This window comes from Flavobacterium nackdongense (assembly GCF_004355225.1).
In the GTDB taxonomy this organism is placed as follows: Bacteria; Bacteroidota; Bacteroidia; order Flavobacteriales; family Flavobacteriaceae; genus Flavobacterium; species Flavobacterium nackdongense.
The window spans coordinates 230,686-288,356 of sequence record NZ_CP037933.1 but is presented as its reverse complement, the minus strand read 5'-3'; the positions used below and the strand labels follow the sequence as shown (position 1 = coordinate 288,356).

The following is a 57,671-nucleotide window of genomic DNA, read 5'->3' as shown; positions in this document are numbered from 1 at the left end:
TCATACCTATCAACCCCTATAAATGCATTATCATTATAAGTCACTGCCATTTGAGAAAAATCTCCTGCAGCATTGGTGGCATTTAACCATACTTTATCAGCTGCTATAACTTGTTTAGTTTTGAAGAATTGACCAGCTGTATTGGCTACTCTTTGACTGTTTTTGAAGGTCATAGCACTAGCGCCAGATTTGGCTTCCACAAAAAATCCTTGACCTGTTTGAATTACATCCAGTGGATTTACGGATTGCGTATTATTATTAGTGACAAATGTTCCAGGATCATTTACTGTTGCTCCGGCTTGCCAAGTGCAATAAGCTGTTCCTACACCATTCGTTTTTCTCCAGAAATATAAAGTAGACTCTATATTTGCTGTATTATCAAAAACAAAATTCTGCATTTTTATTGGCGACGGATAAGGGTTTCCTAACAAATTATAACGTAATCCTGTTACAAGACCATCTATTAAAGTTACGGGAACATCTCCATTATTGGGCACACCGCTAAACTGCCCGTTGAAAGTTTCAGTTGCAGGAGCATCTACAGCCGTGTTGGGCATACGGATTAAATAACCTGAACCCGACGTAAAGCTGTTTGTAGTGGGATCAATAACACTAAAGGCCCCGTTTGTACCGAATGAAGTATTGTAGTTGTAAAACCGTGTAGTTGTTGTAGCTGGCGAAAAGGCTAATAAATTCTGGCCCGATACTGGCGAAGACCATAAGGTATAGTCTAACCGTGATAAAAGAGAGCTGTTGCGTTTTACTGTAATTGCACCTGAATTAGCATTTACTGTAGTGGCAGCTCCCTGAATCAGGTTGGCGTTATTATTTAAAACTACTGCAGCTGCTCCTAGTGTTGAACTATTAATCAAGTTATTTTTAACCGTTAGATTACCAGCAGTTTGTGCTAAAGAACCTGAACCTAAAATCGTTAAATCATTGTTTATCGTTTTATCGGCGTTTAATGATAGTGAGGCTGTTCCTGCGATAGTAAGATTATTCAAAACGGAACCATCTGCTGGCATTTCTGCCCCTGGGGTTTGCACGCCAGCGCCATTGTAGGTTAGATTTACAGTGGAGCCGAAGGTAATTCCATTACCAAAAGAACCCGCTGTTCGAACTATCGAAGCACCATTTGCCAAAACAAAAGGAGATCCTGAAATAGCACTACTAGCACTAATTTGATTAGAAGTTAAAGTCCCTGATACATTTATCGTGCCGCTAACGGTCTTAGCATTAGCTCCAGCAGTACCATCTGAAATAGTAAGATTCGCATAATCTGTTCTTGGCGTAATTATTTGTGCTGTACCACTATTTCCTCTTGAAAATTCTACGGTACTTGCAGATCCTAAAATAAAATTTACTCCTGCATTTTCTGCATTAGCAAATTGAAGCCCGGGAGCACCAGTTGCTGTAGATAAAGCGGCACCAAAAGAAACTAAATTTATAGCTCTTGATTGTTTTACAGTTCCTTGAATATCACATATTGCGCTTCCTGTAAAATAAAATGCATTATACACCGTACTGTTGATATTTAAAATAGAACCTGCTGCAATAGTAAGTTTATTATTTACTGTTAGAGCTCCAGAAAATGTTGGTGCAGTTCCACCAATAGTTATTGGCGCTAAACTTCCTCCATCGATAAATACTTTACCAAAAGAAATTGCAGATGAAACGCTTGCGATTGGCTGAATTTGCAAATGCACTTCTGAACTAGCATCTAAAGTTCCAAAAGTTGGATATGTAGCACTCTGTAGCACCAAACTATTGACACCAGATGAAGCGGCAGCCACATCGATAGTTCCTATAATAGGAAAAGTTGGAGCAATGGTTAAAGTAGCTCCAGCTACACTCGCGTTTCCTAAAATAATTTTTGAACCAGCTCCTAAAGTCCAAGCGGAATCAGTGGTAGCATTGCTTTGAATTAAAAAAGTTGCATTTGCTCCAGTTATATTAGGAGTTGGTGACCAATTTCCTGCATCAGTTAATGAACCAGAACCATTATAAGTATAGGAACCTGAAACCGATCCGGAAACACTAAGATTTAAAGTAGTGGCATCCGACACCAAAGGAATTGTTTCGGCATAAACTCCATTAGTCAAACCTGCTTTTAATCTTACATATAATGTTCCGCCTGATGTGGGTAAAATAAAACTACCCAAAGTAGCAACTGTAGTAAAATTATCGGTTGACAACTCAAAATTACTAGGCAAACTTGATAAGGTAATCGTTGAAGATAAATTAGAACCAGTAACGCTAGTATTTTGAACCGTTGATGGACCACTTCCTGAAACATAACTAAAAGTTGAAAATGCTGGAGATGCAGTAATAACAGGACCAGAAGCTACATAAGTGGTAGTCACTTCATTGGTTAAATTGTAATTAAAAGCCTTGTCTACTGTATATATTTTATAATAAGCTCCGGCTGGCGCTCCAGAATCAGTAAATGAAGATGTAGTCCCTATGTAGACAATGGTACCAGCAGTTGTAGTGTTTCCTACTTTATAAATTCCATTATTATTAATATCATCAGAAGTGTCAGGATTTGCAGCATAACGAACCACGACATACCCTCCTCCGTCAACGCCGTTAACCGGAGCTGTCCAAGAAACTAAAGGAGTTGAAGAACTATTGGAAACACTTGCGCCTGTAACAGGATCTGGTGCTGTTATATCTACAATTGATCCTTGATAAACTACAAAATCATCTATATAAACTAAACCAGTAAAAGCACCTGCACTTGCTGCTATTCTAGAACAGGCAAAATTTCCAGGATTATTAGCGGTCGCTGAAGCAGTTGGAGTTACGGGAGTTGTGATTTTTTCAGCATATTTTAACCAAGTATTAGCTGTAAAAGCTGTACTAGTCGCAGCAGTAACACTTCCAGAAGTACCACTCACATATATTGCACCAGTTAGCGCTGAACCACCTGTTGAACCTGCAGCTCCAGTAGGATCAACACTAGACTTATAATAATATTGAACTATATAATCTGTACTGTTTCCTAGAATATTCCCTGCTGGAGAGGCAGGTACTTGCAAACGCAAATTAGTAGCTGTTGCAGTTTGTGCATAACCTGCAGAAAATTGTCCAGTTCTTGCAGTTGAAGCACTTGAATAAATTGCTCTAGTAGCCGCTGCAGATGTTGAACTAATAGTCCACGAGGTATAATTTGGAGCGTTAGTAGATGATCCTGAAGGAATGCTTGTTGTGGCGGCTTGACCTTCCAATCCACCATCCATAAATGGGAATTGGCCAATAACTTGCTGTCCCCACCCCATATTCACACACAGCACTATCAAGCACAGGCTGTACCCCAACTCTGAAAGCCTTTTTCGGCTAAGTAATTGTTTTTTCATAATAATTGTTTTTTGTTTATAATAATAGATTAATACTTATTGTACTGATTAAAATCGATTAAATTTGGTTTGTCAAATTGGTTAATCAATTTGGTTTTCCAAATATACTAGTAAAATTAAATAAATCAAAAAAAATACAACTTATTTTTAATCAGTAAGCTAGAAAGTAATAAATGCCCGTTTTGACGAGTGTAATGCTATTCAATATATTATAAAAAAATAAAATCTACACATAGGTAAGAGGAACGATGACTTCACAACATTAAAAAATTATTGGATAACCAATTTGGTGTTTTTAATTGGTTAACCAATTAAAAATTTATAAATTTGCTTTTAAATAAATTAAAAAACGAACCTTTTTATGAAAAATGTAAATTCATTATTGTTTAATATTGTGCTTTTTTTGTTCACTACTATTGCTCTAGCTCAATTAGTAAGTACTAACTCAGCCTTGAATACTGCCATTTCGAATGCAGTTCCTGGAACTACCATTATTTTAACCAATGGCACTTGGACCAATACCCAAATAAACATTAACAAAACAGGCACAGCTGCTCAACCTATTACTATAAAAGCAGAAACAGCAGGCTCTGTCTTTTTCGAAGGAAACTCTTATGTGAAAATGGGTGGCTCTTATATTGTTTTTCAGGGTGTAACTTTCGGAAATCCATCAGGACTTTCTATTAGCAATAATGTAATTACCTTTAAATCCTCCTCGGAATGTTCCTATTGCCAACTGACCAATGTAAAAATCGACTCTTATAATGGTACTGCTGCCGATGCGACTAATACTTTCAAATGGGTATTGTTGTATGGGAACAATAACGAAATTAGCTATTGCTCCTTCATTGGAAAATACGGAGTGGGCAGTATCATCAATGATAATCGGGATACCAATACTCCCGATTATTCAAAAATCCACCATAATTATTTTGCCAGCCGAACTCCTGTAGGCGCAGTCAATGATTTGAATGACCAGGATGCCATTCGGATAGGTAATAGTGCTACCTCTCTTTACGATTCATTCACCGAAGTATATGATAATTATTTTTATGACTTCGTTGGAGAAATAGAAGTTATTTCGAATAAAAGTTGCCACAATAAATACTACAATAACACTTTTAGAGACTACAGTGGCACCCTAACATTAAGACACGGCAATGATTGCGAAGTATTTGACAATTTTTTTATAGCCAATAACAAATTATTTAGCGGTGGTGTTCGTGTGATGGGCGAAAATCACAAAATCTATAACAATTATATCGAGGGAGTGAATGCCAAAAAAGCTGATGGTTCTACCTCAAACGCAGTGGGGGGAATCAATGTTTCAAATGGAAGGGTTAGTTCAGCTTTGAATGGGTATATGGCCGTGAAAAACGTTACCATTACCAACAACACTTTTGTAAATGGTGATTTCGGATTACGAATTGGAACTAATGTAGCGGGAGATTTAACAATAGCCCCTGACAATCTTGTAGTAGCCAATAATCTAATTGTAAGTAGTTCATCAACAGCAAAAGCTATAGAACAAATAACTTCACCAACGGGAACTTCATCGAAATACGAAGGGAATATTAAGCAAAATGGAAGTTGGAATATTAACACAGGTACCACCAATATTTCTGTTACTTCTGGACTGTTGGCGACGACCAAAACCGATTTTTACAGAATCATTAGTGGCAGTACAGCCATTGATAAAGGTTTTGGAACCTATTCATTTTTGACACAAGACATAACTGGAGGATCACGACCTACAAGTTTTGATGTGGGAGCAGAAGAATTTAACTCAGGCGGAAGCCAAGTGCCTTACACCTCAGCCGATGTGGGAGTGAAAGTAGGTTTTCATGGAAATGCTACCTTAGGAATTGCTGAAAGAAATCTTGATAAACAAAATCTAATTCTTTATCCAGTTCCTGTTACCAATAATGTTTTGTATGTGCATTCAAAAACTAATTTGGGCACATTTACAATAATAGACTTGCAAGGCAAGATTTTAAAGGAAGAGACTGTTAATGATACCAATGCAAAAATTGATTTAAGCAATTTCTCAAATGGAACCTACATCATTAATATTCGAGGGACAAGCAAAACCTTCATAAAATAAGACAGGGCATTTATACTCTAAATCTGTCCAAAGCAGACTGTCCTCAAAGCAGAACTGTTTTTTCCTTAACACATATTTAGCCTTTTATCGGCAATCATCTGTCTACTGTGTGCTGATTTGAGAACCACGAAAAAGTTACTAATACTGCCATAAAAAAGGTGCGATTCCTAAAAACCGCACCTTTAACCAAACTAAAAACAATTTTTCAATATTCGCCTGAGGTATTATTCCACTATGAGCTTTCTTGTACTACTTGAAGCACCTTCTGAAATTTTCATTAAATAAACCCCTTTACTCAAACTAGACACATCCAAAGTTCCATTAGAAACTTCGTTATGTATAAGTTGTTTACCTAATATGTCATAAATAGTTATTTTTTTTGCATCAGAAGAACTTGAACTTATGAAAACTTTTCCGTTCGTAACTGGATTTGGGTATACGTTTAAACCGGCTATTTCATTTTTAGATAAACCCAACGGGGCTGTAGTACCAGTTACAGTATTGTAATTTGTAGCAACTCTAAGTTCGTCGATAATAATTCCTGGAGTTTTAGCATTAGAATCTTGTCTGATATAAATTCTATCGACATTTAGTCTATTGGTTGTACCTAAATTTGAAGTTATAGTAGCAGCAGGTTCCACATTTGGCACATCAGTTCCAGAACTTGTAGCAGGATCTATAACCCATAATTTTGAAGTTGGAATGTTAGTAACCAAATCGAATGTGTGACTTGCGATTATATAATATTCAGTATCCAAATTATATACGGTAGAACCCCAAGTTGTTTCAGTGGTTGAGGATCCTTTATTAATTCCCAAAACAAAGCCCGCACCTGATTTTTTTATGAATATACTGCAGGTATAATTTGTATTTCCAGGAGTCGTCGAACTTTCTTGACCTAAACTAATAAATTGAATACCAGGGTCAGCACCAGTCCAAACAGTTCCGGGAGCAGCACTGTTTTCCTTAAAAATGGCAAGAAATGAATAATATACTGTTCCTGAAGTTTGACTAGTAAATTTAATTTGAGGATCGGTGCTTCCTCCTTGAATAAACAACGCACTACCACCATATCCTGGAATTCCGGTAGTAACCCAACCGGGACTGGCAATAATTTGATCATCTAATGAAGATGCTGTAGCTACGCTTGTCCACTGACTTTTTGCAGGACTGGCATTTGCAAGAGCTTCACCTTCAGTATAGTTAAAGCTTTCGTACAATGGTAAAGTAACCTGTCCGAATGATTGCACGATCGACAGTATTACTGTTGCCAAAAGAAGTAATTTTTTTTTCATAATAAAGAGTTTAATAGTTAACAAAATTGGTTATCCAGTTTGGAATACCAAATTTACAATAATAATTTTAAATAAAAAATATTTACCAATAAAAATTAGATAAATCTAAAGTTAACTCAAATGGTACTAGTATTACTATAAAATTAGATTAATTAGCTATTGTTATGATTTTAGAATTGAAAATTTTGCCAGATTCATCAATAAGCTTCAAAACATAGTTACCTTGTTTCAGAGCACTAACATCTATTGTAAAATGATTGGATTTTAAGTTATCATTTTCAGCATTTAATACTAATTTTCCATCCATACTGAATACATATACTTTTTTATAATTTTTATTTGCCAATTGTAAATTCAATACCGTTGATGCTGGATTAGGATATACAATCAAAGAATTTAGCTGTTCGTTCTTTACTACAGATAAAGGAATTGCATTACCATAAAACTCAATTTCTGAAATAGTTGTAAAAGCCGAGGAATTATTTCCAGCTCCAGTGATTTTGACGTATCTCGCCACATCGGAAAACAGATAAGTTTGGAATGTTGAGGGACCGGCAGCGGCGCTCGTCAGATTGATCATCGGCGAGTAATTAATCCCATCGAGTGAAAATTGAATACCATAAAAATACCATTTCGAAGAACTTCCTGTCGTAGCAATTTTGATAGATTCTAAGCTGTAAACACCGCTTAAATCATAAGTCAAGACTCCATAAGGGTTAGTAGTACTTCCGATACCTAAATCAGACCATTTAGAACTAGTGTTTTTGTCTAAAGTATTGCTGGCATAATTCGAGTTCGGAGCCGTAATCTGCTCTTGAGTTGCTGTTACCGTTACAGGATATCCAGCCGCTCCAGCATTTATTATTGGAGTCGTAGACACCAAGCCAGCTTGAGTTATTGTCAAAATTCTAGTCAACGATCCACCGACTACCGTTATTGTTCCCGTTCTTGTTGCAAAAGTAGAATTTGCCGTCACAACCACAGTTATTGATCCATCATTTGTACCTGAAATCGGATTTATACTCATCCAACTGGGTTTATCAATTGTTGCCGTCCAATTTACATTTGAAGTTACCGTTGTAACCTGCGATCCTCCTGAAGCACCAAAGGATGGGATCGGAGTGAGCACAAGAGATTCTGGAACAGGCTCATTGGCTTCATACGCATTGGGTCCAACGGTAGCTGACGTCATAGGCTGGTAACGAACAGACATCACATCAGCGCTGTAATGATCGGCTCCCGGATTACTTGGAGTTGGCCTTGTTTGCCCATCAATGTCTTCAGTTGTTACAACTGCGTTTGTATTGTTATAAACAGGAGTAGTCGCTGCGGTACGCCATGTTCCCTGTGCACTATCGAATACTAAATTGGGGTTTTCATTTAGAGCCTGAGCTGGCGAAAATGAAGTAGTCATTGTTCCTCCCGATACCATTGCGGCTCCGGCTGTCGGGTACATCAAGTTATTGGACCAAGTCACATTCGAGCCGGGATCTTTACCATCGACAATTTTTACTAAACTGTTTTTAGATCCAGTTATTAAATTATTGGCTATAGTAATATTCAGCATCCCTTTCGTGTAAGCTCCATTATTGGTAAAACCCAATTCGATTCCGTAATCATTATTGACTAAAGTATTATAAGCAATAATTATTCTTTCGGGTCTAAAATGACTTGAAAGACTAGTACTTGTTTGATCGACATCACCTTGAGTCAATGTTATGGGAGCGTCCCATCTAGTTCCATTTAAGCCTTCAAAGTAGTTATTGATAATAACATGATCTGTTCCATAGACTCGGATTCCACCTGTATACAAATTAGTAGTCCCGTCTGGGGCTAAACCTATTGGTCTATTATTTCCAAAAAAATAATTTCCCTCTGCCCTATTTCTGTTACCGTGTCTAAAAGAAAGCGTCCCATAGCTTCCATTGAAAGTATTGTGTCTAACAATATTATCGCAGGATTTAATCGAAACTACTTCGGGATCTCCATCACAGTTTTCGAACAAATTATATTCTATTGTAGTATATCCGCTAGACTTGGACATATCACTCCAGCCCACTCTAATAGACTCTTGCTCATTGACCGCTCTTGGGCTGTTATTTTTAAAATAATTATGATCTATTAAATCGTATTGAGATTGGTCTACCGAATTGTTACCATCCACTGTAATGTAATGCCCTGGCAGCGTTTTATCTTGAAAAATATTATGGTCAATTCTGTTATGATGGCTTGGATCAAGGTAGGGATACACAAGATCATTATAAACGCCCCCGATGTAAAACCACTTTACCGGGACTGTAGTGGTCAATTTAAAAATATTCCGTGTAAATCTAATATTATTACAACCCGATAATTTAACTAGTGAATTGCTGCCACTACAATTAAAATTAAACCCCTGAACCGTGATAAAAGTGCATTTACTTAAAGAAAATTTAGAATCATTAGTTAAAATCACACCTCCAATAGTTTCGGATTTTATCAATATGGGCAAATTCGAACTAGCTTTTATCGAAATGAAAGTAAATGAGGCGTTGCTATACGTACCATCTTTAAGAATAAATGTCCCTCCTGTTGACGCAGCGGTATTTACAGCGGTTTGAAGCGCCGAAACGGTCGTATATACATTTTGACCCTTTGCGCATAGGCCAATAAAACAACTAAAAAAAAGAAAAGCTTTGTAAAAGTAAAAAGAAAAAGGCTTGGTTGCGGTAGAACTAGTCATCGAAAGTTATATAAATTAATGCATTTTTATATGGTTTACCAATTTGGTTTACCAAAAATACAAAAATTATGTTTTCAAACAACCAAATAACCCAAAAATTGCAATAATTATAAAAAACACACTGCATTAAACAAAATAATCTTACTTTTGGTCTTCCAATTTGGTTAACCAAAATAATCAGCAAATGAACAGTAGAACCTATTTCGTAGCCTATAACCCTGCGACAGAGCGCGCCTTGGAAGGAAGTTTTATAAATTCTAGTGCCCAAGATATTCATAAAACCGTACTTAAAGCTGTTGAAGCTTTTGCAAAATATCGAAAAAAAGACAAGGAAAGTATAGCAAGTTTTCTAGAACAAATTGCTGATGAAATTCTACATTTGGGCAACGAACTTATAGAACGGTGCCATCTGGAAACAGGGCTTCCGCTCGCGCGATTAGAGGGAGAAAGAGGACGAACTATCCATCAATTGAAATTATTCGCAGCTCTGGTTCGAGAAGGTTCTTGGGTCGATGCTCAAATAGATACGGCTATTCCTGACCGAATTCCATTGCCAAAACCTGACATTCGAAAGCTGCTAATACCTTTAGGACCTGTTGCTGTTTTTGGCGCTAGCAATTTTCCATTAGCGTTTTCAACCGCAGGAGGAGATACCGCCTCTGCCCTAGCTGCTGGCTGTCCCGTAATTGTAAAAGGTCACGAAGCTCACCCAGGCACATCAGCGCTTATTGCAAAAGCTATTTCGAAAGCCATTCAAATTTGTGGGATGCCAGAAGGAACATTTAGTTTACTTCAAGGCAATTCAAAATCAGTCGGTGAAGCCTTAGTCAAACATCCAGAAATAAAAGCAGTAGGTTTTACTGGTTCCTTTGCAGGTGGAAAAGCCTTGTTCGATTATGCCAACGCTCGTCCGGAGCCGATTCCTGTGTTTGCAGAAATGGGAAGTACCAATCCCGTTTTCATTTTGCCAGGCATTTTGAAAGAAAAAGGTGTAGAAATTGCCGCAGGTCTAGCCAATTCTATTGCCATGGGTGTGGGTCAATTTTGTACTAATCCCGGCATTTGCTTTATTGAAAAATCAGAAGGTGTCGCTACCTTTTACAACCTGCTGAAACAAAAAATTAATGAAATTCCCGCAGGAACAATGCTTACGTCTAATATCAAAAAAGCTTTTGATAACGGAATTCGAAAAACTAAAAATAGCACAGAAGTAGAAATAGTAGCGTCAGGTCAACCAGAAGTGAAGCTAAACAGCAGTAGTCCAATACTATTTAAAACTTCCGTAGACAACTTTTTAAAAAACCATTCGTTATCTGTAGAAAATTTTGGACCCTCCAGTATTATTGTAGAAGCAGATACAAAGGAAGCGGTATTGGATGCTGCAAGCAATTTAGAAGGACATCTCACTGCAACCATTTTTGGAAACGAAAATGACATTGATCAATACAGAGCATTATTTGATATTTTAGAATTGAAAGTAGGCCGAATTATAATCAATGGCTTCCCAACAGGAGTTGAAGTATGCCATTCGATAGTGCACGGCGGTCCGTTTCCAGCCACAACCTGCTCTCAATCAACTTCCGTAGGAACGAACGCTATCAAACGATTTGTGCGACCCATTTGCTTTCAGGATTATCCAGATTCACTATTGCCAGCAGCTTTAAAAAATGAAAATCCTTTGAATATTTGGAGATTAATCAACGGTAGTTTGACCCAATCAAAAATCAAATAAATAAATTCAAACCATGGAAAATAATTCAGCACACACGAGGAGAGATTTTGTAAAACTAACTGCTTTGGGAGTCATTGGAACAATTCCTTTGATAAACTCTGCCAATTCCTTTTTTGAATCGGATTTTTTTGATGCTTCGGAATTGGACATTAGTATTTTTTCCAAACACCTTCAATTTTTAGATTATAAAACTAGTGGAGAAATGGCGGCTGAAATGGGGTTTTCAGGAGTGGATTTAACCGTCAGACCCAAAGGACATGTGCTCCCAGAATTAGTAAAAACAGATTTGCCAAAAGCCATAAAAGCCATAAAAGAAGCGGGGTCTAATTGCAAAATGATTACAACTACCATTGAAAGTATCACAAATCCAATAGATGTAGATATTATTACAACCGCTGCTTCATTAGGGGTGAATTACTACAGAAGCAATTGGTTTAAATTTAAAGAAGGTAAAACAATGATAGAGTCCTTGGATACATACCAAAACGAAATTTACCAACTAAGTGAACTTAATAAAAGTCTAGGTATTGTCGGTTGCTATCAAAATCATGCGGGTCGCCATGTAGGCTCATCATTTTGGGAAATCGACACCATTTTGAAAACCGCAAATCCAAACTATTTTGGCACTCAATACGACATTCGACATGCTATGGTAGAAGGCGGCAATTCTTGGATAAATGGTTTTGAGCTATTGAAGTCAAAAATAAAAACAATCGTTTTAAAAGATTTCAAATGGGCAAAAGTTAACGAAAAATGGGAACCTATCAACGTACCTATAGGTGAAGGAATGGTCGATTTTAGTTCCTATTTTAAATTATTAAAAAAATACCAATTAAAACCCGATGTTTGCCTGCATGTGGAATACGATTTAGGTGGCGCCGAAAAAGGAAATAGCACAATTACTGTTGACAAAAAAGTAGTTTTTGATGCAATGAAAAAAGACCGAATGGCAATTCAGAAATTATGGAAAGAGGCTTAATTGGAATTTTAAATTGAGAATCTAATACAAGCATAAAAACGAGCTTCAAATTCGCAAATTTATTGGCTGAACTATCAAAATATAATTTGTGAATTTGCTGTTAAATCTTTAAAATTTAAAAAGAAGCAATCATTTGACTTGCTCTTTTTTCCAAGTTTCAAAATCGACTAAGGTAGTTTCATTTGTAGGTGGATAAAGACCAATCACTGCTCTGCCATCCAATACTTTTTCCAATACAAATTTTTCAAAAAGAGTCATTTCAAGGCATTCATCGGCTACTTCATCGACAATGGCTGCTGGAATAACCATTACTCCATCATCATCACCTACAAGAACATCTCCCGGAAAAACCGCTACATCTCCACAAGCAATTGGTTGATTGATATCAATTGCTTCGTGCAAAGTTAAATTGGTTGGAGCTGAAGAACGATTATGATAGGCTGGAATGGCTAATTTGGCAATATTGGCTGAATCTCTAAAACCGCCATCGGTTACAATACCTGCTACTCCACGAACCATCAACCGACTGACCAAAATATCGCCTGCCGATGCTGCTCGGGCATCTTTCCTGCTATCAATTACCAATATATGACCTGGAGGACAATTTTCGACAGCTACTCTTTGCGGATGATCGGCATTTCGAAAAACGGTAATTGGATTTCGATCTTCTCGTGCTGGAATATATCGCAACGTATAAGCTTCGCCAACCATTGTTGGCTTTCCTAATTGCACAGACTTTACATTTTGAATAAACTGATTTTTGAATCCTTTTTTATAAAGACAAGTAGCAATAGTTGGGGTACTTACCTTTTTTAGCTTTTCTCTTGTTGACTTGGATAAGGCCATAATTGTAGAATAAGATTAAAATAGAAATTAAAAAACCCAATTTCAATGTATAAAAATACACTAAAATTGGGTTTAAACTAACAAACTAATAGTTTAATATCCAGGATTCTGTGGAATCACTAGGAATGAATTTGTATCAATTTCATATTGCGGAATTGGTAATAAAAACTTATCTGGATTGGCATTAGTTTGCATTTGATCTAATGTCAATTTAGGTTCAGTATATTTTGTATAATATAATGGATACATTACAGCAAAATGATTGTCGATCGTTGCTTCTGATTTTATAGTAGTCAACGTGGTGTCAAAACGCAACAAGTCGAAAAATCTTTGGTTCTCAAAAGCAAACTCCCATCTTCTTTCGTCGGCTAATGCTTTTTCGAAAACTGCAATATTGCCTGTATCAGGAGTCAAAGTAACTGTGGTTGCTCTTTTGTGAATAAGGTTAATTTGTGCCCAACTTGAAGCAGTATTACCCTGAGCTTCTGCCAACATCAATAATACATCTGCATAACGAATTACTGGCCAGTCATTTTCGGAATCATTCACAATGGTTGGTTTAGACATATATTTATTCACATAAATTTGGTCAGGATTACCAACTCCATACACAGCTATATTTACTGATTTTCTGAGGTCATTGGCTGCATAGCTGTTTATCAACTCTTGGCTGGGCGAATTGTAGCTTTTACCCGCTCCAATAATAACTGCCGAACCACTATTTTGAGGAGCAAATTGATTAGGAAGTGTATTCCCTAAGCCTGTTCCACCAGATTTAAATCGAACAGCAAAAAGAATTTCTTTGTTCATTTCGTTTCCAATAGAAAATACATTGGCATAGGTTGTTTCCAGTCCATAACCACTATTAGCTATTACATCGTTTAATAAGGTAATGGCATCCGCTTTTCTATTTAAATTTAAATAAACCTTAGCCAATAAAGCTTTGGCAGCCCAACTATTGGCTGTTCCAACCTCTATGGCAGGAATTGTACCAAATTTAGCCGCACTTCCGTTTTCTGAAGCGTTGGCCAAATCGGCAACGATTAATTTATAAATATCCGCAACCGAAGAGCGATTTAACTGTTTGGCTTGATCTGGCGATATTGGTTCGTGAACTAAAAAAACACCTCCATACAAACGCACTAAATTATAGTAGGAATAAGCACGAATAAAACAAGCTTCTGAAGCAAATTTCTTACGATCAACATCACTTATAGGAAGTGTATTTGCTCCGTAATCGATAGCACCTGTAGCTTCATTGTAGTTTGCTCCCAATGCATTTAAGATATAATTGACACCTCGAATATTATTATAGGTATTGAGCCAATAAGTATATACGGCTTGATGAGAAGACGTTGGAAAAAAGCGATCCAAATAATCCAAATCAAAGTTTACCGTTGAAGAGGTTCCTGGACTACTCATTATGGTATTGTCACTGCGTAATTCAGTAAATTGCCACTCATTTAGCACGGGCTTTTGAAGTCCATTATAAATTCCATTTAATCCAGTACGCAATTCAGCTGCATTAGAGTAATAGGTGGCAGTATTTACCTGAGATTCTGGATACAAATCAATGATGTCATTGCATCCGATAAGGGTTACCAAAAAAAGACCTATTATATATTTGAATGTTTTCATAATCAAACTTGTTTTAAATTAAAAATTAATATCTAATCCAAAAACTACTGTTTTTGGTATCGGAAATGCCCCTCTTTGGTATCCATCAATCAAGGTTGAACTGTAGGCACCACTAGTACTTCTTCCTTCTGTATTGATACCTCTGTAATTGCTAGGAGTATAAAAATACATATTTTGACCTGAGAAATACAAACGCAAGCCGTTCACTAAACATTTTTTGGCAAACTCATCTGGCATGGTGAAACCAATAGTGATATCTCTAATTGCAACATAGGAAGCATCTTCTACCACATAATCGGTCAACATCCAGTTAAAACCACTAGTTTCATAAGGTGTTTTTCCATCTCCAGGAAACATGGCACTTACCCAACGGTTTTTGGTATAGTTCAAATTCGTTCTTTTTGTTTCATTGTAATTAGGGTCCCCATTAATCAATTGTCCTCCTTGCGAACCTTGAAATGAGAAACTCAAATCAAAAGCTTTGTAAGTAAAAACATTAGTCATTCCCCAAATAAAATCTGGATACGGATTTCCTATGATGGTTCTATCATTATTATCAATGATTTTATCGCCATTTAGATCCACTAATTTCAGACCTCCTGGAATAAACAATTGAGCCAATGGAGAAGTGATACCGGCCGCTTTAGCCTCATCAATTTGAGCTTGTGACAACCAAACACCATCTGTTTTGAAACCATAATATTGAACCAATGGATCACCTACCATAGTTTGATACACTTCAGTACGTTCTCCTTGGGAACGCAAGTAGTTTTCTTTACCTAATTCTCTTACTTCATTTTCTGTATGAGATATATTGGCAGTGGTTGTCCATTTAAATGATTTTGTTCTAATATTGGTAGTCGATATCTCAAACTCGATACCTTTATTATTCATACTTCCAATATTATTGATTACCAATGGAACTCCTGTAAAAGCCATCGATGGTTGATTTAACAATAATTTATCCGTTTTAGATTGATACGCATCAACCGAAATGTTTACAGCATTTTTAAACATCGACAAATCAAAACCTACATTTGTCTGATACGTACTTTCCCAAGTAATTTCAGGATTGGATTGAATGTTTGGGTTAGGTGCTAAACCAGGAACGTTTGAACCTGTACCTGCCCCACTAATGTAGTTGGCATTGGTCAAAGAAGAAACAAATAAGAAATCACCAATTCTATTATTACCGGATATACCATAACTTGCTCTCAAAAGTAATTTACTTACCCAGTCTACCTCACTCATAAATTTTTCATTATTAACTTTCCAACCTATGGATGCAGCTGGGAAATTTCCCCATTTGTAACCGGGTCCAAAATAAGAACTACCATCGGTACGAAGACTCATCGACAATAGATATTTATCTTTATAGGCATAATTTAACCTTGCCATATAAGAAAGCAATCCTATTTGATTATTAATATTGGCGTTTGGAGAAGTAGATGGTGGTGGAATAGTTACTAAAGTGGCATTATTCAAAGTTCTAATATTATCACTAGGATAGCCTTGCCCTATTGTAGTTTGATTGGTCGTTTTAGTATTTTGTGCAGAAAACAAGGCTACAGCATCAAAAGAGTGGTCGCCTATAACATTTTTGTAAATCAAAGTATTTTCCCAAAGTAAATCTCTAAAAGTTGTCTTAGTATAGGTTCCTTTATTAGCAATTCCGTCTCCAGTGGCATCAGTATTGGCCCATTCCAAACGATCAGAATACCTCATATAGGTACTTCCCATAGTTTTGAAATCCAAACCTTTTGCCAAATTTACAGTAAGAGTAGCCGCTCCTTGAAAACGAAATTCTTTAGTATCATCAAATTGTTCCGAAATTGCTCCCATTGGATTATTTTGGGCAGAACCGAAGGGGCTTACACCAGCTCTTGGAACCATATAAGTGCCGTCAGGTAATAACCCTGTCATTCCCATGGCTGGATAAGTCAAATTACTAAAATGTCTTGGATGAGCATAATTACCAGCAGTAAGTGGAGCCCATTGTGGATTTTGACTAACAAAATTTTGTGTCAATTCATTATGTTTCACAGGAAGAAAACTTGGATAACGTATAAAGTTAGTAAAATTCTCAGCTGGAGACTCTTTTGTTTGATATTGAGGATTCACGTTGATGGCCAATTTCACATTTTTACTCAATTCCATATCCAATTTTGTCATAAAATTGAATTTTTGAAAATCACTATGAATCATCATTCCTTCATCTCCATTATAACCAAGTGAAACATAATACTTTGAACTCTTTGAACCACCACTTGCACTTAATCCTATGGTTTTGTACATACCAGTTCGTAAAACCTCATCTTGATAATCAGTTCCTTTTCCTCCTAAGAGTTCTTGCTCTATAAGCCACATTGCATTATTGTTTGCTGATACCGTATTTTGTGCCTGAACAACGGTGGGATCTAATTTTTTCATATCACGTTCCTTATATAATAAACGAACATAATCAGATGAAGTCATCATTGGGTAGGTCTCATATGGATTTTTAACCCCTGTTTGGTAATTCAATTTAAAACGAACCTTGTCAGTTTTACCGCTTTTTGTAGTCACAATGATAACTCCACTAGCACCACGCGATCCATAAATAGCGGCTGAAGCCGCATCTTTTAGTACTTCGACAGATTGAATATCAGCCATGTTTAAAGAACCCAAACCATCTTGATTGGGTTGTCCATCCACAATAATCAAAGGATTATTTCCAGCAGTGATCGAACTAATTCCCCTAATTGTAATCTTTGGATTTGAACCCGCCTCAGAAGAAGTATTTTGAATGTTTACCCCTGCAATTTTTCCTTGCAAAGCTTGATCTACTCTAGATACTGCAAGTTCCGTCAGTTTTTCACTTTGGAATTTTGAAACTGATCCTGTAACACTAGATCTTTTTTGGGTTCCATACCCAATAACTACCACCTCATCAAGAGTACTTAAAGACTCCTTTAAAACGACATTAATAGTTTTTTCTTTACCTACAGGTACTAATTGTGTTTCAAATCCAACGAAACTAAATTTCAAAATTGACTTAGAATTTTTGACAGAAATCGAATATTTACCATCAAAATCAGTTGAGACACTATTGAGATCAGATGTAACAGTTACCCCGGGAATACTCAATCCTTTGCTATCCACTACAGTACCGGTAACTTTTGAGCCGGTCTGTGCATTAATAATGGAAGCGAAAATTAAGAGAAAAAGTAAAATTGGTTTTTTCATAATTTATTCATTTTAATTAGGTTTTGGTTTTTAGGTTTGTTTTTTGTGTTTTAACTCTCTCCTTATTTATTTTACATTTCTTCTGTTTTTTTTTGTTTTTAATGAATCAAAAGTAAAAATTTGAATAAATCCAAAAATCCATTATTAGGGGTAAAATAGTCCAACCTATACAAATTTTTGAATATTTATTCTCTCTATATTAACTATTCTTTGTTTATCGTTAAAAAAAAATACAACCATTATTTATACTTCTAAAAACATTTGATTAAGTAATTTTATAACAATAAACAATCCGTATATTGAGAAAAATCCTGGCTGATAATTATCATTCAAATTCACAAACACATATTGGTTATCCAATTTGGTTTTCCAAAAGTATAATTTATTTTTTTAATAAAAAATTATTCTTAAAAAAATATTAAACAATTTTTCAATTAGTAAAAAAATAACACCCTTAAATTATCAAAAATGAAATACTAAAAAACTAGAAACTAGTCTAAAAGATAAAAATTTGAAACCCATATTAAACCTTTTACTCCATAAAAACTAGGATTTAAAAGCTAAATTTAGATACTATGATTTCGGTACGTCCTATTTAGTGAGATTAGAATTCAACCCTTCGGCAATTGAAAAATCGGCAAAACGAACCGTTTCATCTCTCAAATCTTCCATCTTCTTCAAACTGCGATAAATTCCCCATTTGGGTCTAATGAAATTATTGTCTGGTCTAATGGTTTCCAGATTTGGATTAGAATAGGAAAGCAAATCTTTACCATCCTTCACCCTTTTGATAACTATAGAAAAGGTTCCGTTGGCTCCTACTTTTATTGTTTCAGTAATTTCTACCCAAACGCCTTCCAATTCTGATAAATCCATATTGGCAAGAACGTCTACATTATTATGAACGACATTGAATTGGTTGATTGCCCCTTTTTTGGCTGATAGTGTAAAAATGGGCAGGTCTTGTGTTCCCCCTACTGCTTTGATTTGGTGCAAATGCGTAAAATTGCTAGATGGCTGAAATCCTTTTGGCAACCTAAATTTCCATTGATAGGTAATTGTTTCACCTAAAGTCCCTTTCAAATTATCTGGCGATGGCTCATAGGATTTAATTTCGATTCGCTGTTTTTGATCGACATTGGCTACGGGTTCATTGTCGGTTATTCTAGTTTTATCGATATTGGTGTAATTAATATGTGCGTAAAACTCAAAAACATTGGCTTTCAATTCAGCATCCCAAACTTCTGTTATGTGCCTTCCAAATACTGTATGATTCCCTAAAGGCATATTGTCAGGAGCTTCAATGGCTATTTTTCCTGGTGCCAAAACACTATTGATTAATTCGTAGGTGTCTCCAGGCCCATCAGCCTTTAAAATTGCTTGTGCACGGGAGAAAAAAGGAAAGAAAAAAAGTAGCAATAAGAAAGTCTTTGTCGAATTTATTGATTGTATCATTATATTTTTTTTTGCTTTAATGACTTTATTTAAAGGAATCTAACCCAGCAATAAATTGAAGTATAGCAGCATTAATTTCATTGTTTTTTTCTTTATCAAATTTGCCATGCCCCCCACCTTCAACAGTAATAAATTGCGATTTCACTCCCAATTCTTGCAATTTTTTGTATAAATCTACTGATTGTTGGTAAGGAACTATTGGATCAGCATTGCCATGCACAATAAAAATGGGCGGACTATTTTTAGTAACATAAGAAACAGGTGAAACCGACTTTATGAAAGCGTCATCATTTGCTTTATCGCCCAACCATAGTTTTGGAGATGAACTTTTGTGCTCTGGACCATAAGTCCAATCCCAGACATCAGCAATTCCATATTTATCAATGATAGCTGCCACTTTTATATTTTCGACACCCAGACAATTCGTATCAAAGCGATGATCATTGGCCAACAATCCGCCCATCAAGGCAAGATGCCCTCCCGCACTTCCTCCCATAATAACAATTTTGTTGGGATCAATATTTAATGTATTTGCATTTTTAATTAAATAAATCAGCATACAACGGGTGTCTTCGACAGCTGCTGGAGCAGTAGCTTGTCCTGACAAACGATATTCCATATTAGCGACTGCAAAACCTGCATTGAAAAAAGAATTAAAACCACCTTGCGATTCTTTGGTTCCCGATTTCCAACCACCACCATGAATATTGATTAATACCGGAATGGGTTTACTGGCTTTAGGAGAAATATACAAATCGGCTCTGCCTTCCCAATCCATCACTTTAGTGTAAACAACATCTATTTGAGCAACATAATCTTTGGGTATAGCAACAGTTTTTTTGATAATTGAATCTTTTACTTGGGCTACAATTTCGAATGACATGAGCAAAATAATTACACTTACTACAACGTATTTTTTCATTTTATTTTAAGTTAAATTAAGCATTATAAATTTTATTCTTTTTAAAGATAAATGCGGTATTTTCATAAAAAAACACCGCATTTAAAATTATAAATTGGTCAGGATGTTATTGAATCATCAATTTTTTACTATCGGATTTACCATCCTCAGTAACATTCAAAATATAAGCTCCTTTGGCCAATTGTGAAACATTAATTTCAGCATTATTAGCTGTTTTGGTTTCTAAAACTTTTTGGCCTAAAAGACTATAAATCGCAACTTGTTTTTCGCTACTGCTTTCTGAACTTATGTATAATTTACCATTGGTTACTGGATTTGGATAAGCGCTGAATTTGGAAACATCCACTTTAGCCATACCTAATGTCGAAGATCCTCCTAATGCTTGCCCCCAGTTATTAGCTACACGAATTTCATCTAAAGTAATATAAGGTGTTGCTGCATTCGAATTTTGATTCAATCGAATTCTGTCAAAGTTAAGTGCTCCTGCTCTGGCAAGTGTAGCTGCATTTGGTGCTGGTTCAACTGTATTTGAAGTTGGATTAATATATAATTTAGAAATTAAATCATCATACGAATAACGAATTACTAAAGTAATTGGTGTATTAGCATCATAATCTGCTGTATCCCACTTAATATCTCCTACAGCAATTGGATCTATTGGAGCGGCATTGATACCAATATTAAATTTCCCTGCAGTCGCACTTGATTTAAGATAAACTGCAGCTGTATAAGAAGATACAGAACCCGGAGCAGCATCGGCATAGGCAAAACTAAAAATATGCGAAGGAGCAGGCGGTACATCGGTTGAAGTTCCTGATGTTCCTGTAGTTATAGCATTAAGGTTAGTCACCATAAACATACAAGATGCATAAAGAGATCCGGTGGTAGGTGCAGCAAAAAGAAGTTGAGGATCTAGACCTGAACGATCAAAAGTTAAAGCATTTCCTGTTGGAGCTGGTAAAACGGAGGATGTCCAAGGAGAAGGCTGAGCAGCTATCAACATATCATCAGGCGAAAGAATAGTAGGTAATACAGTAGGAACAACACTCCAAGTACCTATTCCTGTTCCAGAAGCAGTATCGTTATTGATTGCAACTAACTTATCCCCAATTGAATAATTGAAATTTTCATATAATGGCAACGTTTTGAGTGTAGTATCTCCAACATAAACAGAGGAAGGAACTCTATCGCTCTCTATTGACGCAACTGTTTGAGTTGCATAATACGTTTGTGAACTAATAAGGTCAGTAGATAACAATGGAGAACCTCCTGTAGCGGCAGCATACCATTTAATATTTATTCCAATGGCTACTAAATTAGCCACTGTTGGAGCTGGAGAATTGTGTATAGCCTGTTTTTTCTCAACCGTTGGAGGTGCTGTATAGGCAGGCAAAGGATCAAGACTGATATTAAAATTATCCAATTGAAATTGATTTGTTGCAGTTGTAGTCGAAGTACTAACTCCACATAGATAACCAAAATGACTCATTGCAGTTGAAGTATAAGTAGCATCAACAACTGCAGTTCCTACGCTTGTATAAGAACCAGAAGAAGGGTCCACAAAACCTGAGCTTAAAGGATCTTCACGGTAAAATAATTGCCATGAATCAAAATCTGGATTATATACCACTTTGATGCTCACATTATTGGGTGCTGTAGCAGTTGCTGTAGCACCTCCATTTAATGCAGGTGTTTCAAGTAATGGAATAGAAACGACACTTCCGGCTGATTGTAAACCAATTCCATTATGAAATTTTACTAAACGAACACCTCCTGGATTAGATGCAGAAGTAGATGTGCTTCTTTGTAATATCAACGCATATCCATCCGTATTAGAACCTGTACCTGAAGTTAAATTTGCATTTGATGAACATAGAACAACGGCAAGATAATATGCGCCATCTGCATAGGATTGAGAGGAGCTTGACATTGCTCTTGAAGCTCTCATATTCACCGACCAAGTTACCAAATTAGTATTATTGGTTAGCGTAGGTTTAAAAGATGCAGGCATTATTGAAAGAGGTGCAGTTAAATTTGGTCTTCCAGCAGATCCACTTGAATTAAAATTCAAATAGGTATTGGTATTAGCATCATCTATAGTAGAAATTACCCCATTAGAAGCAAAGGTATAACTCGTAGCTCCCGCATTGAATGGAGATACAGGTGCTGGTCCAAAACCTTCATAAAAAATGGTTTGACTCCACCCAAAATTTACACAAAGAAAAACCAAGCTTACACTAAAAAAAAGCTGCGCCCGTTTTTTTGAATTAAGTAATAATTTTTTCATAATAATAGTTTTTTGGTTTTTATAAATATTAATCTGTAATGAATTCTATTTCATAACATTAATCAACTATATCGATATATCTATACAAATTTAAAACTAACGATAAACATAAAAATCCTAAATAGGGGGTAAAATCGTCCAATTTTAACTGTTTTAAGGATTATCAAACATTCTTTTTATTAGTTTGAATAAATACAATTTTATAATGATTAGTGAAAGGTTCTTAAATCCCCAAAATTGAACAACCAAAACTATTTCTAAAAACAAACCGCAGAATCGCAACGTAATTACATTTCTTCGGTAGTTTTTACCTTAACTGATGTTCCGACACCTATTCTGAATCCTTATCCTCTTTGGCCCCTTTTTTCTTGTTTACATTACTTGCGTGTCGGCCACTGCCATCTCCATCATCTAGAATTCCTTTTTCAGGAGCTAATTCTTTTAATACAGCTTGCAAACGTGCATATGCAGCGCTAGCCTCTGGATTATTAGCATAATCAGCAACTAGTTTTTCTTCGAAAGGAGCATTCGTCATATCAAAAAGTTCTCCTGCTCTGTTCAGTTTCCATTTGGCACTACGAACATACCATTTGTTTCCTAATTCCATAAAAATATATTCTTTTGGATTCCCTTTTCTGCCTTTTAATTGAGGCAAGAAGCTACGACCGTCCAAAATGTTTTTAGTAGGCAATGGAGCTCCGCAAACCTCAGCAAAAGTGGGCAATAAATCACTCGAATCAATCAAATCAGTATTGACTTGTCCGGCTTTTATAACTCCTGGCCAGCTTGCAATAGTGGGCACTAAACTGCCACACTCCAGCATCGTACCTTTTTTTCCTGAAAGTGCTTTGCCTCCAATGGTTCCTCTTGCAGCATACTGGTTTGCAGTACCATTATCCCCCATAAAAACAATCAGGGTATTTTCTCTTAATTTCAAATCGTCTAATGTTGCCAATAGTTTTCCTACTAACTTGTCCATATAAGTAGTATTGTCGGCATACAAATCACTACCGGGTTTACTATCGGGTGTTGGCTGTATCAGTGAATGTACGTGTACCATCGAATAGTACAAAAAGAAAGGTTTATTTTTATTGACTGTCAAAAAATCGACCAAATGGTTGTGCATTAAATCTGGCATATAAACACCTGTATTCAAGGGTTTTTCGATACCATTCTCGGTATAGGTTGATGCCTTTGCTTTTTCTTTGCTCCAATAAACACCACTCCCTTGAAAAGTAATATAATCATCAAAACCAAAATCCTTTGGGGTTAACCCAAACTGGCTCCACTTCCCTACCAATGCGCTCGTATAACCCGCCGATTTCAATACAGCTGGAATCATTACCTCATTTTCAGGTTTTATTTCTCCTACTCGATCTTGGTTTACGGCTCCAGTTCTAAAAGCATAGCGACCGGTAAGAATTCTGGATCTAGAAGGTCCACATAATGGTGCCGTATAAGCGTGTTGGAAACGCATTCCTTCTGCTGCTAATTTGTCGATAATAGGCGTTTTGTTATTGTCAGAACCGTAGCAACTCACATCACCTATCCCTAAATCATCGGCTAGAATAAAAATAATATTGGGTTTAGAACTACTTTTCGCTTTTTTATTCTGCCCAGAAACACCGCTAATGGCGATAAATAGTAAAAGTATTGCTAGATAGAGTGCTTTTTTCATCGTTTTGTATTTATTCGTTTTGTTTTTATAAAGCAAGTTGGTTAAAATCGAATTGATACGTTTTAATGTCAATCGCTCTCGCCAAGGAGTCATACATTGGATTCGAATAGTGTTGAGCAGCAATTTTCAGGATGCGAACAGTTTCACGGTATCCAAAATCTTTAATTTGTTCATACTCCCATTTTTTTTCTTTTTTCAAGTATGGAAGCATCCAATCGACACATTTTTTCATAGTTGCCCCTTCTTTGGTTTCATACTGCCAAAGATTAATATTCCTATTTTCGGCCAATTGAGCCACTAAAAAATACCCATCTAAATTCATGTTGACATAATCCCAAGATTTGGTTCTTTCCAATTCAAAAGGCTGGCTGCCATCCGATTTAATTTGGCTTTCCATTCGTTTTTTGAAAACTTCAATTTCCGCTACAGCAATTTCGGTCCGTCCTGTAAAAAGGGCATAGTTTATTACTTGAACGCTGTAATGGGTTCCGTGATTATTATGTTCATCAGCCTCGTCTTTGCCAATTGTACTTGTGGTAAGCCAAGTCAAATAATCCGAAAACCATTTTTGGAGTTCAAGATGATTTTCCTTAGTCCATTCATTCGAATCTTGCAACAATATTGCGGCATCAACGACACGAAATAGCTCTCTCGTTTCAATAATACCTATCCCTCTTCCATCATTTTTACCTGGAATGCCCTGACCAAACTTGAGGTTTGGATTTTGTCGTGTAGCTGCATCCAAAAACCAAGTTCGTATCAATTTTGAAGCGAATTTTGCATATTTGACATCTTTACTGAAATAATAAGCCAATGCCAATTTTTCTGACTCGTCCTCTACTTTATCTAATTCCGAAGTATCACTAATATCAAAATAAGTTGGATTTCTCAAACCATCTTTTCGAATATAAGGCAATCCGTCGGGTTTGCTCGGATCCGGCCACCAATATGGCCCTGTACTCATATAATCGTGTTTGTCACCACTAGGAGGCAGCTGTTTTTTGTTCATCACAGAATACATTTTTCCTTCCTTGATAATTTTATCCGCATCAGACAATAAGCTTTTCAATGCTTTGGCTTTGTCTATATCGTTGGCTTTTATTAATTGGTAATTCCGATCTAATGCCTCGCCTTTCAGAACAAAAGTTTTGGGAAAATAAGTTGGAGAATCCTTTACCTCCTGAGCAAAAACTCCTAAAAAAGAATTACAGAATAAAAGAAAAATGGCATATTTCGTTGTTTTCATCTTGATTATTTGAATGAGGAATTTTTATTTTTTTAACATCCAGTCTGGCCCCACTTCATTTGGAGTCAAAGGATGGCGTACAGGTGTAACTGTACCAAATTCCTGTGCACCAATATCTCTTTTAGCATCTCTCAAACTACCCTCAAAATCATCTTTTGCATCTGAGTCAGCACCATTATTGATAGCAGGACTTTTAGATACTAATCGGTACAATCCATCGCTTCCTAATTTCAATTTTGGATCACTTTTTATAATTCCGGAAGGAAGTGAAACATTGCAAATTTTTGACCCGAAAACCAAGTTGGATTCAAAAAAGTTAGGCTTAAAATGAAACACATCTAAAGGAGTTGTTGTGTCTAAAACTTCAATATTAATGGCATTTCCTTTGCAGTTATAAACCAAATTATTAACAAATTTGTTATTTTCAGGGAACAAAACCATTTGCAGACTAGGCCATTGATTTTTATAATTAAAACCTATATTTATTCCGTTTTCACCACAATTGACAAAGGTATTTTGAGCAATATAACAATCTTGAACCTGCAGGTATTTGGGTAAGTTTTTCTTCTTGGCAGCAAAATTTCCGGTTAAACTTTTCTCATAATATTCCCCGGCAATCAATCGCAGTCCATCTTCAGTTACATCAGCCACATAATTATTGATGACTCTATGAAAAGGACCAGCAACTCGAATTCCAGAGGTGCCTGGTTCTCCTTTTCCAAAGACAAAATTTCCTTCGAAAGTGTTGAACTTCCCTCTTCGACCGACAAGGCCACCTCTTGAAGCAATTACCGTATTATAACGAACGATATTATGATTTGATTTCAAGGAAACAATTTCTGTTCCTTCCCCGTGAGCGTGATCAAATAGGTTATATTCCACAGTGAAATAAGCACCATCATCTCCGGGTTGGTCTGCGTGTCCGTAGCCAAATATTCTCAATATCTCTCGTCCATTTGCTTTTGCTACATAAGGAATGTCTTTGATGTAGCATCGGTCGACTTTATTGTATCGGGCGTTTTCTTCCCCGTTTTGCATTACCGGTTGCTTGTTGCTTTTACCGGTAAAATAACAATGATCTACTCTATTGTGACTGCCATTAAAAAGTACCCAATAATATTCAGTGTTAAAATCGGCAGGGTTGTAATCTATGATGCCCGAATTGGTTAGCCTACAATTTTCAGATTCAAAACTAATAACCGAAGCATCTTTTTTGGTAATCACTCCTTTTTTAAATAAAAGACCTTGAACAACTAGATTGGGTTTTGAAAAAATAAGTTTTGAACCTCCGTTTAAAACCACTTTTCCTGGGATTTGTGCACGTAACGTTATCGACTCGGTGCTGCTTGCAATTGAATTAAAATTTATAACTACATCAGTCCAAACTCCATCTTTCATCACGATTACATCACCAGGTTTTGCCGAAGCAATAGCCGAATACAGTTCGGTTTGGGTTGTAACCAAAATTTCTTTACCAGGGGAATTGACTTTTTGCACTTGATTAATCGATTTAGCATTCAAACAAAAGGCTAAACAGCTAAATAAAAGTCCTATGCAGGGTATTAAAATATATTTATTTTTCATTTTTTGTTGTTGTAAATAGGTGTTTTAAATTCAATTATGATATTAAAAAGCGCCGTATCTGTACTTAAATTTTTTACCACATGCACCATTGGCTCTGCAAATTTTACGGTATTTGGCACCTGAATTCCTTCGCCTGGTGCGCCGTTGGGTTTATATCTTGGATCTGTCAATTGCACCTTGTTCAGACGAACTACCACGCGTTGCGAATGACTGTGAAGTTCTCGAGTATCACCGGCAGCAAGCCTCTCTTCAAAAACCCGAAACAATTCATCTTCATAAACAATTTTATTTTTTAGTGGTTCTAGCCATACTTCCGGACCTTTGGGTTGAGGGTGCGAAAGCTTAAAAGCGACTTCAAAAAAATCTCCTTTTGGTATTGAATAGGATTCTTCTGGGTTAAAAACTGCAATTTCTCCTCTATTTAATGTCTTTATTCCTGCGGTACTTTTACATTCAAACGGAGTTAAGGCAACAATTAATCTTTTGCCAAAAAGAGCAGCATCCGTTGCTGTATTGACAGTTGCATTTTTCATCACTCTAACATAATCGTTTTCCAATGCAATAGAATCTTTACTTACTGATTTCGCTTCATTCAATTGATATACTTTGAAATCCTCATAAATATGGTGACTCTTATAGGTTCGAAAACCAAAATACCCTTCTTTATAAGGGGCATCATCTTTGTATTCCCAAAACAAATTGTCATTTACAAAATATTGAATGAGACCGTTATTGACAATTATTTTTATGGCATATTTTTTATTACCAACTAGCAAATGCTCTTTATCCGTGTATTCTTTTAAAATCGCTTTTTGCCCATTTCCGGTATATTTTCGGAATCGAGTGGTTTCATTATTGTGTCCTCCAATTCCTGCATAATACAAATGAAGATTGTCATAAGATTCGAATTTTCCGCTTTGATTATTTATATTCTCAGAAATTGGATTACTTGCCATCCAAAAGGTGTTCATATCAGAAACCCTGTCGTTTTTTCCGCCTACATCAACCAATGTGGCATTGTAGGTAATCATTACATTCCCTTTCAATTTATTTCTGAACCATACTGTTCCTCCTGCAGTAGCAATTACTTCCAATTTTCCTTGATTGATTAGCATCGAAGAAGTAGCATCTTGTTCAAATTCTGAAACCCATAACTTGGTATCGGTCTTAAAATCATCAGCAAAAATAACCTTAGCCTGTTTTTGTGAATAAACAAAAGTTGTACTTAAAGAAAGCAAGCTTAAACACAATACCAAAAAATAAATTCTTTCAAGTCTCATTTCATTATTATTTTAATCCAAATGTACTCTTAGTTATTTTACTTGTGACTTAAGATAATCAAGCATTTTAGCTTTTAAATCCTTTGCAACGGATTGGTATGCTGCATCGTTTATTACATTTACTGTTTCGTTAGGATCTTTATTATAATCATACAACTCAATTCCAACTACTAATTTGTCATCGAAAGCTTGAGTACTTCTAAAATCATTTCCCAACCAAATAGTATATCGGTATCTTTTGTCTCTTAAAGAATAGCCCATCACTTTTGACGAAGCATACCCTTGCCGCTCCGTTTCGCTCTTAGTGCTGCTTCGAGGATACTGACTGATAGAGAACTCTTTGACCGATTGAGCTGTTTTATCCATCAAAGGTTTAAGACTTTTTCCGTCAACAACGTCCGGAATTTTCACTCCAGCCAAGTCGCATATCGTTGGAAAAACGTCAACAAATTCTGAAGGTGCATTAGAAATCGTAGCTTTAATTCCTGGAGCCGAAATAAGCAAAGGGGTACGAGTCGCTTGCTCAAAATTTGTGTGTTTGCACCAAAGATTGTGGTCTCCCAAATGCCAACCGTGATCGCCCCAAAGCACAATTATCGTGTTTTTTGTTAATCCTAAAGCATCTAATTTATCTAATACTTTACCCACTTGGGCATCCATAAAAGAAATGGCGGCATAATAACCGTGAATTAATTCTTTTTGCTTGTCAATTGGCAAAGTGAGTCCAAACTCTTTTTGGTCTGTAAAGGACAATAAAGGAGGAATATCAGTATAAGCTCTAAGTTCGCCTGAATTATGAAAAGCTACATCTACACTATTTTTGGGTTGTTCTTGAAAAGCAGCCACAGGCATATCTTCTCTTTGATATAAATCCCAATTTTTTTTAGGCGCAACAAAGGGTAAATGTGGTTTTGAAAAACCAACAGCAAAAAAGAAAGGTTGCGTTTCTGATTTGAGTTTTTCTAAAATTTCAATAGCTCTCAAAGCATTTGCTCCGTCATTATAGGCATTGTCAGGAACATCAACACATTCAACAGCGGGTTTTACGGATTTCGAAACATAATCTTCAATTTCCTTTTCGTTCAGTCCTTTATCTTGTGCCTCTTTTTTGAATTTTGCAGCTAACTCTTTTGATTTAGGCGATTGGTATTGCCCATTAAGGGGTGCTCCTAATGCTTGAGGATAATATCTTTCTTCTGTTTTGAAATAATTGTAATAAGGAACACTCCAAGAGGGTGCATCCATTTGTTTATCGACACAGCGAGTATCATACACTTTGCCAATTCCTTGTGTTGAGTATCCCTGACTAATTAAATGCTGTGGTAAACTCAAAATATCAGGATGTACATCACGCATTCCGGTCTTAAGATCCCAAACTCCAGTATTATCTGGACGTTTTCCGGTCATTATGCTAGCTCTTGTTGGTCCGCAAACAGCTTGTTGGCAATAGTTGCTGTTGAAAACCGTTGCCATTTTGGCCAATCGGTCAATATTAGGTGTTTTCACCAAAGTATTGCCATAGCAACCCAAAATAGGTTTTAAATCATCAACGGCTATAAATAGAATATTGGGTTTGGCTTTTTGTTGTGCCACTGAAGGTGCTGAAATTACCATTGCAATGGCAAAAATCAAGTAATGAAAAACAATATCTCTTTTATTCATTTTTTTATTGTTAGAATTATTATATGAATACTTTTATCGAATTTGGTTTAAAGTGCAGAACTTTAAATTAATATAGTTCAAAATTACAAATTGTACAACTTCTAGAAATACTTTTTATGGATAGAAAACGTCCAAATAGCTACAAATAAAGCTTTTAAAAACTAACAGCTTCAGCATCACTTATCGTTTATTTTTGAATAAAAAGTTTCATCATTTTAGTTAGTTCTTTTGAGGTCACTTTGATAAAATATATGCCATTATTCAAATCCGAAACATCGAATTGAATAGTGCTATTTTGTTTTTGAAATTCAGTGCCCATTTTTATTTTTTGTCCATTTAAATTATAAATCGCAACGGAATCCAAACCTTCAATTCCTTCAAATGCTTCGATAGTAATTGCGTTTTTTGCAGGATTTGGAAAAATACCAATAGCGTTGTGAGTATCTTTTTTTTCATTACTACCGATTGAAAGGGAGGGGCCTCCTAAATAAGATGGACCAACTTCTGAAACTGTCAACGGATGATTGGTTGTTGCTCCAGCGGTAAATTCATCACTTCCTAAATCTTTTAATGCAATGGTTGATGGCCTAGATTTTCCGCCACCATCAAATAACAAGCTAGGATCATCATCAATGACAGTAATATCTAAAATAGCAGGATAACTAGAACTGGCAGCATCGATAGCTGGACTAGAAGAAGACAAGCCTTTGTAACCATCACCATTTGTAACCAAAAGTGGATTGATATTGGTCATTCCCGAAGGAATAGAAATTCCTAAAGTTCCTTGGTAGATATTTCCTGCCCAAGAGGTTCCGGAATTAGCATTCGAAAAAATAGTGCCAGCACTTTTTTGAAAAATATTGTTGGCCCAAGTATTATTAGTAGCGCCAGTTCCTCCCATATCAATATCACCACAATTATAAAATGTATTATGAATAAAATTGATGTTGTTCAGAACTACGGGGTAAGTGGCGGTGTCATAATTAAAGGTCACTGCATCTGCAGAGCTTCCTACACCCGAGTTTTCAAAATAATTATTATAACAGTAAACGTTGTTGGCTTCTTTTACTCTAATTCCACCAGCATTAATGAAAAAATTGCTGTAAGCCACATTATTATCTCCATTTCTAAATACTAACATCGCGTTTTGTTGATTGGTAAAAGTGCAAAACCGAATTGTATTCTCTTGGCATTTTATAGAGATACTTTCACTATCACCAAGACCAGTATTATTAAAATAGCAATATTCTACAATGGCTCTTGATTTGTTGGCATTTTCGGTGCTTAACCCTATTCGAATAGGTTCATTTCCAAAATCACCACCTAGTCCATAATAATCTTTAAAGGAACAATAGCGTATTTTGTGATAGCCAATGACGGATGGCGAGGTCGATATTTGAATGGTACATCCAGAAGCGGCAGCTGCAGGCTTTTTTTCCATATTACAATAGGTAATTTCGTTATATCGGGTGCCCGCCTTTATTTCAATGTATTTTTTTGAAAAATAACCACTGAAGTTCAATTGTGTTAGTACATTATTACTTCCATAAACTTCAATAACTATTTCACTTCCAATGTCACCAACAGTAAACTGAAAACCACTAAGAGTGATATAATTTCCATTAATATTGATGTCGTTCGTTCCATTTAAAAAAACACCACCAGGCGAAGCTGCTTTAACTGTAATATTGCTTTTGCCGATATTCAAAATTGAGTTGGTATAGGTTCCATTAGCAAGAATAATAACATCCCCAGCATTCGAATTATTGATAGCCGTTTGCAAAGCTGGAATAGAACTTACATTTATAGTAGCTGCTTTTATTGCAGCAGAAAAAAACAAAAATACTGTTAGAAGAAAACTTGCAATAAATAGATTCTTTATAGGAATTGATGATACTTTTGTTGCTTTCATCTGGATATTTATTAATTTAAATTATCTATTAATAATTAACTTCAAAGTTTTTGAATAATCTGTTGCATTAAAATGAACAAAATAAATTCCTTCTTTTAATTCAGATATCGAATATTTTGCATTGAACTCATCAGGATTTACTGGAAATGATTTGACTTTTTGTCCAATTGTATTGTAAATATCGATTTGCATTTTTGAAATGAAACCTTTTTTTCTTTGGATTGAAACAGAGTCTTTAGCGGGATTCGGAAATAGTCTAATGCTATTGTTTTCATCTGAAAAATCAATTTCATTAACAGTAAGCGTACTCAATCTTTCGTTCAATTGTGTTTGAAATAAACTCGGAATAGCGGCAATAAAAGTCCCTTTAGATTCGACAGTTCCCAATAATTCGGTAGTCCAATCTCCAACATTGGTTACCTCAGGCGATTTGCACCCGATAGCCCAATTGCGTTGATCACCAGGTGGGTCTTGCACGATCATTTTGCCAGCGGTACAATTCCAAAACATAATTTGCCCTCCAGACCAACCGTGTCCAGAACCAGAATCAAGTCGGTTTTGAACATCTTGACTGCCATTACCCACAATATTATCAAATAAAATTCCTGTTGACCAGCGATGATGAGGGCCAATATCACTATTCTGAATGGTTGATGAACTATTATAAAAAACATTGGGTCCACAAGTACGACTTCCATTTACATAATCATGTCTTCCGTTTCGGGTAGTGCAATTTTGAACCAGATTGCGTTGTCCATCTACGTTAAACGAATAACGTCTGCCACCATCAATAAGAGATTTGGCATCCAACATTTTGCAATTGTCGACCGTTATCCAAGAAGCTAAACTGTTGATATGAAGAGCTGAATATCCAAAATAATATACCTCTAAATTTCGTGCCCATCCATTCAAAATTTTGTCAAATGAAACTGCTTCCCAACCATGATTTTCATCTGTTGAAGTAGTATATGTTGAAGAAATTCTCATATTTTCAATGCCACATTTTTGAATTCTATTATCAGTATATTTCATCAATTCTCCGGTAGAATATACAGGATCGATAATATCCATAATTGGGGCATCAAGAGTTATTAGGTTTCCGTTTACAGCCGTTACTTTTCGTTGTGAGTACAAATCATAAGATGACGCAACCCAATTAGTCGCCAAAGGATCATAAGATGTTAGTAAATTCATTCCCAATAAATTTATCCATGTATCATTCGGAATACGATGCACAAAAACGGCATCTCCAACTCCAAAAGTATGACCAGAAGCAACTGAAACCTGCTTGGTTCCAATAGGCAAATAAGCATTCGTAATGGCTTTTGTTGAAGATGAAATTACACTCGTTCCTGAACCTCCAACAAAATTGATTAGATTATGCTGGGAAGTTTTAGTAGCAATAAAATTAGTACCTGAACCATCAAAACCTTCACCACGAAGCACAATTCCGCTAACCGAAATGGTAATACTATTGCTGATGTTGTAGGTCCCTGCTTTAAAAAGTATAGCGCCTCTAAACCCATTTGCATCTGGAGTTAAAACCGACACTTCGTTTATGGCATTTTGAATATTGGCTAAGTTATCGCCCAAAACAGGGTTAATTGTTTTAACAACAACCACTGTTGGAATAGGTGATTCACTGTTCATATACCCTACCCCACTAAAATCAGGCACAATATTGCCTTTACTGTCTGGAATATAAACTAATTTTCCATTTGAATCTACAGAAATTAAGGACGTAGTTTGAGCAAGACTAATTTGTAAAAAAAGAGTTAATAACAGTCGTGAACAAAATAAGGCAAATTTGTTTTTCATTAGTAATTATTAAGTTAAACTCTTTAAAATTCTAAAATCAGAATTACCCATTCATTAAAATGAACGATTAATTATTAATAAACTCAAGAATATCCTTATTGCACTTGTGATTTAAAGAATTCCATCATTTTTGCATTTAAATCAATCGCAATTTTTTCATATTTTTTGTCCTTTACTACATTTACCTTTTCCAAAGGGTCTTTTTCATAATCATACAATTCAGTGGCATACACCTTACTTGCTTCGAAAGCTTGTTTACTGGTAAAATCATTCATCCAAATGGTATAACGATATTGATTAGTTCGCAAAGTATACCCCATCAAATTACCTTTTTTATACCCTAAACTTGCTGCTTCTTCCTTTTTCAATTTACGTGGATATTGACTTATTGAATATTCTTTAACTATAGCTTTATTATTTAACATCAAAGGTTTTAAACTTTTTCCGTCCAATTGATTTGGAATTGGAAGACCAGCCAAATTACAAATCGTTGGAAAAACATCAACAAATTCAGTTTGCGAATTGGTTTTACCTGATTTTATTCCTGGTGCTGATATAATCAAAGGCGCTTTTGTTGCTTGTTCGAAAACAGTATGTTTGTGCCATAAATCGTGGTCGCCTAAATGCCAACCGTGATCTCCCCAAAGCACAATTATGGTATTGTCTAAAGTTCCTAAGGATTCTAACGTATTCAATAAAACCCCAACTTGAGCATCCATATAAGAAACAGCAGCATAATAACCGTGTACTAATTCTTTTTGTTTTTCGAGTTTCAAACCAATGCGTAGCGAATCTGCTGGTAAAGTAACAAACTCAGTAATATCCGGATAATTTCTCAATTCACCCGATTGATGATAAGCAATTAGAGGACTATTTTTTGCGTGCTCTTGAAAAGGGGCTATTGGCATTGCATCACGTTGATACATATCCCAATATTTTTTGGGAGCTACAAAGGGCAAATGAGGTTTAGAAAACCCAACTGCCATAAAAAAAGGTTTATTTTGCTTCGAAAGTGCAATAATTTGTTTTTGAGCGATTAAAGCATTAACCCCGTCATTATAAGCATTATCTGGGACATCGATACATTCAGTTGATGGTCCTTTTATACTTTTGGGATTCTCATCATTTTCCTGTGCTAATTCTTTATTTTTTTGTTTTCTTTCTTTAATCATTTCGGGAGTCATCAATGCTTTGGTAGCGGCCAATTGATATTGCCCGTTGGCTGGTTCTCCTAAATTAGCTGGAAAATCACTTTCTTCTGCTCTTAAATATGGAATACTCCACGATACTGGATCAACACCATTGATGGCACTCGAAGGGTGATAAATTTTACCCACACCAGAAGTTTCATACCCCTGAGAAATTAAGTATTGTGGAAGTGTCAAAATATCCGGATTCATATCTCGCATTTGAGTAGTCAAATTCCAAATTTTTGTATAATCTGGTCTTTTTCCTGTCATTATACTAGCACGAGTTGGCCCGCAAACCGCTTGTTGGCAATAATTGCTATTGAAAACCGTAGCCATCTTTGCTAAACGGTCAATGTTTGGTGTTTTTACTAAAGTATTGCCATAACAAGCCAAAATTGGTTTTAAATCATCAACTGCAATAAACAAAATATTGGGTTTAGACACTGGTTTCTTTTGTGCAAACACAGATGATGAAACTAGGGCTAGCATCAAAATCATTACGAATTTGAAATAATTATTTTTTGGGTTCATGTTATTCTATTTTATCATTATTTAATTTATAATATTATTTAATCAACCATAAAATCGGATACCTAACGGGCATATTCCGAATCACTTCTGGATTGGTAAAATCACCATTTAATGATTTCCACAAATCGATGTATTTATCCTTTTTCAAAGCTAATCCTCCAAATAGCAAACTTGATTGTCTTACTGGCCATTCATCCCAATACATAACATCTTTTGGATAAGGCCATAATGATTTGTTCTCTATGTATGGAACCATAAATTGCAATCCTAAAGCTATATTCTGCTTGTCTTTTGTGGTATAAGCAAAAAGGTTATCCTCTTTTGTCGATAGAATTTGACAAATACTTGCCATAGCATCTAAGTTAAATAAAGAATATCCATACGGTTTTGTACGTTGCAATTCCAAAGGAAAACTACCGTCTTTCGCCATTTGATTGGGTAAAAGCGTGTTTTTATAAAAATTTCTACAAAAATTCATTGTCTCCGTGTCATTTGTCAAACTAGCAAAAGCAGCTACTTGTAACGCCCAACAGACACTATGATTGTTGCCATTATCCCGCTCGGCTATGCCATATTCGTGTGTTGTCATCCATTTCAAATAACTTGAAAACCACAATTTTATAGTGGCTAATTCAGTAGCAGAAAGCGACCTTGAATCCTCTATAGCTTGAATGGCTTTGACTACTTCTATCAAATGAATCGTGTCGATAATTCCTATACCGCGACCTGTTGCCACCCCTTTTATGGCTTGGGCATACAATAAATTGGGATTCATTTTTGTGTTTTCATTGATAAACCAAGCTCGCAAATGAATCGCTAATTGATCTGCATATTTCTTATCTTTTGTTAAAATATAGGCTGAACCTAAAGCGCCTGAAATTTGACTTAACCGTATCATAGCTTCACGATGTGCTGTGAAATTATTCGGATTGGTCATTCCGTCTTTGCGGATGTATGGTCCTGTTGAATTTTGCGGATCAGGCCACCAATAATCGCCTTCTGAATAAAAATCGTGAATAGTTCCCGCGCTTCTGCTACAAAAACTGGAAGTCACCGTGATAGGTTCTGCATTAAAATACAGTTCCGCTTTTTTTAAAACTCGAGGCTTTTCAATTGCATTAAGGTCAAGAGCCATTTTAGCACTGGAACAACCAATAAATGTGATTCCAATAACTACCAAAATACCAATTTGTTTCCTTTTTAACATCTGAATTTGTTCCTTTCGAACCTCTTATTTTTTAAACTTTAAATACTCCCCTTTGAAATTTTGATTCAAAATAGTCATTTCAATTGAATCACTTTTGGTGTCTGGGATTACTTCAATGGCAGCTTTTCCGTTGGACATTTTAATCGATTCGCTTCCTGTTGGCGTTCCTTGGTTTTTCAAGGTTTGACCACCCGATAGACATTGAAAATAAACACGCTCTTCATAATCTAAACAGCGTAAATTATTTTTATCAACAGCTAGAGCGGTAACCAAATAATTTCCGTTTTTCATTTTTTTAGAAGAAAGTACTAATCCCACAGCGGGTCCATTTTTAGTAAAGCGATAATTTACATCAATAGTATCGGTTACTTTTTTACCATCTTTGGTGGTTCCAACTGCAACAAAAGTATTTTTTCCTTCAGAGAAATTTACATTCCACGTCAAACCACAAGCTGGATAGGCTTTCAGATCTCTTTGCTTTTCGCCTAGCGAAACTCCGTTATGAAAAAACTCTACTTTTGGACAATTACTAAAAACATTCAAAACGCGAGCCAAATCTTTAGGCCCTTGTCTCTCTGTCCAAGTATGCGATTCAATGTAAGCAAATGGTTTCTCGCTCCAATAACTTTTGAAAACATAATAGGCATCTTTAGGGTTTCCGTTTCGATCTACCAAACCTTTTTGATTCATATATGGGATGTCATCTTCAGGTCGTAAAGGCGTTCCGAAATCCTTGAAAGCCCATTGAATATTTCCGACAAACATGGGGTCGTTTTCAGATATGTGCAAATGCCAATTGAATAAATCTACAATATAACTTTCGCTCCAATCGCCTATTTGAGCGATATTAGCCCCTTTGCCTTGTACGATTGCTTCCTCCCAACCTTCGACCTTTATTTGCCCTTCGCCCGTAATCGGATTCTCCGAGTGACGCCCCACCTGACTATCACCACCGTATTCTGCGTGGATAAAATGTTTGTAATCTTGTTTGTATTTGTCAACCGCTTTTTTATAACTTTTATAACTTCCGGAATACCATCCTGACCAAATGGAAGGTGAAAACACATCTACAATTCGAGCCCCTTCTTCGTATTTTCGGATGGCTGTTTTACGGCTGGGATCCAATTGATGCGACAAACTATTCAACTCTTTCAGAAAAGTTGTCATTTTTTCGGTATTATCTCCATCGGGAAAATCAGGCAACCAATTCATTTCATTACCCAGCGACCAGATAATAATGGACGGATGATTGTAATTTTGCTTGATCATTTCGCTCAGTAAATTTTTAGCATTGGTTTTCCAAACTTGGTTTCCAACACCGCCGCGACACCAAGGCAATTCGTCCCAAACCAATAATCCCAATTCGTCACAAGCTTTATAAATTTCAGGATCTTGAGGATAATGCGCCAATCGAACAAAGTTGGCGCCCATTTCTTTTATGGATTCCATATCTTTTCGATGTTGCTCATTCGAAACGGCTGCTCCGACTCCCGCATGCTCTTCGTGACGGTGCGTTCCGCGAATCAAGACACGTTTTCCGTTGAGATAAAAAGGACCGTTTTCTTTGAATTCGAACCATCGGAAACCGACTTTGTCTTCTATTTTATCGATGATTTTCCCTTTTTCTAGCATTGAAACACTAATAGTATAAAGGTTTGGCGATTCAATATCCCATAATTCTGGATTCTTGATATCATTGAATTTTATTGCTGTTTCTGAACCTGATAGCATCCCTTTTTGGGTGGCAACCACTTTTCCTTCTGGATTTTTCAATTGAGCAGAATAGGTATTTCCTTGCGGATTTTCAACAAATGTTTTTACAACCAATGCAGCTGATTTTGCGGCAACTTTTGGAGTGGTAATTTTGATTTTTTCAATATGGTTCTTTGCCATAGATAATAACCAAACATCTCTGGTAATACCACCATAAATAAAGAAATCGCTTTTTTGGGAGGGAATGATTTCGATGTTGTAACTATTGTCAACACGAACTAAAATTTCATTGTTTCCAGCTTTGATAAATTTTGTAATGTCGAAAGTAAAACCTATATATCCGCCAACGTGCTCGCCTACTTCGCTGCCGTTTACATATACTTTGGTGGTAATATTAGCACCTTCAAAATACAATTGATAGACTTTATTCTTATCGATAGTAGGAATAGCAAGGTTTTTTTTATACCAACTCGCGCTTCTGCGATAGCCCGGCTCAGCATCTGTTGCATCCTCACTGTTCCAAGTATGAGGCAAATTGAGTTGCGTCCAATTGGCTATCTGAGCGATATCAGTAATTTTTTTTGTATCGTTTGCCACATATTGCCAATCGGCATTGAGATTGGTTTTGGTTCGGACTAAATCCGTTGTATTTTGTGCTTGAAGGACGCCAAAACCAAATAAACTATACACAACAAATAGTGCACATCTGTTCTTGAAATTTATTTTCTTCATTTTATTTAAGCGCTTTTTTTCTAATTAATGTTTCCAAAAAATAATAATCCCCGTAAACAATAGGCTCATCTAACTCTAGTTTTTTGGACCAATCGCCTGTGCAATGATCCAAAATAAATGGTCCTTTTACAGATTTATGTAAAAGATATTTATCTGAACTTAACGATTGAATTACTTTGTTGGAGTAATTCAAATACATTTCATTTTTGGTAACCGAATAAAGTTCTATAAGCGCCGAAGCCATTATCGCTGCCGCAGAAGCATCTCTGTAGGTATTCGGAATATTGGGCACATCAAAATCCCAGTAGGGAATTCCATCTACGGGCAAATTTTTATGATTGATAAAAAACTGAGCCGTGGCTTCGGCTTGTTTTAAGTAAGATTTATCCATTGTATAGCGATAAGCCATTGTAAATCCGTAAACTGCCCAAGCCTGTCCTCTAGCCCATGAAGATGCATCACTATACCCTTGATGCGTGTTTTTACTAATCACTTTACCCGAAATAGAATCGTAACCTAGTACGTGATAGCAACTATTGTCTTTTCGGAAATGATTTTTTAGTGTTGTATTGGCGTGTTGAATGGCAATTTTTCTATAGGAATCATCCCCTGTCAGCTTTGAAGCTTCAAAAAGCAATTCCAAATTCATCATATTATCGATGATCACCGGAAATTCCCATCGGTCTCTATTGTCCCAAGATTTTAAGGAACCTACTTTATTACTGAATCTAGTGCTGAGCGTCTGGGCACTTTTTATGATTATTTTTTTATAGGCCTCGGATTGGGTGATTTCATATCCTTTTCCGTAGCTGCAATAAATCTTAAAACCCATATCGTGAGTTTTTCCGTTAAATTTTTCTTTTTCCAAATAGGGATTCCATTGGCTAGCATATTCTTTATATCTCGTATCGCCAGTAATGATGTACAATTGCCACAAATTGCCCACATAAAAACCACTGGTCCAATCCTTTGACGGCACTTTTTTAATTAGCCCAGTTTTGACGGACATACTTCTTGGAAATCCAAGGGAGTCAATAGGATATTCTAAAAGCTTTTCAAATCGGGTATTGAGTCTTTTTTGAATCGTTGCCTCATCAAGCCGCTGCTGTGCAAAGGCATTAGGATGGAAAAAAAGTAGCAGCCCATAAAAAAGGATAATATAAAATCTTCTCATAATTGAATTATAATGTTTGCGGTTCGATTCTACATCTAAAGAAACGATTTTCTTCATCGGATTGTTCATTTTACACAATTGAACCCAATGTACTTTTGAATGCTTCTGGGTTTTCGTTGTACAAATTTAAAAATGTAGCAGGATCTAAAAATCCAAAAAAGGGTAATCAATGATACAAATTAGTAAGTATTCAAAGGGGAAAACTAGTTTTTAGCATCATCCGAAAATCGATTGGCGTATTGCGAAGGGGTTTCTCTAAATCGCTTCTGGAAACACTTGCTGAAATACTTTGGATTAGTAAAACCAACTTTGTAAGCTACTTGCGATATATTGAGACTGGTTTGTTCTAATAAATTTGCGGCGCGCTTCATTCTAATTTCCTGAATAAATTCGTTGGGAGTAAAATTGGTCCAAGCTTTGACTTTTGTAAACAACATCGTTCTGCTTACACCCAGTTCCGAACAAAAACTTTGCACATCAAATTGCTCATTCGAAATATTCTCTTCGACTACTTTTATCGCTTTTTTGAACAATTGTTCATCTAATGACGAAGTGGTGATTTCGCTGGCAATATAATTGGTGTCGCTCGAGAATTTTTCTTTCAATCGCTGGGCAGAATTCAATACATTTTTGATCCTCAGTTTGAATTCAACCAAATTAAAAGGTTTACTGATATAATCATCGGCCCCACTTTCCAGACCTTCAATTTTATAGACAAACGAGGTTCTTGAGGTCAATAAAATAACAGGGATATGACTGGTTTTGATATTTTCTTTAATTTTAGCACAAAGCTCGGTACCTACCATTTCAGGCATTATAACATCACTAATGACCAAATCTGGAACATATTTCAAGGCTTTTTTCAGTCCTTTGACCCCATTTTCGGCTACCAAAACATTATACTCCGATTTAAGGAAATTTTTGATAAAATTTCGTAAGACTTTATGATCCTCAACAATCAGGATACTAAGTTTTTCAGTATTGGAATCTAACTCCAAATATTCTTCGTCTTCCGGATCATTTAGTTGAGTCAATTGCGAAGTATACAGCGATACATCGTCGCTTACTTTAAAATCTTTACTGATTTCACTTTCGGAAAGATGTGCTTTTCCGAGCGGCAGCCGAACGGCAAAAATCGCACCTCCAGTACTTTTATTTTCCACCTTGATAATTCCCTTGTGGAGATCGACAATGTTTTTTACAATTGACAAACCGATTCCCGTTCCCTTATTATAATCATTTTCAACTTTTTTATGACCTGGAACCTCAAAAAATAAATCAAAAATCTTATCGATATATTCTTCAGCAATTCCCACCCCAGAATCTGTGATGGCTATAATAATATCCTGATCCTCTTTAGTAATAGTCATCGAAATAACACCTGCCTTTGGTGTATATCTAAAAGCATTTGAAATCAAATTATAAAAAACTCGTTCTAATTTATAGCGATCATAGTATACCAGAATTTCTTCGTCCGAAGTGCTAAAAGTATAGGTATAATTGCCGTCTTTGGCGTATTCTGAGAAAGATAAAAAGATTTCATTTAAGAATTTGACAATATTTCCTTGAGCAGATTCTAGTATAAATTGTTTGTTTTCGAACTTTCTAAAATCCATTAATCGATTGATCAAACCTAAAAGATGGTTAGCACTACTTTCGATAACCATCAATTTTTTATACATCTCATTGCTTCCGTTATAATTCGAAAGAATTTGCTGCAAAGGCCCTAAAATCAGGGTAAGCGGCGTTCTAAATTCGTGTGAAATATTGGTAAAAAATTGCAATTTAGCCGAAGTATTTTCTTTATTAATTTGGGTTTCCAAATGTTCTAATTCTAATTCTTTTTTGAGAATTTCTTTGGACTTTATAATCCAGGCCAATCCATACAAAGCGGCTCCAATTATGATAAAATAAAGCAAAAACGCCCAAACACTGCGCCAAGGAGCGGGCTCTACTATGATTTCGAGCGTGGTGGGTACCGTATTCCAAACTCCATCATTGTTGGCACCTCGTACCTCAAAAACATAGGTACCCGGTGTTTGTATGGTATAAACTGCTTCGTTTTTATCCGTAGTTGTCCAATTGTTTTCCAATCCAACTAATCGATAGGAATACCGATTATTGGTTGAATTGATAAAATTAGGAATAGCAAAATTGATCGAAAAATTGGCCTTATCATAACTTAATGTCAATGTTTTGGTATAAGTAATACTATTTTCCAAAATTTCCTGATTGGTATTTACATCAACCAATTCATTTTTGATGTTTAATCCAGTCAATATAACTTGAGGTGAATAGGAATTAATTGCAATTCTATCGGAATTAAAATAGGAAACCCCTAGCGGTCCGCCAAAATAAAATTGATTTGGAGCCAGCTTCAAACAAGCATTATCATTAAATTCATTACTTACCAAACCCTGCTTTTGATTGTAAACAATCAGAGCATTTTTAGTTGTATTGTATTTGATGATACCAAAATTGGAACTCAACCACAAATTACTTTTGGCATCTTCTAATATAGCATGTATGGCGGTTACTGTTTCATTTCCTGGTTTAAATTTGATACTTTTAATGGCAGACCCATTCAACATATACAAACCTTTGGCTTTGGTACCAACCCAAATTCTGTCTTTGTGATCCTGAAATAAGCTCAGAATATCATCACCAGAAAGAGTACTATTGTCAAAGAAAAAATGTTTGATTTTATATTTATTATTTTCAATATCATTCAAATTAATACAATTTAATCCACTTTGAGTACCGATCCAAATGTTGTCTTTGGAATCAATCAGCAAGGTACGAATACGGTTATTGGTCAAAAAATTATCGGAATAATTATCATTCCCGATGATTTGATAGGTTTTGGTAGTCATAGCATATCGTATCAGTCCCTTTCCAAAGCTTCCAAGCCAAATTACATCTTTATCCCTACCCTTTTTGATGACATAAACTCCAGTTTCTTTCAATAAGTTTTTCAAATCGGGCGAAATTAAAGAAGGCAAAAATTGTTGTGTCTTGATATCGTAAGCCGATAAGCCATCTGAAAAAGTGCCGATCCATAAAATCCCATTATCGGTCAAAAGCATCGATTTGATACTATTTCCAGGCCATTCCAAGCTTTTACCAGCAGATAAAAATCGAGTTCTTTCTGTTTTTTTGTCCAAAATAGTGATACCACCACCTTCTGTACCAAAATATACATTCTGATTTTTGTCGGCTATTATGGAACTAATGACATCGAAACTAAGTGCCTGTTTTCCTGAATTTTGATTTAAGTTTGTGAAATTGACATTCGAAACATCCCAATTATATAACCCATTATAGTACGTCCCAATCCAAACAGTACCTTTTTTATCCGTAAAAATTGCTTTAACTTTTTTTAAACTGGTGTTTTTAGCCGAAGAATTCTCTACTTTTTGGATGTTACCCTCGGAATTCAGCACGCTCACACCACTATAAGTCCCTATCCACAGCGCACCGTTTTTATCGATATCGATTGCTCTTATATCAAGACCAATTCCGTTCTGCAGTCCGTTGGCTTGAAGGGATATTAGTTTTTGAGAACGATTGTCAAATTTATAAACCCCTTTGGTTTTGGTTCCAATCCACAAATTGCCAGCAGCATCTTCTTTGATTTTTTGTATAAAAAGCGCCTCATTATCTCCTGCTGCTTTAATCTGTTGAAAAGTAAAAATATTATTTTTTCTACTCTTGAGTCGGCATAATCCCTTTGCAGTACCAACCCATATTGCTCCATTTTTGGTTTCTAAAATGCTAAGAACAAAATTATTAGGCAAACTTGATGAATTGTTTACGTTCTGAAAAAGTGAAATAAATTTTCTTGTATTTTTATTATAAATACTCAAACCACTCGAGGTACCGATCCAGATTTCATTTTTAATTTCTTTGATTTCATAAACCGTACTATTACACAACGATTGATCGCTATTCGAATGAAAATATTGCTTAAAAGTATTTTTTTTAGGATTATAACAATTCAGCCCGTTGTAAGTTCCTACCCATATATTTCCAGATTTGTCTTTTTGGATAGAAAGAATATCATTATTGCTTATCGACGTGGAGTCCTTAGGATTGTTGCGAAAAATGGTGAATTTGCTCCCGTCGTATTTATTTAAACCATCTCTAGTGCCGAACCACATTTGACCAATGTCATCCTGATGAATAGCTATTATAGAGCTCTGGGAAAGTCCCTGAACTGTCGACAAATTATTCAATCGATAGGAACCAGTTTGAGCAAAAATTACAAAGCTAGCAATGAGTAAAAAAAAGGTATGCAGTTTAGTTTTCATATGGAATGCTATCGAAAATAAAAATAGTTAAATCTACGAATAGATCTCATATTTATATGCTAATTTTAGAAAAAATAGTCCTATCGAAATCTACCTTTTTTCACTTCAAAAGATATTCGAAAAATTCAATTTGAAAGTTGTACTACTGATTTCAAATGTAAATATATTTTAATTTCACTTACATAATAGAGTTCGAACAATTTGCACCCCAATTCTGTATTTTTTTTCTCCATTTTTAAAAATTCAAACGAAGAATTTTACCAAGGATACCAAAATCTATTTGAATTCACTTTAAGAGAAATACCCGCTTAGCACCCAATAATCCTTTCTACAAAAAATCTACTTAATTGAAAATTAGTTATACACTATATTGCTGTGAACCCAATTTTGTTACGATACAGTATTGGAAACAATCGATGGCTATTTTCAATTTAATACCAATGATACATTTGAATTAAAACGTGGTGACAATGGTACCATTGCAATTGACTTTGAGTAGGAACCAAAAAAACCTTTGAAGTCAATCAAAGGTCTTTTGGGAAAAAATTATTCTAAAAAATAAAACTAGTACTGATAAGATTTATCGATTTGATGTTTTAATAAAACTCTTTTTTTTAGTTCTTTTGTTGGCTGTTATGCTAAGCCGAATAATTAAACATTTAAACGTTCGTTCACCACTAATCTTCATTCGAATTTTTTACAGCATACTTCACTACTAGGACAATTAGTCCCGTAATCAAAATGATTATTCCCAAAGTATAAAAAGCATTGGTGTAATCAATTAACTCTTTTGTTTTTGTTACACCATCGGCATCGATTAGGTCTTTGGTAAATTTGACTGCTTTGGCTTTGAATAAAAAGGCAATCAGCATTGCCCCAATATTGCCACCTGCTCCTACTATTCCTGCCACACTACCTACTGCTTTTGGATTTATAAAAGGCACAAGGCTGTAGGTAGCTCCATTGGCCATTTTCAAACTCATACCGAACAAAAACATTAAAAATATAGCAAAACCTAGTTCATTGGTCAACCCAAAGAAAATAATACCTATTCCTTCTACGATTAATAACAATGCGAGCAATAAATTTTTACCAGAAAACCCATAAATTTTACCCACTTTATCCGCAATTATACCGCCCAAAGGTCTTGCGAAAATATTGATCATACCGAAAATACCTGCGCAAACTCCAGCTGTTTTTAGACTAGCTCCGAAGGTATCGGTGAAGTAAATGGGAGCAAAATTATCAATCGTAATTTCAACACCAAAACAGGCCGCATAAGCTACCGTTAAAACCCAAGTGCGATAATCTTTAACAGCCAACATAAAGGTATTTTCTTTTTTCTGATTTGCGATGCCAAGTTCTTTATAATTCCCATTAGGCAAGTCTTTGGTATATCTCAAATACAAATAAGCAAAAACCAACAATAATACTCCTGGCACAATCATAGCATAACGCCAACTATCTTCGTGAGTACAAACACCTAACCCAACAAATCCCGCTGCAATCAGAGGCATAGTAATATTTGCCAACCCTGCGCCTGCATTACCGAATCCACCTGCCGTAGCATTTGCAGTCCCCTTTATAACTGGTGCAAACATTACTGAAGTATGAAATTGTGTAATTACAAATGAAGCCCCGATTACACCAATGGCCAATCTAAAGAGCAAAAAACTTTCATACGACTGCGAAGTTCCTATCAATAAAACTGGTACTGCACAAATTATTAAAAGCCAAGTATATACTAATCGCGGTCCAAATGCATCGACCAACCGACCTATCAATAACCTTGCAATGATGGTTGCAGAAACAGATGCGATTTGAATATTTCCAAGTTGATCTTTAGTTAAATGCAACTGCTCTTTTGCCAGGGGCATCAGCGATGCCATTCCGAACCAAGCGAAAAAACAAAAGAAAAAAGTTAACCAAGTAATATGAAAAGTGCGCATTTGAACGCCTTTAAAACTAAAAATATTTAAACTAGAAAGCGGTTGATTGGTTGAAATTGAACTCATTTTTGATAATTTAATTAGTATACACTTTATTTTCGTATAAGTAAAATAACTGGATTAAATACGTATTTCACTTAGTTTCACTGCAAAAATAACGACAAATAATTGAATAAAACCTGCGTTTTCGCAGGTTTTTAAAAATAATTAAGTATATTTACGTAATTATTTAGTCAAATATACTTAATTTAACCATAAAACATCCCAACAACAAACAGGGGGAAATGAAAGATACCTAATTACCCATATTTACCGCATAGAGCCTCGTTCGACAGATCATTCCATTAATGAATTGCCAAAAAAAATAGCACAAACAACTTTCACCTTTGGTGAAGTCGTTTGTGCTTTCGAAAACATACAGAGATTGCAATTTCGATAATAAGAAAAGACTCAACACTTAATTTAGCTGCTCTATACTACCTACACTTTTGGACTGCGTTCAGTTCCTCCCTATAGTAAAGAATACTCCGATGCCTTATTTGAAAGTTCGATAAGGTTTTTGACTTTTAATTTCTTCATCAAATTAAAACGATGCACTTCGGCGGTTCGTTTGCTGATGTCTAAGGCTTCCGCAATTTCTTTATTTCCTTTACCAGACAATAACAAACTAAGTATTTCTTTTTCTCTTTTGGTAATCATCATTTCCTCACTAATAGGCTGTTTCGTATCGGAAAAACTAGTAGGATGAGTCAATTGACCTATCAAAATTGAGGAAATATCACCGCTAAAATATTTTCCACCTTCCGCAACAGTATGGACGGCTTTCAGAAATTCTTCCTTACTCGACCCTTTCAACAAATACCCGTCGGCACCTGCTTTGATGGATTTCAAAACGTATTCTTCTGATTCGTGCATCGAAAGCATTACAATTTTCACCAAATTGTTTTGGCTTCTGAGTTTTTCAACTACTTCAATTCCTGTCATATTGGGCATACGAATATCAAGAATTAACAAATCGGGCTGATTGTTTTCGACTGCAATTAATGCCTCTAAACCATCTGTCGCTTCGCCAACAACTTCAATATTGGCTTCGTTTTCTAATAATGATTTGATGCCATCTCTAACAAAAACGTGATCATCTGCCAAAACCACTTTAATTGAATTACTCATAATGTACTTAATTTATGATTTCGTTTTTAAGTATTAAAACCTAATAACTGACGCTAATATACGTAATTTTTTATTAATAAAACAAATTGTAGATATTAAGTGGGGTGATGGATGATGGAGATGGGAGATGGGAGATGGGAGATGGAAGATGGGAGATGGATGATGGGAGATGGATGATGGGAGATGGGAGATGGGAGATGGATGATGGGAGATGGAAGATGGGAGATGGGAGATGGATGATGGATGATGGGAGATGGGAGTTTACAAAAACAACAATAAACAATAAACAACAAACTATAAACCCTTAAATCGGAATATTAAACGTAATTCGGGTGCCTTCGCCCGGGATGGAATTAAAAAACACCCGACCATTGATGTATTGAATTCTTTCCTTCATAAACAGCAAGCCCATTCCGGATTCACTGTTTCTCTTTTTATCCACTGAAGTAACATCAAATCCTTTGCCGTTATCATCGATGATGATGCTCAAAAGTGTGGGACTGTGCGAGAGTTGCACAATAATATGCGAAGAATCGGCATATTTCAAGGCATTATTAATCGCTTCCTGCGTCAATCGATACATATTGATTTCGACTAAGGAGTCCAATCGTTGGTCAAAATCAGTTTTGTTGTAGAACAGAATTTCCTTTCCTGTTAGCTTCGATAATTCTTGCGTCAGTTTGAGCAGCGAGGGAACAATTCCGTGATCGCTCAATTCAGGTGGCATCAAGTTGAAGGTGGCGGTTCGAACTCCTTTGATGATGTCTAGGGACAATTTTTTGAGGTATTCTATTTTTTGTTCTGCCTTGTCTTTGTCTTCTAAATTAATGCTTTCAAGGCTAAATTTCAAACCTGTAAGCATTTGTCCGATGCCATCGTGTATTTCTTTGGCAATTCGATTTTGTTCGTTTTCTTGGTTTTCGACAATCTTACTTGAAATAATTTTTTGCTGATTGAGTTTATCGTCTGTATTTTGTTTATTCAATCGATCGACTTCTTGTTCTGCTTTTTTTCGTTCGGTGATGTCAAAGCAAATCACCAACAATTCCGATTCATCGTTCTTGATGGTCACTGGAACCATCGATAGGTCGAGCCAAATAGATTGCTCGTTTTTGGTCGTAATATTAATCTCGCCCTGCCAGCCGGTTCGCTGTTTTTCGAGAATAATTTGATTGATATAGTTTTGCTCTTTTTCAACCGAAGTTAATGCCTCAGCAAAAGTTTTGTCAGAAATAAACGGATTGTATTGTAACAGTTTGGAGAATTTTTCTCCAATATGAATAATAGCACCATTAGGAGCAACTCGGCAATAGAGCAAGGTGTTTTCCATCGCATAATTTAGCGATTTCAATTCTTTTACCGAATTTTCCTTTGCTTCACTGATGACCTCGGTATCGTGTGCCAGTTTTAACGCTTTCTTTTCTGAAAATAAAAGTTTAGAAATGAGCATTTCTACTTTATTATTCGTTGGTCTGAAAATAAAAAGAAATTCCAAAAGCAAGACCAGCAGTGTGAAAACTAAAATTCCGTACTCGGTTTTACTTTGTAAGGTAACTTTCTCGAGCGCTTCTTGGTCGTATTGCCCGACAATTTGGTTCATTTTTTCGAGAAAAATAGGCTCGTTTTGGAGTATTGTTTGAAGCAACTGTTGGTTTTTTTTCTCCCCAAGTCCAAGTTTTTTATTTTGGAGAAATGCTTCGGCAGCCTTAGCTATAGCATTAAAATTGGGCTGAATTCCTTCAAACAAATTGGAAAGTTCCGCGCTTTTTTCCTTTGGAAACCGCAAGCTGTCATTGCCTTTTTCTAAAGCGTTTTGATTGAATTGCCATAAGGCAAGAATGTCATTGACACGTTCGATTTCTTTGGCATCCCTTTGAACTTTAGGAACGAAATTTAATATTAAAATTTCTTTGGTCAATTTTTGACTGAGCATTCGCTGCTTACCTGAAATATTGATAATTCTAGAATCACTTAATTGATTGTACAGATTGTATTGAATAAGGATTTGGCTCAAAATTACCGTTATAGCAATCGTTAGCAAAGCGAAAATATACAATCGCCTCAACTTTTTGAATTTTACAATATCGACAATCTCTTTGCTTTCGTTTTCCATTACCAACTGGATTTATAGCCCTAGCGCTTCCTTTATCAACTGCAAATTGTCTTGGCTGAAATTGATTTTTAAGGCTTCTTGCTGACCCAATTCGGACATTTTATTCCAAGTTTTTAGAATAATATTTTTCATTTTTTCTCTGTTGTGTTTTTGTACAAAAGGGTCAAAATAGAATTCCAAAAAAACGAGACAAATAACGTCTTCGAGGAGTTGGGTTTCGGTGTCTTTTTTGAGTAATTTTTTTTCGATAAGAAATGAAACTCTGTCAATAAATTCGTCAGAATATCCGGCTTTCGCCAAAATTTGGGCTGTAGTTTGTGCGTGAAATTTTTTCAATTCTTCCCGCCATTTCAAATAACCCACACGATCCATCGGATAAGATTCGCGAGGCATTTTCCAGCGGCAAATGTGTTGCGCTTTGGATGCTATTTGAACTTGTTCTGAAGCGTTTGGACAAAAATCCATCAACCGTTCATACATTCTATTCGAATATAAAAGCTCTTTTGGATGTGCTTTAGATTGGTATATTTCGCTGTTCGGATCTTGAGCATTTTCGGCATCAATCCACGCACTGGCGTTCTGAAATTGTGTCATTAGGATTTGAATTGTTTAAATTCAAAGATACACAATTATTCCAAAAAGCCAACGAATACTTCTTCATCGACTACTTTTACAGGATAAGTGGCAATTGAATATTCTTCGCCATTCAGGTTGGAACCATCCACAAGTGAAAAAGTTTTTTTGTGCATAGGGCAAGCTATTTTGGGTACACCATCAGCAGATCCGGTCATTCCTCTGGACAAAACCATTTCCATTTTATGTGGGCAAGCGTTTTGACACGCATACCATTCGTTTCTTCTTTCGAAGTTAAAAACGGCAATTTGTTTGTTTTTATATTTGATACACCCTCCTCTATTGCTTGGAAAATCTTTTAATGTGCCGGCTTTGAACCAGACTTTAACATCTTCAATTGCAACTGATTGGTATTCGTTTATTAGGTTTTCCATTTTTTAATATATTTTATCTTTCCAATACTCCAACTTCTTATTTAATTGCGAAAGACTATCAAGCCGTTGAAGTAGTTTTGGAAAGAATTTGATTGAATTTAAGTAGTTATCACTGCTTTTTTGTAGCAAGTCAAGTGGATATTTACCAAGGTTTTGGCATTTTTTGATCTCGTAACGGAACGTATTCGATGTTATCGTCTTTGTCGTCAGAATTCACAAAATGGCTGAATCGTTTCATCAATCTTGGTTTTTCGAGCACTTGTTTCCATTCGCATTCGAAGGTTCCAATCAAGGATGCCATTTCCGCTTCTAAAGCTTCGCAGATGCCGATGCGGTCATGAATAATCACTTCTTTCAAATAATCTAAACCTCCGTCGAGCTTTTCTAACCAAGTTGATGTTCTTACCAAAGGCCCGGCAGTACGGATATAGTACATCAGAAAACGATCCATATACTTAAAAACGGTTTCTTTGTCAATTTGTTCTGCTAATAAAACTGCGTGTTTCGGATTGGCACCACCGTTTCCGCAGATGTACAAATTCCAACCGCCTTCGACAGCAATCACTCCAAAATCTTTTCCTCTCGCCTCGGCACATTCGCGAATACAAGCCGAAACCCCGCCTTTTAACTTGTGCGGTGAACGAATGCCCTTGTATCTATTTTCCAATTCGATTGCAAAAGTGGTGCTGTCATCCATACCATAGCGACACCAAGCATTTCCGACGCAACTTTTGACCGCTCGTAACGATTTTCCGTAAGCGTGACCACTTTCGAAACCATTTTCGATAAGAATTCGCCAAATTTCGGGCAAATCACTAACGTGTGCGCCAAATAAATCGACACGTTGTGCTCCTGTAATTTTGGTATATAAATTAAATTGTTGGGCTACTTGACCAATAACGATCAATTTCTCAGGTGTAATCTCGCCAGCAGCTACTCTTGGAACGACAGAATAAGTTCCGTTTCGCTGAATATTGGCCAAAAATCTATCATTAGTATCTTGAGTTGTCACGTGTTTATTGGCCGTATCGTTATAAATACTGGAGAAAATAGAGGCTACAACGGGTTTACACACCTCGCAACCATCGCCACTTCCGTGATGATCGATTACCTCGTAATAATTAGTGTATTTATTGATTTTTACAATATCGAATAATTCTTGTCGGGTAAAATGAAAATGCTCGCAAATACTCTCTTTTATTTCTTTCCCAATTGATTTTTGAGCTGCCTTGACCAAGTCGACCACCATTGGTTTGCAACCTCCGCAACCTGATGTTGCTTTGGTCAATTTGACTACATCAGATAAAGTTTCGCAACTACCATCGGTAATCGCGCAGCAAATACTTCCTTTAGTTACATTCTCACAAGAACAAATTACGGCGGTATCAGGCAAATCCATCGCGCTTCCCATAGTAGAACCTTCACCACCTCTTGAACCTAAAATTAAATCTTCAGGATTTGGAGGTAAGGCCATCGCATTGCTATAAATTTGAAACAATCCATTATAATCGGATGAATCTCCTACCAGAATGCCGCCAAGAAGCGTTTTACCATCTTTGGTTACATTGATTCTTTTGTAAATACCACTGAATTTATTTTCGAAAACGATGGCAACCACATCGTCATTTTCAATAAAAGGATCACCAAAACTGGCTACTTCTACTCCAATTAATTTCAATTGAGTAGACATATCGATGGTTTCTCTCATTGCTTTATCGCCACCCAGAATTTGCTCGGCAGCTACATCGGCCATTTCGTAACCCGGAGCTACAAGACCATAAATCATTTGGTTATACAACGCCACTTCACCAATAGCGTAAATAAAAGGATCTGATGTTTGCATGGTATTATTGACCAGAACACCGCCGCGTTCTCCGACCACTAATCCAGAAACTCTTGCGAGTTCGTCACGCGGTTTTATTCCTGCCGAAATTACCAACATATCTACTTTTAGTAATTCATCATTGGCAAACATCATCCCTTTGATACTATTTTCACCATCGATATATTGGGTTGCTTTGTTGAGGTGAATCCCAATATGGAGTTCCTCAATTTTAGATTGAAGCATATCGCTAGCGCCTTTGTCTAATTGTCTTGGCATCAATCGTGGAGCGAATTCCACAACGTGCGGATTCAACCCCAAGTCACGAACTGCTTTTGCAGCTTCAAGACCAAGTAAACCGCCACCCAATACCGCAGCTTCGGTTGCTCCATTTTGTTTTATTTTTTTGGCGTAGGCCATAATAGCGTCCAAATCCTCGATGGTTCGGTACACAAAAACACCTTCTTTTTCTACTCCAGGAATTGGCGGAACAAAAGCGGAAGAACCCGTGGCCAAAACTAAGTAGTCGTACTTGTACGATTTTTCTAAATGTGTGACAATCGTTTTGTTGACCCTATCGATCTTGAGTACTAATTCTGATGTGTTTAAAATTATATTATTTTCTTCATACCAAGCAGAAGTTGACATAGACAAATCGTCGGCGCTCTTGCCGGCGAAGTATTCGCTCAAATGAACTCGGTCGTAAGCGCGTCTTGGCTCTTCGCCAAATACTGTGATTTGAAATTTTTCTTGACCTGATTTTGCGATAAATTTTTCGCAAAACTTATAGCCTACCATGCCGTTTCCGACTACTATAACTTTAATCATAATATAAAAATTAAGTATTATTACGCAAACATACGTATAAATACTTAATATTGATACTTAATTTAGAAAAAAAACAGGATTTATTTTTAAATAGATCAGTCCATCCGCTGTGATGACAGAAATTTAAGCGGTAATTCAATGGAAAACTTAGTAACAACGTATTACAATACGATATAAACAAAAAAAATCTGCAACAATCTTTACCTCAGATCGTTACAGATTTTCACCTATTATAAATACAAACACCTAACTTCTAGTTTAGTACTGCAAACAGCGCAACTCGAATATCACACCCTACTTCACTCTTTGCGCTCCCATCCACAATAGTACTTATTTCACTGCCTTGCTCCAGTCAAAAAATTGCTGGAATACTTTTCGGATCGCTCCCCCATTCTTTATTGGGATACGCTCCCATTTCTAGTTCTAAAATTCCACCCTTGACAATATCATTATGGGTAAACCAAGGTCCATCTAAAGTTTTTCCGTTCAATTTGGCGCTTTGAATGTATTTGTTGGTTTCGGAGCACTTTGGAGCCGAAATAATGAATTTTTTACCCTCAGGAAGTTGCAAGGTTGATTTGGTGAACCAAGGGCTACCGATAGTGTAAATAGGCAGTCCGGGGGTAATAGGATAAAAACCCATAGCTGAGAAAACCACAAAAGCGGATGTAGCGCCACCATCTTCATCACCAGGCATTCCAAAAATATTGTCTTTGAACCAAGTGTTTAAAAGCATCCTAATTTTTTTTTGGGTTTTCCAAGGGGAGTCTGTAAAATTGTACAAATAAGGAATATGAAAGCTCGGTTGGTTTCCCATAGAAAATTGCCCTACAATGCCTGTAAAATCAGGAAATTTGGCATACAATTCATAATTACTTCTTCCTAAATCTTCTCTAAAAAGCTGATCCAATCTATCTTTGAACACCGTTTTACCTCCCATTAATTTTTGAAGACCAGGAATGTCTTGTTGTACGTTCCACAAATAAGTCCAACCGTTATTTTCATCGTAATAATCACGACCTCCCATTCCACCGTCGAATTTAGGGTCGATATCGATCCAGTTTCCATCTTTATCTTTTGGCATAAAGAATCCTTTTTCTTTCCAATACAAGTTTTTGTAATTTGTAGCTCTTGCCAAGAAATACTGATAATCTTCTTTTTTGCCTAATTCTAATGCCATCTGAGCCAAAGCCCAATCATCATAACTGTGCGCCAAGGTTACCGCGACAGCTTGTCTTTTCTCGAAAGGATGTACCAATGGAACCGTTTCAACTTCGCCCGGACGCAAGGCGGGAAAGTACCCTTTCTCGGCATAAAACTGATCTAATTCGCAAGCGACATCCGAACGCCAAGGCACCATTGTTTGCTGTAAAGCATTCTTTTTCATACCCTCATAGGCCTTTTCGTAATCTATGTTTTTCAGCCCTTTTCGGTAAGCATCCAATACCATAATGGTCGAATGGAATCCATTCATCGGGACGGTCTCGCCGTGCACTTGCGGAAATTGCGGCATCCAGCCCCATTGTTCGAACATTCGAACGTAGGACGAAATCATATCCGATTCCATTTGTGGATTAAAAATAGTTCGAAGTGGATGCACCGCCAAAAAGGTGTCCCAAATAGCATCATCTACATAAAAATTCTTGGAATCTGTATGCACTTTTTTATCATAACTGCTATAATATTTTTGTTCTTCGCTGATGTTGACCATTCGTTCGGAACTACGATATAAAGCGGTGTAAAAGGAACGTTTATTAGCCTCCGTTCCTCCTTCGACCTGAATCAAATTGGTCAAATTTTGCCATTGCTTACGGGCATTCGCTTTAACTTTTTCGAAATCCCAATCGGGAATTTCATTTGATAAATTTCGCTTGGCTTGCTCCAAACTAATATAAGAAATTCCGTATTTCATATTAATTTGTTGCGGTGAAGCATCTGCCCAAGTTAGCCAAGTATTAACCCCCTGTGGACTAACTTTTACTTGACTTAAGGTGGCAGGTACATCTAATTTAACGTAGGCGTAAGCTTTCATTTCTTTGAACACCAAGTCGCCAACCAAATCCCCTTCGGCATTCAACTGCCAATCGGTACCGTTCAAATCTTTGAGGAATACTTTTTTGTCTTTTGCATTTTTATAATTGAATCGATAAAAACCTGCTTTTTCTCCGGGAGCATATTCTAGTGTAATATCAAAATCTTCGAGCCAAGTGGAGTAATAAAACGGTGAAGCTTGCTCTAATTCCTGATCCCAAGCCGAAATGGGCTCTTTGTTAAGAGGTAAATTGCCCGAAACAGGTAAAAAATTAAAAATACCGTCACCTCGATGATTGTAGGCCGTAAGCGGAAAAGACCGGATTTGATCGTCGCGATAATCCTTTCGTTCCGGATTGACTCTCACCATCGCATTGGGAATATGCATTCTTGTTTTGGTGGGCTTCAATAGCGGCGCCACCCCGCCAATTTGCGGATCGATAAACCGTAGCGCATCGTCGTACTGGTATTCCGATTTACAAGAATTGAATAGACCGAAGAATACAAAAAAAACAAATAGAATCTTGTATTTCAATTTTTTATATGATTTATATTAATAGATAGAAAAGGGGCTTTTTCAATTATTGTTTTGAAGGTACTACTGAACTTATTGCATATTGGTTATAAAAAAGCGGTGTGTTTCCCCACAGTGTATTGGGGAGATTTCCCATTGTTAATTCTAAAACACCTCCGTCTTTGATAGCTTCGTGCGAAAACCAAGGATTATTCCATTCCTGACCATTTAATGTCGCCGATTGAATGTATTTGTTTTCCGGCGCATAATTTTTAGCCACTACTTTGAAGGCTTTTCCATTTTCGAATTGCACACTAGAAGATTCAAAGACGGGGCTACCTATAGAATATACAGGAACGCCCGGTGTCACTGGATAAAATCCGAGTTGAGAAAATACTACAAAGGCCGATAATCCGCCGCCGTCTTCATCGCCCGGTACACCCATCAAATCATTACGGAACCATTCGCTCAAAAGTTTGCGGATGTATTTTTGTGTTTTCCAAGGCTGACCGGCATAATTATACAAATAAGGAATATGAAGAGAAGGTTCATTTGCCATAGAAAATTGCCCTACATTTCCGGTGTGATCAGGTAATTGCGCATAGAATTCGAATTTGCTTTTTCCTAATGATTTGGTAAACATCTCGTCTAGATTTTTGACAAACTCCTCATTGCCTCCCATCAAATTGATCAAATCAGGAATGTTGTGTTGCACGTCCCAACGATAAATCCAGCCATTATTTTCGCCAAAATATTTTCTTGCTCCCATTCCGCCCGAAGAAATATAATCAAACGGTTCTATGAATTTTCCATTTTTGTCTTTGGGGTGAAAGAATTTGGTTTCGGAATTGAATAAATTACGGTAATTAAAAGAAGCTTTTCTGAAATAATCCGCTTCCTCTTTCTTGCCTAATTCCTCGGCTATTTGGGACAAACACCACTCATCATAAGAGGTTCCCAAGGTAACTGCCACAGGCTGACGGCTTTCAAAAGGATGTACTTCGGGAACGGTTTCCTCTAGCCCCACTTCTAAGGCAGGGTAATATCCCTTGTTTTTATAAAATACTTCTAATTCTCCAGCAGGTTTTCCCGACCAAGGTGCCAATGTTTTTTCTTCTATTCCGCCTTTGCACGCTTGATACGCTTTGGCAAAATCAAAATTTCGAAGTCCTTTTCGGTACGCGTCAATAATCGAGGCTACTCCGTGATTGGAATTCATCCTGCGGCTGTCACCTGTAATTTCGGGAAAGGTGGGCATCCATAAACGATCCATCTGTTCCGCCATTAGCACAAAAGAATTCAGAACATCTTCTTCTTTTTTGGGCTCTATCAAAGCGCGTAGTGGATGATGTGCACGGTAGGAATCCCAAATCCAATCGTCGGTGTAAAAATTTCGACCTTTGTCTTGGTGAATTTTTTTATCGAAAGCACTATAGTAACGTCCGTCTTCAGAAACGCAAACCGATCGCTCGAAGCAGCGGTAAAGCGAGGTGTAGAACACGGTCTTTTCGTTATAGTCTCCACCCGAAATTTTTATTTTCCCCAAAGATTCGTTCCAGATTTTACGTCCCTCTTGTTGCAATTGAGCAACAGTTTTAGAATTTATTTCACGCTCCAAATTGCGTTTTGCTTGATT

33 protein-coding genes (2 of these 33 only partly in view) are annotated in these 57,671 nt (G+C 36.3%); 4 read left to right on the top strand and 29 right to left on the bottom strand.

What is annotated here, in order from left to right:
• Window positions 1-3,359: the 5' portion of a T9SS sorting signal type C domain-containing protein gene (locus tag E1750_RS01115; protein ID WP_133274985.1), read on the bottom strand. The gene continues 562 nt to the left of window position 1, outside the view; 3,359 of the gene's 3,921 nt are visible here — the first part of the coding sequence; its start codon is at window positions 3,357-3,359; its stop codon lies beyond the left edge, outside the window.
• 361 nt (window positions 3,360-3,720) lie between these two features.
• On the opposite strand from E1750_RS01115, the gene E1750_RS01110 reads away from it, so the two are divergent.
• Window positions 3,721-5,463 (top strand): chondroitinase-B domain-containing protein, encoded by a 1,743-nt coding sequence (locus E1750_RS01110; RefSeq protein ID WP_133274984.1) that lies wholly within the window; start codon window positions 3,721-3,723, stop codon window positions 5,461-5,463.
• Between the two features lie 224 nt (window positions 5,464-5,687).
• Here E1750_RS01110 and E1750_RS01105 read toward each other — a convergent pair whose 3' ends face one another.
• Both E1750_RS01105 and E1750_RS01100 read right to left on the bottom strand, forming a co-directional pair.
• Window positions 5,688-6,758, bottom strand: a complete 1,071-nt coding sequence (locus E1750_RS01105; protein ID WP_133274983.1) for a T9SS type A sorting domain-containing protein — start codon at window positions 6,756-6,758, stop codon at window positions 5,688-5,690.
• A 148-nt stretch (window positions 6,759-6,906) separates the two neighbouring features.
• Window positions 6,907-9,480 (bottom strand): chondroitinase-B domain-containing protein, encoded by a 2,574-nt coding sequence (locus tag E1750_RS01100; RefSeq protein WP_133274982.1) that lies wholly within the window; start codon window positions 9,478-9,480, stop codon window positions 6,907-6,909.
• A 184-nt stretch (window positions 9,481-9,664) separates the two neighbouring features.
• Here E1750_RS01100 and E1750_RS01095 point away from each other — a divergent pair, with 184 nt between their 5' ends.
• Both E1750_RS01095 and E1750_RS01090 read left to right on the top strand, forming a co-directional pair.
• Window positions 9,665-11,212, top strand: a complete 1,548-nt coding sequence (locus E1750_RS01095; RefSeq protein ID WP_133274981.1) for an aldehyde dehydrogenase (NADP(+)) — start codon at window positions 9,665-9,667, stop codon at window positions 11,210-11,212.
• Between the two features lie 13 nt (window positions 11,213-11,225).
• Window positions 11,226-12,191, top strand: a complete 966-nt coding sequence (locus E1750_RS01090; protein WP_133274980.1) for a sugar phosphate isomerase/epimerase family protein — start codon at window positions 11,226-11,228, stop codon at window positions 12,189-12,191.
• 129 nt (window positions 12,192-12,320) lie between these two features.
• On the opposite strand, the gene E1750_RS01085 is transcribed toward E1750_RS01090, so the two are convergent.
• From E1750_RS01085 to E1750_RS00990, 20 genes are all read right to left on the bottom strand, one after another.
• Window positions 12,321-13,037, bottom strand: a complete 717-nt coding sequence (locus E1750_RS01085) for a ribonuclease activity regulator RraA (RefSeq protein ID WP_133274979.1) — start codon at window positions 13,035-13,037, stop codon at window positions 12,321-12,323.
• Between the two features lie 93 nt (window positions 13,038-13,130).
• The gene (locus tag E1750_RS01080; protein WP_133274978.1) at window positions 13,131-14,675 is read right to left on the bottom strand and encodes a RagB/SusD family nutrient uptake outer membrane protein; all 1,545 of its coding nucleotides are present in this window, start codon (window positions 14,673-14,675) and stop codon (window positions 13,131-13,133) included.
• A gap of 18 nt (window positions 14,676-14,693) precedes the next feature.
• Window positions 14,694-17,900 (bottom strand): SusC/RagA family TonB-linked outer membrane protein, encoded by a 3,207-nt coding sequence (locus E1750_RS01075; RefSeq protein WP_133274977.1) that lies wholly within the window; start codon window positions 17,898-17,900, stop codon window positions 14,694-14,696.
• A 591-nt stretch (window positions 17,901-18,491) separates the two neighbouring features.
• Window positions 18,492-19,355: a hypothetical protein gene (locus E1750_RS01070; RefSeq protein WP_133274976.1), complete on the bottom strand. Its 864-nt coding sequence runs from the start codon at window positions 19,353-19,355 to the stop codon at window positions 18,492-18,494.
• Between the two features lie 25 nt (window positions 19,356-19,380).
• Window positions 19,381-20,277, bottom strand: coding sequence for an alpha/beta hydrolase (locus tag E1750_RS01065; protein WP_133274975.1), 897 nt, complete (start codon window positions 20,275-20,277; stop codon window positions 19,381-19,383).
• A gap of 106 nt (window positions 20,278-20,383) precedes the next feature.
• Complete coding sequence (locus tag E1750_RS01060) at window positions 20,384-22,564, bottom strand: T9SS type A sorting domain-containing protein (RefSeq protein ID WP_133274974.1); 2,181 nt, start codon at window positions 22,562-22,564, stop codon at window positions 20,384-20,386.
• Window positions 22,565-22,895: 331 nt separating this feature from the next.
• A complete protein-coding gene (locus E1750_RS01055) occupies window positions 22,896-24,242 on the bottom strand; it encodes a sulfatase-like hydrolase/transferase (protein ID WP_165697988.1) in 1,347 nt (448 codons plus the stop codon).
• Window positions 24,243-24,267: 25 nt separating this feature from the next.
• On the bottom strand, window positions 24,268-25,488 hold the full coding sequence (locus E1750_RS01050) for an alginate lyase family protein (RefSeq protein WP_133274972.1): 1,221 nt from the start codon (window positions 25,486-25,488) through the stop codon (window positions 24,268-24,270).
• Window positions 25,489-25,512: 24 nt separating this feature from the next.
• The gene (locus E1750_RS01045) at window positions 25,513-27,072 is read right to left on the bottom strand and encodes a polysaccharide lyase 6 family protein (RefSeq protein ID WP_133274971.1); all 1,560 of its coding nucleotides are present in this window, start codon (window positions 27,070-27,072) and stop codon (window positions 25,513-25,515) included.
• Window positions 27,069-28,352 (bottom strand): DUF6250 domain-containing protein, encoded by a 1,284-nt coding sequence (locus tag E1750_RS01040; protein WP_133274970.1) that lies wholly within the window; start codon window positions 28,350-28,352, stop codon window positions 27,069-27,071. Before E1750_RS01040 ends, E1750_RS01045 begins: the two co-directional genes overlap by 4 nt.
• Window positions 28,353-28,385: 33 nt before the next feature.
• Window positions 28,386-30,014, bottom strand: coding sequence for a sulfatase (locus E1750_RS01035; RefSeq protein WP_133274969.1), 1,629 nt, complete (start codon window positions 30,012-30,014; stop codon window positions 28,386-28,388).
• Window positions 30,015-30,201: 187 nt separating this feature from the next.
• On the bottom strand, window positions 30,202-31,926 hold the full coding sequence (locus E1750_RS01030; protein ID WP_133274968.1) for a chondroitinase-B domain-containing protein: 1,725 nt from the start codon (window positions 31,924-31,926) through the stop codon (window positions 30,202-30,204).
• Window positions 31,927-31,947: 21 nt separating this feature from the next.
• On the bottom strand, window positions 31,948-33,744 hold the full coding sequence (locus E1750_RS01025; RefSeq protein WP_133274967.1) for a T9SS type A sorting domain-containing protein: 1,797 nt from the start codon (window positions 33,742-33,744) through the stop codon (window positions 31,948-31,950).
• 95 nt (window positions 33,745-33,839) lie between these two features.
• Window positions 33,840-35,465, bottom strand: coding sequence for a sulfatase (locus E1750_RS01020; protein ID WP_227873934.1), 1,626 nt, complete (start codon window positions 35,463-35,465; stop codon window positions 33,840-33,842).
• A gap of 34 nt (window positions 35,466-35,499) precedes the next feature.
• Complete coding sequence (locus E1750_RS01015; RefSeq protein ID WP_133274966.1) at window positions 35,500-36,672, bottom strand: alginate lyase family protein; 1,173 nt, start codon at window positions 36,670-36,672, stop codon at window positions 35,500-35,502.
• A 24-nt stretch (window positions 36,673-36,696) separates the two neighbouring features.
• Entirely contained in the window at window positions 36,697-39,117 is a 2,421-nt protein-coding gene (locus E1750_RS01010; RefSeq protein ID WP_133274965.1) for a glycoside hydrolase family 2 protein, read from the bottom strand.
• Between the two features lies 1 nt (window position 39,118).
• Entirely contained in the window at window positions 39,119-40,348 is a 1,230-nt protein-coding gene (locus E1750_RS01005; protein ID WP_227873933.1) for a glycoside hydrolase family 88 protein, read from the bottom strand.
• A 146-nt stretch (window positions 40,349-40,494) separates the two neighbouring features.
• Window positions 40,495-44,601, bottom strand: coding sequence for a hybrid sensor histidine kinase/response regulator (locus E1750_RS01000; protein ID WP_133274964.1), 4,107 nt, complete (start codon window positions 44,599-44,601; stop codon window positions 40,495-40,497).
• A gap of 677 nt (window positions 44,602-45,278) precedes the next feature.
• The gene (locus E1750_RS00995; protein WP_133274963.1) at window positions 45,279-46,616 is read right to left on the bottom strand and encodes an MFS transporter; all 1,338 of its coding nucleotides are present in this window, start codon (window positions 46,614-46,616) and stop codon (window positions 45,279-45,281) included.
• Window positions 46,617-47,060: 444 nt separating this feature from the next.
• Window positions 47,061-47,720 (bottom strand): response regulator transcription factor, encoded by a 660-nt coding sequence (locus E1750_RS00990; protein ID WP_133274962.1) that lies wholly within the window; start codon window positions 47,718-47,720, stop codon window positions 47,061-47,063.
• A gap of 107 nt (window positions 47,721-47,827) precedes the next feature.
• Here E1750_RS00990 and E1750_RS00985 point away from each other — a divergent pair, with 107 nt between their 5' ends.
• A complete protein-coding gene (locus E1750_RS00985; RefSeq protein WP_133274961.1) occupies window positions 47,828-48,028 on the top strand; it encodes a YXWGXW repeat-containing protein in 201 nt (66 codons plus the stop codon).
• On the opposite strand, the gene E1750_RS00980 is transcribed toward E1750_RS00985, so the two are convergent.
• The 6 genes from E1750_RS00980 to E1750_RS00955 form a co-directional block, all read right to left on the bottom strand.
• The gene (locus E1750_RS00980) at window positions 48,025-49,833 is read right to left on the bottom strand and encodes a sensor histidine kinase (RefSeq protein ID WP_133274960.1); all 1,809 of its coding nucleotides are present in this window, start codon (window positions 49,831-49,833) and stop codon (window positions 48,025-48,027) included. The two genes, E1750_RS00985 and E1750_RS00980, sit on opposite strands and share 4 nt — an antisense overlap.
• 12 nt (window positions 49,834-49,845) lie before the next feature.
• Complete coding sequence (locus tag E1750_RS00975) at window positions 49,846-50,427, bottom strand: DUF4202 domain-containing protein (RefSeq protein WP_133274959.1); 582 nt, start codon at window positions 50,425-50,427, stop codon at window positions 49,846-49,848.
• A 35-nt stretch (window positions 50,428-50,462) separates the two neighbouring features.
• On the bottom strand, window positions 50,463-50,840 hold the full coding sequence (gene nirD, locus E1750_RS00970) for a nitrite reductase small subunit NirD (protein ID WP_133274958.1): 378 nt from the start codon (window positions 50,838-50,840) through the stop codon (window positions 50,463-50,465).
• Between the two features lie 142 nt (window positions 50,841-50,982).
• Window positions 50,983-53,490 carry a nitrite reductase large subunit NirB gene (gene nirB, locus E1750_RS00965; RefSeq protein ID WP_133274957.1) on the bottom strand — a complete coding sequence of 836 codons (2,508 nt, stop codon included), beginning with the start codon at window positions 53,488-53,490 and terminating at the stop codon, window positions 50,983-50,985.
• A 352-nt stretch (window positions 53,491-53,842) separates the two neighbouring features.
• Window positions 53,843-56,056 (bottom strand): GH92 family glycosyl hydrolase, encoded by a 2,214-nt coding sequence (locus tag E1750_RS00960; protein WP_133274956.1) that lies wholly within the window; start codon window positions 56,054-56,056, stop codon window positions 53,843-53,845.
• 46 nt (window positions 56,057-56,102) lie between these two features.
• Window positions 56,103-57,671, bottom strand: the 3' portion of a protein-coding gene (locus tag E1750_RS00955; RefSeq protein ID WP_133274955.1) for a GH92 family glycosyl hydrolase. It continues 723 nt past the right edge of the window; the window shows 1,569 of its 2,292 coding nt (coding positions 724-2,292); its start codon lies off the right edge, out of view; its stop codon occupies window positions 56,103-56,105.

What these genes read in the sequence shown, in the direction of transcription:
- E1750_RS00985 (WP_133274961.1), top strand. Translation starts at nt 47,828, where the DNA reads ATGGATGATGGAGATGGGAGATGGGAGATGGGAGATGGAAGATGGGAG.
- E1750_RS00995 (WP_133274963.1), bottom strand. Translation starts at nt 46,616, where the DNA reads ATGAGTTCAATTTCAACCAATCAACCGCTTTCTAGTTTAAATATTTTT.
- E1750_RS01085 (WP_133274979.1), bottom strand. Translation starts at nt 13,037, where the DNA reads ATGGCCTTATCCAAGTCAACAAGAGAAAAGCTAAAAAAGGTAAGTACC.
- E1750_RS01005 (WP_227873933.1), bottom strand. Translation starts at nt 40,348, where the DNA reads ATGAAGAAAATCGTTTCTTTAGATGTAGAATCGAACCGCAAACATTAT.
- E1750_RS01055 (WP_165697988.1), bottom strand. Translation starts at nt 24,242, where the DNA reads ATGAAAAAAGCACTCTATCTAGCAATACTTTTACTATTTATCGCCATT.
- E1750_RS01035 (WP_133274969.1), bottom strand. Translation starts at nt 30,014, where the DNA reads ATGAATAAAAGAGATATTGTTTTTCATTACTTGATTTTTGCCATTGCA.
- E1750_RS01040 (WP_133274970.1), bottom strand. Translation starts at nt 28,352, where the DNA reads ATGAGACTTGAAAGAATTTATTTTTTGGTATTGTGTTTAAGCTTGCTT.
- E1750_RS01050 (WP_133274972.1), bottom strand. Translation starts at nt 25,488, where the DNA reads ATGAAAACAACGAAATATGCCATTTTTCTTTTATTCTGTAATTCTTTT.
- E1750_RS01045 (WP_133274971.1), bottom strand. Translation starts at nt 27,072, where the DNA reads ATGAAAAATAAATATATTTTAATACCCTGCATAGGACTTTTATTTAGC.
- E1750_RS00990 (WP_133274962.1), bottom strand. Translation starts at nt 47,720, where the DNA reads ATGAGTAATTCAATTAAAGTGGTTTTGGCAGATGATCACGTTTTTGTT.
- E1750_RS00975 (WP_133274959.1), bottom strand. Translation starts at nt 50,427, where the DNA reads ATGACACAATTTCAGAACGCCAGTGCGTGGATTGATGCCGAAAATGCT.
- E1750_RS01075 (WP_133274977.1), bottom strand. Translation starts at nt 17,900, where the DNA reads ATGAAAAAACCAATTTTACTTTTTCTCTTAATTTTCGCTTCCATTATT.
- E1750_RS01070 (WP_133274976.1), bottom strand. Translation starts at nt 19,355, where the DNA reads ATGATACAATCAATAAATTCGACAAAGACTTTCTTATTGCTACTTTTT.
- E1750_RS01060 (WP_133274974.1), bottom strand. Translation starts at nt 22,564, where the DNA reads ATGAAAAAATTATTACTTAATTCAAAAAAACGGGCGCAGCTTTTTTTT.
- E1750_RS01080 (WP_133274978.1), bottom strand. Translation starts at nt 14,675, where the DNA reads ATGAAAACATTCAAATATATAATAGGTCTTTTTTTGGTAACCCTTATC.
- E1750_RS01015 (WP_133274966.1), bottom strand. Translation starts at nt 36,672, where the DNA reads ATGTTAAAAAGGAAACAAATTGGTATTTTGGTAGTTATTGGAATCACA.
- E1750_RS01100 (WP_133274982.1), bottom strand. Translation starts at nt 9,480, where the DNA reads ATGACTAGTTCTACCGCAACCAAGCCTTTTTCTTTTTACTTTTACAAA.
- E1750_RS01065 (WP_133274975.1), bottom strand. Translation starts at nt 20,277, where the DNA reads ATGAAAAAATACGTTGTAGTAAGTGTAATTATTTTGCTCATGTCATTC.
- E1750_RS01090 (WP_133274980.1), top strand. Translation starts at nt 11,226, where the DNA reads ATGGAAAATAATTCAGCACACACGAGGAGAGATTTTGTAAAACTAACT.
- E1750_RS01020 (WP_227873934.1), bottom strand. Translation starts at nt 35,465, where the DNA reads ATGAACCCAAAAAATAATTATTTCAAATTCGTAATGATTTTGATGCTA.
- E1750_RS01010 (WP_133274965.1), bottom strand. Translation starts at nt 39,117, where the DNA reads ATGAAGAAAATAAATTTCAAGAACAGATGTGCACTATTTGTTGTGTAT.
- E1750_RS01030 (WP_133274968.1), bottom strand. Translation starts at nt 31,926, where the DNA reads ATGAAAGCAACAAAAGTATCATCAATTCCTATAAAGAATCTATTTATT.
- E1750_RS01095 (WP_133274981.1), top strand. Translation starts at nt 9,665, where the DNA reads ATGAACAGTAGAACCTATTTCGTAGCCTATAACCCTGCGACAGAGCGC.
- E1750_RS00980 (WP_133274960.1), bottom strand. Translation starts at nt 49,833, where the DNA reads ATGGAAAACGAAAGCAAAGAGATTGTCGATATTGTAAAATTCAAAAAG.
- E1750_RS01000 (WP_133274964.1), bottom strand. Translation starts at nt 44,601, where the DNA reads ATGAAAACTAAACTGCATACCTTTTTTTTACTCATTGCTAGCTTTGTA.
- E1750_RS01110 (WP_133274984.1), top strand. Translation starts at nt 3,721, where the DNA reads ATGAAAAATGTAAATTCATTATTGTTTAATATTGTGCTTTTTTTGTTC.
- nirD (WP_133274958.1), bottom strand. Translation starts at nt 50,840, where the DNA reads ATGGAAAACCTAATAAACGAATACCAATCAGTTGCAATTGAAGATGTT.
- E1750_RS01105 (WP_133274983.1), bottom strand. Translation starts at nt 6,758, where the DNA reads ATGAAAAAAAAATTACTTCTTTTGGCAACAGTAATACTGTCGATCGTG.
- E1750_RS01025 (WP_133274967.1), bottom strand. Translation starts at nt 33,744, where the DNA reads ATGAAAAACAAATTTGCCTTATTTTGTTCACGACTGTTATTAACTCTT.
- nirB (WP_133274957.1), bottom strand. Translation starts at nt 53,490, where the DNA reads ATGATTAAAGTTATAGTAGTCGGAAACGGCATGGTAGGCTATAAGTTT.